Source organism: Corallococcus carmarthensis, assembly GCF_003611695.1.
In the GTDB taxonomy this organism is placed as follows: domain Bacteria; phylum Myxococcota; class Myxococcia; order Myxococcales; family Myxococcaceae; genus Corallococcus; species Corallococcus carmarthensis.
In genome coordinates, this window is the sequence record NZ_RAWE01000071.1 from 1 (window position 1) to 41,265 (window position 41,265).

Annotated in this window: 35 protein-coding genes; 31 read left to right on the forward strand and 4 right to left on the reverse strand. The window is 69.6% G+C overall.

Features of this window, described 5'->3' with window-relative positions:
- The 20 genes from D7X32_RS20100 to D7X32_RS20195 all read left to right on the forward strand — a co-directional run.
- The coding region (locus D7X32_RS20100; protein ID WP_120604181.1) for a tetratricopeptide repeat protein at window positions 1-1,872 on the forward strand (1,872 nt) is incomplete at its 5' end.
- A gap of 3 nt (window positions 1,873-1,875) precedes the next feature.
- Window positions 1,876-2,994 carry a DUF4388 domain-containing protein gene (locus tag D7X32_RS20105; protein WP_120604182.1) on the forward strand — a complete coding sequence of 373 codons (1,119 nt, stop codon included), beginning with the start codon at window positions 1,876-1,878 and terminating at the stop codon, window positions 2,992-2,994.
- Between the two features lie 96 nt (window positions 2,995-3,090).
- Window positions 3,091-4,149: a PhoH family protein gene (locus tag D7X32_RS20110; RefSeq protein ID WP_120604183.1), complete on the forward strand. Its 1,059-nt coding sequence runs from the start codon at window positions 3,091-3,093 to the stop codon at window positions 4,147-4,149.
- Between the two features lie 215 nt (window positions 4,150-4,364).
- Complete coding sequence (locus tag D7X32_RS20115; protein ID WP_120604184.1) at window positions 4,365-6,875, forward strand: HD family phosphohydrolase; 2,511 nt, start codon at window positions 4,365-4,367, stop codon at window positions 6,873-6,875.
- Window positions 6,872-7,753, forward strand: coding sequence for an rRNA maturation RNase YbeY (gene ybeY / locus D7X32_RS20120; RefSeq protein WP_171449844.1), 882 nt, complete (start codon window positions 6,872-6,874; stop codon window positions 7,751-7,753). Before D7X32_RS20115 ends, ybeY begins: the two co-directional genes overlap by 4 nt.
- A gap of 131 nt (window positions 7,754-7,884) precedes the next feature.
- Window positions 7,885-9,207 (forward strand): Lnb N-terminal periplasmic domain-containing protein, encoded by a 1,323-nt coding sequence (locus tag D7X32_RS20125; RefSeq protein ID WP_120604185.1) that lies wholly within the window; start codon window positions 7,885-7,887, stop codon window positions 9,205-9,207.
- Between the two features lie 50 nt (window positions 9,208-9,257).
- A protein-coding gene (gene prfB, locus D7X32_RS20130; RefSeq protein ID WP_244239097.1) for a peptide chain release factor 2 occupies window positions 9,258-10,380 on the forward strand; the annotation gives its coding sequence in 2 pieces (ribosomal slippage) (window positions 9,258-9,326 and window positions 9,328-10,380; 1,122 coding nt in all).
- 156 nt (window positions 10,381-10,536) lie between these two features.
- Window positions 10,537-11,169, forward strand: coding sequence for an RNA polymerase sigma factor (locus D7X32_RS20135; RefSeq protein ID WP_120604186.1), 633 nt, complete (start codon window positions 10,537-10,539; stop codon window positions 11,167-11,169).
- Complete coding sequence (locus tag D7X32_RS20140; RefSeq protein WP_120604187.1) at window positions 11,166-11,546, forward strand: anti-sigma factor family protein; 381 nt, start codon at window positions 11,166-11,168, stop codon at window positions 11,544-11,546. The genes D7X32_RS20135 and D7X32_RS20140 overlap by 4 nt, the downstream gene beginning before the upstream one ends.
- A 72-nt stretch (window positions 11,547-11,618) precedes the next feature.
- On the forward strand, window positions 11,619-13,178 hold the full coding sequence (gene lysS / locus D7X32_RS20145) for a lysine--tRNA ligase (RefSeq protein WP_120604188.1): 1,560 nt from the start codon (window positions 11,619-11,621) through the stop codon (window positions 13,176-13,178).
- A 12-nt stretch (window positions 13,179-13,190) separates the two neighbouring features.
- Window positions 13,191-15,560: an FtsX-like permease family protein gene (locus tag D7X32_RS20150; protein ID WP_120604189.1), complete on the forward strand. Its 2,370-nt coding sequence runs from the start codon at window positions 13,191-13,193 to the stop codon at window positions 15,558-15,560.
- Window positions 15,561-15,562: 2 nt separating this feature from the next.
- Window positions 15,563-16,237, forward strand: a complete 675-nt coding sequence (locus D7X32_RS20155; protein WP_120604190.1) for an ABC transporter ATP-binding protein — start codon at window positions 15,563-15,565, stop codon at window positions 16,235-16,237.
- 76 nt (window positions 16,238-16,313) lie between these two features.
- Window positions 16,314-18,779, forward strand: coding sequence for an outer membrane protein assembly factor BamA (gene bamA, locus D7X32_RS20160; protein ID WP_208752481.1), 2,466 nt, complete (start codon window positions 16,314-16,316; stop codon window positions 18,777-18,779).
- A gap of 119 nt (window positions 18,780-18,898) precedes the next feature.
- The gene (locus tag D7X32_RS20165) at window positions 18,899-19,468 is read left to right on the forward strand and encodes an OmpH/Skp family outer membrane protein (protein ID WP_120604192.1); all 570 of its coding nucleotides are present in this window, start codon (window positions 18,899-18,901) and stop codon (window positions 19,466-19,468) included.
- A 16-nt stretch (window positions 19,469-19,484) separates the two neighbouring features.
- Window positions 19,485-20,549: a UDP-3-O-(3-hydroxymyristoyl)glucosamine N-acyltransferase gene (lpxD, locus tag D7X32_RS20170; RefSeq protein WP_120604193.1), complete on the forward strand. Its 1,065-nt coding sequence runs from the start codon at window positions 19,485-19,487 to the stop codon at window positions 20,547-20,549.
- Window positions 20,549-21,016, forward strand: a complete 468-nt coding sequence (gene fabZ / locus D7X32_RS20175) for a 3-hydroxyacyl-ACP dehydratase FabZ (protein ID WP_120604212.1) — start codon at window positions 20,549-20,551, stop codon at window positions 21,014-21,016. Before lpxD ends, fabZ begins: the two co-directional genes overlap by 1 nt.
- A 34-nt stretch (window positions 21,017-21,050) precedes the next feature.
- A complete protein-coding gene (lpxA, locus tag D7X32_RS20180) occupies window positions 21,051-21,827 on the forward strand; it encodes an acyl-ACP--UDP-N-acetylglucosamine O-acyltransferase (RefSeq protein WP_120604194.1) in 777 nt (258 codons plus the stop codon).
- Between the two features lie 45 nt (window positions 21,828-21,872).
- Window positions 21,873-22,676, forward strand: a complete 804-nt coding sequence (locus tag D7X32_RS20185; RefSeq protein ID WP_120604195.1) for an LpxI family protein — start codon at window positions 21,873-21,875, stop codon at window positions 22,674-22,676.
- 71 nt (window positions 22,677-22,747) lie between these two features.
- Window positions 22,748-23,770, forward strand: coding sequence for an OmpA family protein (locus D7X32_RS20190; protein ID WP_120604196.1), 1,023 nt, complete (start codon window positions 22,748-22,750; stop codon window positions 23,768-23,770).
- Window positions 23,771-23,778: 8 nt separating this feature from the next.
- Window positions 23,779-24,249: a hypothetical protein gene (locus D7X32_RS20195; protein WP_120604197.1), complete on the forward strand. Its 471-nt coding sequence runs from the start codon at window positions 23,779-23,781 to the stop codon at window positions 24,247-24,249.
- On the opposite strand, the gene D7X32_RS20200 is transcribed toward D7X32_RS20195, so the two are convergent.
- From D7X32_RS20200 to lpxB, 3 genes are all read right to left on the reverse strand, one after another.
- A complete protein-coding gene (locus D7X32_RS20200) occupies window positions 24,242-24,877 on the reverse strand; it encodes a MarC family protein (protein ID WP_439329014.1) in 636 nt (211 codons plus the stop codon). The two genes, D7X32_RS20195 and D7X32_RS20200, sit on opposite strands and share 8 nt — an antisense overlap.
- A 5-nt stretch (window positions 24,878-24,882) precedes the next feature.
- Window positions 24,883-25,587 (reverse strand): polyprenol monophosphomannose synthase, encoded by a 705-nt coding sequence (locus D7X32_RS20205; RefSeq protein ID WP_120604198.1) that lies wholly within the window; start codon window positions 25,585-25,587, stop codon window positions 24,883-24,885.
- A 71-nt stretch (window positions 25,588-25,658) separates the two neighbouring features.
- Entirely contained in the window at window positions 25,659-26,819 is a 1,161-nt protein-coding gene (lpxB, locus tag D7X32_RS20210) for a lipid-A-disaccharide synthase (RefSeq protein ID WP_120604199.1), read from the reverse strand.
- A 54-nt stretch (window positions 26,820-26,873) separates the two neighbouring features.
- Here lpxB and D7X32_RS20215 point away from each other — a divergent pair, with 54 nt between their 5' ends.
- From D7X32_RS20215 to D7X32_RS20255, 9 genes are read left to right on the forward strand one after another with little or no spacing between them, the layout of a single operon-like run.
- Window positions 26,874-28,769: a DUF4388 domain-containing protein gene (locus tag D7X32_RS20215; protein ID WP_208752485.1), complete on the forward strand. Its 1,896-nt coding sequence runs from the start codon at window positions 26,874-26,876 to the stop codon at window positions 28,767-28,769.
- A gap of 2 nt (window positions 28,770-28,771) precedes the next feature.
- A complete protein-coding gene (locus tag D7X32_RS20220) occupies window positions 28,772-30,556 on the forward strand; it encodes an ABC transporter ATP-binding protein (RefSeq protein WP_120604201.1) in 1,785 nt (594 codons plus the stop codon).
- Window positions 30,553-31,728, forward strand: coding sequence for a PHP domain-containing protein (locus D7X32_RS20225; protein ID WP_120604202.1), 1,176 nt, complete (start codon window positions 30,553-30,555; stop codon window positions 31,726-31,728). Before D7X32_RS20220 ends, D7X32_RS20225 begins: the two co-directional genes overlap by 4 nt.
- A 20-nt stretch (window positions 31,729-31,748) precedes the next feature.
- Complete coding sequence (locus D7X32_RS20230) at window positions 31,749-33,032, forward strand: 3-deoxy-D-manno-octulosonic acid transferase (protein WP_120604203.1); 1,284 nt, start codon at window positions 31,749-31,751, stop codon at window positions 33,030-33,032.
- Window positions 33,029-34,030 (forward strand): glycosyltransferase family 4 protein, encoded by a 1,002-nt coding sequence (locus D7X32_RS20235; RefSeq protein ID WP_120604204.1) that lies wholly within the window; start codon window positions 33,029-33,031, stop codon window positions 34,028-34,030. The genes D7X32_RS20230 and D7X32_RS20235 overlap by 4 nt, the downstream gene beginning before the upstream one ends.
- The gene (locus tag D7X32_RS20240) at window positions 34,030-35,061 is read left to right on the forward strand and encodes a glycosyltransferase (RefSeq protein ID WP_120604205.1); all 1,032 of its coding nucleotides are present in this window, start codon (window positions 34,030-34,032) and stop codon (window positions 35,059-35,061) included. Before D7X32_RS20235 ends, D7X32_RS20240 begins: the two co-directional genes overlap by 1 nt.
- Window positions 35,058-36,137: a tetraacyldisaccharide 4'-kinase gene (gene lpxK / locus D7X32_RS20245; RefSeq protein WP_120604206.1), complete on the forward strand. Its 1,080-nt coding sequence runs from the start codon at window positions 35,058-35,060 to the stop codon at window positions 36,135-36,137. The genes D7X32_RS20240 and lpxK overlap by 4 nt, the downstream gene beginning before the upstream one ends.
- 32 nt (window positions 36,138-36,169) lie before the next feature.
- Window positions 36,170-37,183 (forward strand): bifunctional heptose 7-phosphate kinase/heptose 1-phosphate adenyltransferase, encoded by a 1,014-nt coding sequence (locus D7X32_RS20250; RefSeq protein ID WP_120604207.1) that lies wholly within the window; start codon window positions 36,170-36,172, stop codon window positions 37,181-37,183.
- The gene (locus tag D7X32_RS20255; protein WP_120567680.1) at window positions 37,180-37,668 is read left to right on the forward strand and encodes an adenylyltransferase/cytidyltransferase family protein; all 489 of its coding nucleotides are present in this window, start codon (window positions 37,180-37,182) and stop codon (window positions 37,666-37,668) included. Before D7X32_RS20250 ends, D7X32_RS20255 begins: the two co-directional genes overlap by 4 nt.
- A 169-nt stretch (window positions 37,669-37,837) precedes the next feature.
- On the opposite strand, the gene D7X32_RS20260 is transcribed toward D7X32_RS20255, so the two are convergent.
- A complete protein-coding gene (locus D7X32_RS20260; protein ID WP_120604208.1) occupies window positions 37,838-38,947 on the reverse strand; it encodes a glycosyltransferase family 9 protein in 1,110 nt (369 codons plus the stop codon).
- Between the two features lie 82 nt (window positions 38,948-39,029).
- Here D7X32_RS20260 and D7X32_RS20265 point away from each other — a divergent pair, with 82 nt between their 5' ends.
- Both D7X32_RS20265 and gmk read left to right on the forward strand, forming a co-directional pair.
- Window positions 39,030-39,908: a YicC/YloC family endoribonuclease gene (locus tag D7X32_RS20265; protein WP_120604209.1), complete on the forward strand. Its 879-nt coding sequence runs from the start codon at window positions 39,030-39,032 to the stop codon at window positions 39,906-39,908.
- A complete protein-coding gene (gene gmk, locus D7X32_RS20270; RefSeq protein ID WP_120604210.1) occupies window positions 39,905-40,528 on the forward strand; it encodes a guanylate kinase in 624 nt (207 codons plus the stop codon). Before D7X32_RS20265 ends, gmk begins: the two co-directional genes overlap by 4 nt.
- Window positions 40,529-41,265 lie beyond the last annotated feature (737 nt).

Consider the following 41,265-nt stretch of genomic DNA (forward strand, 5'->3'; position numbering starts at 1 on the left):
GTCGTCGTCCCGGCCCGCCCCGCCGTCACGCCGGTGATGGCGCCGAAGGTGACGGACGCGGAGCTGCTGGCGGTCTGGGAGAGGTGGAAGGCGGCCCGCTCGCGCAACGACCGCGCGGCGGCGGAGGCGGCCCAGAAGGAGCTGCTCACGCTGCGCGAGGAGGTGCTCGCCTCCGACCTGGAACCGCTGAGCATGGGCTTCGTGCGCGAGGCAGGGGTCCGCCGCCGCGCCGGGGACCTGTCGGGCGCGCTCGCGCTCCTGGACGTGGCCGTGACCCTGTCGCCGGGGCTGCCCGCCGCGCGCTTCGCCCGGGCGGAGACGTACGTGGTGGAGGATCCTCTGAACGTGCCGCGCGCGGTGAGCGAATGGAAGACCGCGCTCGTGACGCTGGCGAAGGACGCGCGCTACCGCAGGCCCGCGCTCACGGACCTGGGCGCGCTGGTGCTCGCGGCGTGGGCGGCCACGGCGGTGGCGGTGGTCGCGGTGCTCTTCCTGCGGCGGATCCGCTACGCGCTGCATGACTTCCACCACCTGTTCCCCCGGGCGGTGACGCACTGGCAGTCGGGGCTGCTGGGGCTCCTGCTCCTGGCGCTGCCCGCGGTGCTGGGCGCGGGCCTGGTGCCCGTGCTGCTGGTGCTCTTCGCCTCGGTCGCGCTGTACGTGGGCCGCGCCGAACGCTGGGTGGCCGCGGTGCTGCTCATGGGGTTGGGGGTGATGCCGCTCGCCGCTGGGACGCTGGCGCGCTTCACCGTCTTCGCCGGCACGCCCGCGGAGGACGTCTACCTGCTGGAGCGCGGCGGCCTGTCCGCGGAAGGCGCGGCGGCCCGGGTGCGCGCCCGTGCGGTGGCGCGCTCCGCCCGCTTCCAGGAGCTGGGGGCCCTGGCCTTCTACGAATCGCGCCGCGGCCTCCTGGAGGAGGCGAGGGCGGACTTCAAGGCCGCCTCCGCCCTGAAGGAAGGCGACGCGCGGATGCTCACGCGCTTTGGCAACGCGCTCCTGGGCCTGGGCGACGTGGACGGGGCGGTGCTCCTCTACACCCAGGCGTCCAAGGCGGATCAGTCCATGGCGGCGCCGCACTACAACCTGGGGCAGGTGTACCGGCGCCGGGCCCGGCTCCTGCCGGATGATCAGCTGGGCAAGGAGCTGGACCGTTCCACCTCCGCCATCGCCCACGCGCAGGCGCTGGATGAATCACTCCTGCGCCGCGAACCGCCGCCGGAGGACCGCCCCCTGCTCAACCTCCTGCTCCTGTCCCCGTCCGTGCCCGAGCGCGACTGGATGGACCTGGCGGATGGCACCCAGGAGGGCGCCCGCGTGGAGTCCCAGGTGAGCCGCTGGCTGTCGCCCGTCCTGCCGGCGGGGCCGGTGGGCTGGGGGTTGACCGCGGCGCTCGCGGCCCTGGTCGCCGTCTTTGGAGAAGCTTCCTGGCGCATGAATGCGTCGCGCGGCTGTGAGAAGTGCGGCCAGGCGGTGTGCCAGCGCTGCGACAAGGACCTGGGCGTGGGCAGCGCGATGTGCGGCCAGTGCGTCCACGTCTACGCGCGCAAGAGTCAGGTGCCCAAGGAGTTCCGCTCGCGCAAGCAGGGCGAGGTGGAGCGCCACCAGGCATGGACGAAGCGGGTGACGTACGTGCTGGGAAGCCTGGTGTCCGGCGCGGGCCACGTGGGCTCGGGCCTGCCCGTGCGCGGCGCCCTCTACGCCTTCCTGTTCAGCTTCGCCGTGGCCGCGCTGGTGCTCCACCGCGGCCTCGTCCGCACCCCGTACGGGGACGCGCCGCTGTACCTCAAGCTCGTGCCCGCGGGCACGGTCCTCTTCTTCGTCTACCTGCTGACCTTGCGCGGCCTGCGCCGCCACCAGCGGGGGGAGGCCTGAGCCATGGCCCTCAAAGGCACCCTCAAGGATTTCGGCATCGGCGACATCCTGCAGCTCATCGGCCAGCAGCAGAAGACGGGCACGCTTCACCTGCGCAACAAGGACCAGGAGGTGCGCGTCGGCTTCCAGGACGGCCACATCATCAAGGCCGAAAGCCTCACCCGGAAGCGCAAGGAGCTCATCGGCGCCATGCTGGTGCGCGCCGAAATCATCACGGAGACGCAGCTGGAGGCGGCGCTGGAGGTCCAGAAGCGCACCCTCAAGCGGCTGGGTGACGTGCTGGTGCAGAGCCACGCCCTCACCGCGGAGCGCTTCCAGCACATGGCCCAGCTCCAGGTGACGGAGACGCTCTACCGCCTCTTCACCTGGAAGGCGGGCACCTACGAGTTCATCCAGGAGCCCGTGGAGCCCGGCCCCGACGGCATCACCCCGCTGCGCGCGGAGACGGTGCTGATGGAGGGCTTCCGGATGGTGGATGAGTGGCCCGTCATCCGGAAGCGCATCCACCGCGACGACATGACCTTCGAGCGCGTCAAGGCGCTGCCGCCGCCCCGCGTCAACGCGGACGACGGCGGGGAGCTGGGCGTCATCGGCCCGTCGGAGCGCCACATCTACGAGGAGATCGCCGTGGGGCGCGACCTGCGCCGCATGGTGGACCTGTGCGGCCTGGGCGAGTTCGAGACCTGCAAGGCGCTCTACAACCTGGTCAAGGGCGACTACGTGCGCGCCATCGACCCGGAAGGCCGCGCGCCCGTGCCGGAGGACACCCGGCTCGTCGCCCGGGTGGCGGGCCCGCTGGGCCGCATCGCGGTGACCATGGCGGTCATCGCGGGGCTGGCCTTCATCGCGTCCCGCTGGGTCGGGGGCCACGGACAGGAGACCGGCGCCTCCCGCCTGGGGGATCCTGCCGCCCAGCGTCAGATTGCCCACGCGCAGCGCGTCCGCATCGAGGCCGCGCTGGAGGTGTTCCAGCTGGAGAAGGGAACCCTCCCCGAACGGTTGGACGCACTGGTGGATGCCGGATTGTTGGGTCCGGAGGAACTGCGCTACCCGTGGCGGGAGGAGTACTATTACCGTCGCACGGCCGCCCGGCAGTTCATCCTCCTACCGCCCGTGCGCTAGCCCGCGGGCAGGCTCGCCACCGAGGGATGGCGGGCGTGGGGGGAGGGGCGGCGTTAACTTGAGGGCGAGCGATCACTGAACGAGGAACGACGCGCATTGCGAAATCCCGCCACGCTGGAAGTGCCCGCCACTCGTGCTGAAACCACCCCCACCTCCGCCAAGGTGGACGTCCGTGACAACGAGACGACCCTGGCCCTGTGCGGAAACCAGAACGAAAACCTCAAGCTGATGGAGCGGCGCCTGGGGGTCCGGGTGGGGCAGCGCGGCACGGAGCTGCTCCTGTCGGGCCCGGCGGACGCGGTCGCCTTCGCCGTGCGCCTGGTGGAGAACCTGGAGGAGATGATCCGCGCCGGACGCACCGTCTACCGGGAGGACGTGGAACAGGCCATCAAGGTCCTGGGCCGCGGCTCGGAGTCGCTGCAGGAGGTCATGCTCGGCACCGTCCTCAAGAGCTCCGGCAACCGGCAGATCGCCCCCAAGAGCATCGCGCAGAAGCGCTACGTGGACGCCATCCGCGCCCACGACATCGTCTTCGGCGTGGGCCCCGCCGGCACCGGCAAGACGTACCTCGCCATGGCCATGGCGGTCGCCTTCCTCCAGGAGCGCAAGGTCAAGCGCATCATCCTGGCGCGCCCCGCCGTGGAGGCCGGTGAGAAGCTCGGCTTCCTCCCCGGTGACCTGGCGGAGAAGGTGAACCCCTACCTGCGCCCGCTCTACGACGCCCTGCACGACATGATGGCCGTGGAGCGCGCCCAGCAGCTGGTGGAGCAGGGAGTGGTGGAGGTGGCGCCGCTCGCGTTCATGCGCGGCCGCACCCTCAACGACGCCTTCGTCATCCTCGACGAGGCGCAGAACACCACCGTGGAGCAGATGAAGATGTTCCTCACCCGCCTGGGCTACAACAGCAAGGCGGTCATCACGGGCGACGTGACCCAGGTGGACCTGCCCACGGGCAAGATGTCCGGCCTGAACCACGCGCGCTCCGTGCTGAAGAACATCGAAGGCATCCACTTCTCGGAGTTCTCCGACGTGGACGTCGTGCGCCACCCGCTGGTGCAGGAAGTCATCCGCGCCTACGAGCGCTCCGAGGCCTCCCAGAAGGAGGCCCAGGCGGCTCGCGAAAGCGCGGCGCCGGTGGACCGCTCCGAAGGCTGACGTCGTTCCGCGGCACCCGCCACCCCCGCTCCCAGGCCTGCGCCGGGGCGGGGGTGGAGTCGCTGGGTGACCCACACCGCTGCCTGTTGGCTTACCCGCATTTTTCGCAGAGCGAACTGGCGTCCAGGCGGCGGCTGTCCCACCCTCACGAATTTTCCCCGTCGCTGCTTCCTTGTAGGGAGCCTTGACGTCTTCGCAGGGTGAGGAGTTCCCCCATGGCCGATCCTGAATCACCAACCCCCGGGCCCAGTCCGCTGGACGCGCTCGCGGTCCGCCTGGGGCTGGGGCGCAGTGGGGATTGGGGCCGGCGCGTCGTGCAGGGCCTGCTGTTGCTCGTCGTCTCCGTGGGGGCGGGTTTCGTCATCTCCCCGGGCCTCTACAGCCAGCAGATTCCAGCGCTCACCCAGGACAATGTGAACAAGCCGTTCCGGGCCAACTCGCCCGCCGGCTTCAAGGCCGCGCGCGACTACGACATCGTCCACCAGGCGATGACGGAGCAGCGCCGCCGCGAGGCCCGCAGCGCGGTGCGCCCGGTGTACGACCTCAACCCGGCCGTGGTGGGCAATCTGCGCGCGTCCGTGCGCGCCGCCTTCGCCAGCGCGCGCGAGCACCTGGAAGAGGAGAAGGATGCCCGCACGGACGAGTCCGTGCCGGAGGAGGGCACGGCCAAGCGCCGCCGTGCCGTGCCGCTCACGCCCGAAGCCCTGGAGCGCCAGCGCCGCGACCGTGAGGAGATGCAGGCCCAGTTCCAGGAGCAGCTCTTCGGCCAGCGGGACGCGGGGCTGGAGCCGGAGGACTTCCAGGCGATCATCGCCAACGGCTTCTCGGAAGAGGCGGAGACCGCCACCCTGGTGCTGCTCGACCGCGCCTACCGTGCGGAGGGCAGCCAGGTGTACGTGGCCGGTTCGCGCGAGGAGCTGGTGCGTGAGGCGCCCCAGGGCCTCACCGTGCGCGACGTGCAGCACAAGAACGAGGAGACGCTGCCCGCGGGCGCCGCCCAGGTGGTGGACATGAAGGAGGCGCACCAGGAGATGGATCGCTTCGCCTCCGTGCCCGGCAACGTGCTGCCGGAGGCCCCGGCGGTGCAGCGCCGCGCGGTGTTGCGCATCGCCAAGCGGCTGGTCCGCCCCAGCCTGACCATCAACATCGCGGAGACGGACCTGCGCCGCCGGCTCGCGGGCGACGCGGTGAAGGACGCCGTCATCGCCATCAAGAAGGGCCAGCGCGTCATCGGCGACGGCGAGCTCGTCAACGAAACGCACCTCGTCATGCTGCGCGGGATGCGCGCGCAGACGGACCGCCTGGACCTGCTCCAGCTCCAGGTGGGCGGCACGGGCCTGGTGGCCCTGCTGGTGGTGTCCTTCTACGGCTTCTGCCGCGCGGCCTTCCGCCGCTTCCGCCCCACGCGCAAGGACGGCGTGCTGCTGGGCCTGTTGCTGGTGGGCCTATTGGGCCTGCTCCAGGTCTGGGTGTCCATCGCGGACGCGGTGCAGGACCGCTACACGGCGCTGCCCATCGAAGCGTTCTATTACGCCTTCCCGGTGGCGGCGGGCGCCATGCTGGTGCGCTTCATCCTCTCTCAGGAACTGGCGCTGTTCTTCGCCATGGTGTTCGCGTGCCTCGCGGGCGTGATGCTGGGCAACTCGCTGGCGTTCGGCATCTACACGCTGGTGGGCTCGCTGGTGGCGGCGGAGCGCATCGTCAAGGCGAAGGACCGCGTGGGCATCTTCCGCGCGGGCCTCGTCACCGGCATCGCCAACCTCATCGCCGTCCTGTTCCTGTTCCTCGTGGAGGGCAAGGGGCTGGCGGGGGACACGGTCGTCACGGCGCTGTGCGCGTTCTTCGGCACCGCGCTGGCCGTCCCGGTGATGGTGATGGCGCTGACGCCGCTCATCGAGGCCACGTTCGGCTACGCGTCGGACATCAAGCTCCTGGAGCTGGCGAACCTGAACCACCCGGCGCTCAAGGAGCTCATCGTCCAGGCGCCCGGCACGTACCACCACTCCATCATCATCGGCACGCTGGTGGAGAACGCGGCGGAGACCATTGGCGCGAACCCGCTGCTGGCGCGCTCGTGCGCGTACTACCACGACATCGGAAAGGGCCGGAACCCGCTCTACTTCGGGGAGAACCAGAAGGGGGAGAACCGGCACGACGGCCTGGCGCCCGCGATGAGCGCGGTCATCATCAAGCGCCACGTGACGGAAGGCCTGGAGATGGCCCGGCAGTACCGCCTGCCCAAGCTGGTGGCGGACGCCATCCCCCAGCACCACGGCACGCGCACGGTGGGCTTCTTCTTCCACAAGGCCCTGAAGGAGCAGGAGGGCAAGGAAGGCGCGCCCCCCATCGACGAGAGCATCTACCGCTACCCGGGCCCCAAGCCGCAGTTCCGCGAGGCGGCCCTGGTGATGATCGCCGACGCGGTGGAGGCCTCCACGCGCTCCATGCCGGACCCCACCAGCGCGAAGCTCCAGGCGCAGGTGCAGAAGATCATCAACATCATCTTCTCCGAGGGCCAGCTCGACGAGTGCGACCTGACGCTCAAGGACCTGAACCTCATCGCCCAGTCCTTCCTGCACACGCTGGAAGGCATCTACCACACGCGTCCCGTCTACCCGGCGGGCGCGATGGGTGGGGGCAAGGCCGGGGGCGCGCCGCTGATGATGGCGCCCGCGCCCGCGAAGTCTGACAAGGACACGAAGGTGCGAACGGCGGGCATGTCATGAGCCGCAAGGTGGAGGGCGTGAAGCTTCGCAAGGGCAAGGTGATTCCGCGCGACGACGGCAAGCGCATCGAGGAGTTCGTCGGCGTGGCCAGCACGCAGACGGAGTCCGCGTCCGTGGCGCGCATGCGGGCGCCGCCGGGCTGGAGCGAACCCGCGCAGACGCCGGAGTTCGACGAGGTGGTGCTCGTCCTCACGGGCGAGCTCACCCTCGTGGTGGACGGCAAGCGCGAACGGATTGGCGCGGGCGAGGTGGGCCTGGTGCCGCGCGGCAAGCGCGTCGTGTACCGCAACGACTCGCAGGGCGCGTGTGACTACTGGTCCGTCTGCGCGCCCGCGTTTCGCGTGGAGCTGGCCCACATCGAGAAGCCGGAGCCCAAGCCGAAGGCCTCGGACAACCAGGTGACGGTGCAGGTGGCGCACGGGCAGGGCGGGGACTACGAGCGCCTGCTCACCACCTGGGGCCGTGACTACCTGAAGCGCCTGGGGCTCACCGGCTGTGAGCTGTCGCTGTCGCTCGTGGGGGACCGGGCCATCCGCCGGCTCAACCGCACCTGGCGCCAGAAGGACAAGGCCACGGACGTGCTGTCCTTCCCCGCGGGGGACCAGCCCAAGGGTACGCCGGGCCCGCGCCCGCTGGGCGACGTGGTCATCTCCCTGGACACGGCGAAGCGGCAGGCGAAGGAGTACGGCCGCACGCTGGAGTCGGAGATGGGCCGCTACCTCGCGCACGGCCTGCTGCACCTGCTGGGGCATGACCATGAGAAGCCTCGCGACGCGAAGCGCATGGCCGCCCTGGAGGAGCAGCTGTTGGGCGAGCGGGGCATGGTGGCGGACTCGCTGACCATCGACTCGCGCGAACGCCGGGCGAAGCTCATCTGAATCCCCGCCGGGGGGCTTGCGGCCCCCCGTGCCTCCTTCCGGGTGCCCGACACCCGTCCGGCCCCGCCGTTGAGTCGGGGGCCGTGCGTGATAGGTAGTGGGCGCCCGCCTCCCGCGTGTTGGATGGAACGATGCCCCGCCTGTCGTCTCTCGTCGTCGCAAGCCTGTTGGGTCTTCTGCTGACCGCGTCCTCCGCGCGCGCCGCCTCGGTGCCGCCGTGGGGCACGGGTGAGAGCCGGGGCGAGGACCTGTCCATCTGGCTGGTGACCTTCAGCCCCGGCGATGACGTCTTCTCGTGGTGGGGCCACGGCTCGCTGGTGGTGGAGGACCGCGCCCGCCAGATGCAGCGGCTCTACAACTACGGGATGTATTCGTTCGACGACCAGACGGTGGTGCACTTCGCCAAGGGCCGCCTGGAGTTCTGGGTCGGTGAGTCGGGCGTCAACGGCACCTTCCGCTTCTACAAGTCGCTGGACCGCGACGTGCGCGTGCAGGAGCTCAACCTCACGCCGGAGCAGCGCGTGACGGTGGCGAAGAAGCTGGCGGACAACGTGCTGCCGGAGAACCGCGACTACCTCTACGAGCACTACAGCGACAACTGCGTGACGCGGCTGCGCGACATGATCGACGTGGCCGTGGGCGGCCGGCTGTCGGAGGCGGAGAAGGCCCCTGCCCGCATGACGCTTCGCGAGCACACGCGGCGCTACACGGCGGTGGGCCCGTCCCTGAGCTTCCTGCTCGACTTCATGATGAACGACTCCATCGACAAGCCCATCACCCGCCGCGAGGAGGCCTTCCTCCCGGATGAGCTGGAGCAGCAGGTGGCGGAGCTGAAGGTGCCGGGCACGGACGGCAAGCCGGTGTCGCTGGTGGCGAAGCAGTGGGACTACTACGCGTCGCCCACGCGCCCCCGGCCTCCCGCGCAGCCGCCGAACTTCGGCCCGTGGATCCTCGCGCTGGGCGTGCTCCTGGGTGGGGCCGCGTTGGGCCTGGCCGCGTGGGAGCGCAAGGGCAGCCGCGCGGCGCGCATCCTCCTGGGCCTGGAGAACGTGGTGGTGGGGCTGGTGCTGGGCATCCCCGGGCTGGCGCTCGTCATCATGTGGGTGGGCACGAACCACGTGGTGACGCACCACAATGAGAACCTCTTCTTCGCGAACCCGCTGACGCTCCTGGCCGTGCCGTACGGCCTGCGCCTCACCTGGAACAGCGCGAAGGCGCGCGCGCGGCTCAAGTGGGTGTGGGGCCTGCTCGTGGCGACGGGCGCGCTGGGGCTGGTGTTGAAGGTGCTTCCCTGGTTCGACCAGGACAACTGGCGCGCCATCGCGCTCATCCTGCCCATCTCCCTGGGCATGGCCGGTGCCTTCTGGCTGGACCGGCTCCGGGCGCTCGTGCCAGGAACGGCGCGCACGCCGCCCCGTCAGGATGCGCCGGTGTCGTCGCTCAAGGCCTCCTGAAACACCCCGGCATTCCCAACTGTTTCGATACGAAGGAGACGACGAACACCATGGCGAACGATTCGATGGAGAAGATCCACGCCCTGAAGGAGCGCCTCAACGCGCTCCGGGGGCATCTTTGACCTCGACCGCAAGCGGTCCCGCATCGCGCTGATTGAGCGTGACTCCACGCAGCCCGGCTTCTGGGATGACAACACCAAGGCCCAGGGGCTCCTGAAGGAGAAGTCCACGCTGGAGGCCAGCGTGGGCGCCTTCGACAAGACGATGCGCGGGCTGGACGACGCGCAGACGCTGCTGGAGCTGGCGGCGGAGATGAACGACGAGGCGAGCGCGCAGGAAGCGGAGGGCTCGCTCGCGTCGCTGGACGCGGAGGTCGCGAAGCTGGAGCTGGCGCGGATGCTCTCCGGGCCTCAGGACCGCAGCAACTGCTTCATGGACATCAACCCGGGCGCGGGCGGCACGGACTCCATGGACTGGGCCGCGATGCTCCTGCGCATGTACACGCGCTACGGCGAGACAAAGGGCTGGAAGGTCGAGATCAGCGACGCGCTGCCGGGCGAAGAGGCGGGCTTCAAGAACGTCTCCCTGCGCATCGAGGGCGAGAACGCCTACGGCTATCTCAAGGCGGAGGTGGGCGTGCACCGGCTCGTGCGCATCAGCCCCTTCGACGCCAACGCGCGCCGGCAGACGGCGTTCGCGTCCGTGGACGTGTACCCGGAGGTCGACGACAGCATCCAGATTGACCTGCCGGAGAAGGACTACGAGTTGAAGTTCATCCGCGGCAGTGGCGCGGGTGGCCAGAAGGTCAACAAGACGTCGTCTACGGCCCAGCTGCGGCACCTGCCCACGGGCATCATGATCACCTGCCAGACGGAGCGCTCGCAGTCGGCCAACAAGGACATGGCCTTCCAGATCTTGCGCGGCCGCCTGTACGAGCTGGAGATGAAGAAGCGCGATGCCGAGCGCGACGCGGCGGAGGCGGCGAAGAAGGACATCTCCTTCGGCTCGCAGATCCGCAGCTACGTGCTGGCGCCGTACCGCATGGTCAAGGACCTGCGCACCGGCGTGGAGACGGGCAACGTGGACAAGGTGCTGGACGGCGACCTGGATGAGTTCGTCACCGCACAGCTGCTGGGCGTGAAGAACCCCAACCGCAACGCCTCCGCGGACTAAGGCGCCGGCCCTGTCCGGACGCATCCCACCCCTCCCGGGCCTTTGGGTCCGGGAGGGGTTTTTCATGCCCGGGAACCTTTTTCCCGGACCCGGTGTCAGGGGGCGGGGCAGGGTGGTGCGGTAGGATGTGGTGGGCCCACACGGGCGGGAGGCACGGTGTCACCGGGCGGAGTGCTCGACGTCGGACAGCAGCCCCTGGCCACCGAGGCCGGTTCCGACGCGCGCCGCGAGGAACAGGCGCTGCTCGTCCGGCTGCGGCGCGGGGACCCGGAGGCCTTCGAGTCCCTGGTGCGCGAACACCAGGACCGCCTCTACGACTTCTGCTTCCGCATGCTGGGCGACCGCGAAGAGGCCCACGACCTGGTGCAGGAGATCTTCGTCAGCGTGCACCAGCACATCCGGCGCTTCCGCGAGGATGCGCGCCTGTCCACCTGGCTGTTCCGCGTCTCCAAGAACCACTGCCTCAACCGGCTGAAGTACCTCCAGCGCCGGGGCCGCGGCCGCTCGGAGGTCTATGACGAGGTGAGCGCCGCCGCCATCGCCGAGGGCGGGGGTGCCCCGCCGCAGCCGGACGCCGCCCTGGACGCGGCGCGGGAGCGGGCCCGGGTGCAGCGGGCCATTTCCCAACTGGACCCCGATGCGCGCATGCTGGTGGCGCTGCGAGACATCGAGGGCCTGAGCTACGACGAGATTGTCGACATCACCGAGCTGCCCGAGGGAACCGTGAAGAGCCGGCTCCACCGGGCACGCGAGAAGCTGGCGGACCTGCTGGGGCGCTTCGAACCATGAGCGGCCTCATGCGGAGGGGAACGGACTTGGAACCGCGATTGGATCACCGCGAGGCGAGGGCGCTGTTCCTGGCGCTCGCCGACGAAGAGTTGCCCGCCCCCCAGGAGCAGGCGGTGCGCAGCCACCTGGACGGCTGCGAGGAATGCCGCCAGGGGTGGGACCGGTACGCCCGCACGGTGGAGCGCGTGCGCTCGGTGGATCGGGAGAGGGCCCCGCCCGCGCTCGCGACGCTCGTGGCGGGCCGCATCCGCCGCCAGCGCCGCTTCGGCCTGCGCGGCCTGCACCTGGCCCATGCCAACCACCGCTTCCCGGTGGAAATCCTCATCCCGCTGCTCCTGGCCGCGGCAGTGGGGGCATTTCTTTTGATGTCTTCCTGAAGCCACGCCCTTGATGCGTTGCGTACTGGGGGCCGCTTGGCTAGCGTGCCGCGCCTTTCAAAAGAGCGCGTCATGGCCGAGACCGATAACAAGACCCCCCCAGGTGAGAAGAGCGGCGAAGCGGCGGATCTCGGCTCCAAGGAGCAGGAGATCTACCAGCAGCGGTTGGACAAGGCCGCGAAGTGGCGCGAGGCCGGCTTCAACCCCTACGGCAACGGCTACGCCCCCCAGCACCGGGCGGCGGACATCCTGGCCACGCACGCGAACCACTCCATGGAGGACCTGGAGAAGGACGCGCCCGTCTACGACGTCGCGGGCCGCATCGTGGCCATGCGCTCGTTCGGCAAGGCGGCCTTCATCAAGCTGCGCGACCGCTCCGGAGAGATTCAAGCGCACGTGAAGAAGGACGCGCTGGGGGACCTCTATGAGGTCTTCAAGCAGTGCGACCTGGGCGACTTCGTCGCGGTGCAGGGCCCCATCTTCCGCAGCAAGACGGGGGAGCTGTCCCTGTCGGCCACGAAGTTCGTGCCCCTCACCAAGTCCCTGCGCCCCATGCCGGAGAAGTGGCACGGCCTCACGGACGTGGAGATCCGCTACCGCCAGCGCTACCTGGACCTCGTCTCCAACCCGGACGTGAAGCAGGTCTTCCTGAAGCGCAGCAAGCTGGTGAAGTTCATCCGGAGCTTCCTCGACGGGCGGGACTTCGTCGAGGTGGAGACCCCGATGATGCACCCGCTGGTGTCGGGCGCGGCGGCGCGGCCGTTCGTCACGCACCACAACACGTACGACATCGACCTCTTCATGCGCATCGCGCCCGAGCTCTATCTGAAGCGGCTCGTGGTGGGCGGCATGGAGCGCGTCTACGAAATCAACCGCAACTTCCGCAACGAGGGCGTGAGCACCCGGCACAACCCGGAGTTCACGATGCTGGAGTTCTATCAGGCGTACGCGACGTACGAGGACCTGATGGACCTCACGGAGGAGATGCTCTCCGAGGCCTCCCGCCACGTCACCGGCGACTCCAAGGTGAAGTACGGCGAGCACGTCATCGACTTCGGCAAGGGCTGGAAGCGCATCCCCATGCCGGAGGCCATCCGGGAAGCTGTCCCCAGCCTGTCCGACAAGGACATGGTGGACGTGGACCGCCTGCGTCACGAACTGCTCAAGACGGTTCACTCGGAGGTGGAGCGCCGCGCCGTGGACGCCATGAACCACGGTGAGCTGGTGGGCGCCCTCTTCGAGGCCCACGTCGAGCACACGCTCATCCATCCCACCTTCATCACCCAGTATCCCACCGCCGTCTCCCCGCTCGCCCGCCGCAACGACCAGAACCCGGAAATCACGGACCGGTTCGAGCTCTTCGTCGCGGGCCGGGAAATCGCCAACGCCTTCTCCGAATTGAACGACCCGCTGGACCAGAAGGGCCGCTTCCAGGCCCAGCTGGACGCGAAGCAGCGGGGCCAGCAGGAGACGATGGACTACGACGAGGACTACATCCGCGCCCTGGAACACGGCATGCCGCCCACGGCAGGTGAAGGCATCGGGATTGATCGCGTCGCCATGTTGTTCACGGACGCCGCCAGCATCCGCGACGTGATTCTTTTCCCCCTCCTCAAGCCGCTGGCGAAGTAGCCACGAGGCCTCGTGCACCCCGCCGAACGGCAGACCGACTATCGCTGGCCCTTCCTATGGGCCGGCGCCCTCGTGGCACTCGTGGGAGCCATCCTCCTGGGGGTGGCCATCTCCGAGTCCGAGGCGTGGGCCGAGGTGGCCGGCGCCCTGGGCCTCTCCTTCGTGGGGTGGGGCGGGCTCGTCCAGTCCTTCGACGCCGGGGCGCTCGCCCTGGGCGCCCAGAAGGCCGGAGCCGTGGCCGGCCCCAAGATGCTGGTGGCCGGGACGCTCGTCTGGCTGGCGGGCTGGGGCCTCATCGCCACGGGCATCCGCCGCTCGCCGGCTTCCGAGGAAGGGCCCAGCCCCGCCGCGGGTGCACCCCTGTACCCCCGCCTGGCGCGCTACCGGGACTTCTACTGGAGCACGCTCGGCGCCTACGGCGGCGGCATCCTCCTGGCGGAGCTGGTGCTGCTGCTCCTGCAGACCGTCCTCTCCAGCGGCGTGCCGTCGGACCTGGGCGGCGCGGCGCGTGAGGCCAGCGGGGGCCTGTCGCTGCCCCCCACCATCGCCTTCGCCATCGCGTTCATCGTGAGCATGGCCGTGTCGTTCGCGTCCGGCTTCGTGGGCGCGTCCCGGGCGCAGCGGCTGTCGTTCCCGGAAGCCACCATCGGCGTGTTCTACCTGGGCCTGCCGGTGCCCATCCTCCTGTCGCTGATGGAGCGGGTGCCGTCGCTCCAGCTCGCGCTGGGCTACCGGCTCCGGGAGGTGACGTACGTCGCGGGGCTCATCGGCCGGCCGGAGCTGGCGTACTGGCTCGTCTTCGCCGCGCTGGTGCTGGCGCTCATCCTGGGCATCAACACGGGCTTCATCGCGGCGGGCAGCGGCCGGGTGGACCTGCGGCTGGGCTTCGAGCTCTTCGTCGCGCGCCGCCACGTGGCGGTGTTCCGTCCGTCGCTGCTGCTGGGCGCGCTCGCGGTGCTGATGTTCGGCATCATCCCGCCGCTCATCGTCTATTTCATCATCCGCGGGGCGGAGGCCGCCGTGGAGCGCACGCGCGTGAAGGCCCTGGGCCTGGCGGATCCGCTCGCCGCCGCGTCCGCGCAGCACCGGATGAAGCTCCATGAGCAGTCGCCCACCATGATGATGACCGCGCTGTCGGTGGGCGGCGTGGGCGTGGGCGTGATGGCGCTCATCATCGTGCTCAGCGTGATGAGCGGCTTCGAGGCCGACCTCCAGCAGAAGATCCTGGGCACCAACGCGCACGCGGTGGTGTCCCGCTACGCCGGGGACCTGCCGGACTACGACAAGGTGATGCAGCAGGTGAAGCGCGTGCCCGGCGTGGTGGGCCAGACGCCCTTCATCATCAACCAGGTGATGATCGCCTCGGAGGGCAACGTCGACGGCGTCATCATCAAGGGCATCGACCCGAAGTCGGTCGGCTCGGTGACGGATCTGCCGCAGAACATCCTGCCCGGCGGCGACCTGGACCACCTGGAGCAGCCCGCCCGGATCCTCCCCAGCAGCGCGGTGGAGGACGGGGAAGGGAAGAAGGACGCCGCGGAGGAGGACCCCATCATCGGCAAGGCCTCCAAGCCCGCGAAGCCCACGGTGCTCCCGGGCATCATCATCGGCCGCGAGCTGGCCGCCTCCCTGCGCGTGGTGGTGGGGGACCGGGTGAACGTCGTGTCTCCTCTGGGCACGGAGCTGGGCCCCTCGGGCCCCATCCCCAAGAGCCGCGCGTTCCGGGTGGCGGGCGTCTTCTACTCGGGCATGTACGAGTACGACTCCAAGTTCGTCTACATCCTGCTGAAGGAAGCGCAGGACTTCTTCGCGGTGAAGGGCGCCACCGGCATCGAACTGAAGGTGGCGGACATCGACGACGCGCGCCGCATCTCCAACCAGGTGGTGCGCGTGCTGGGCGGCTATCCCTACCGCGCGCGCGACTGGGGGGAGATGAACAAGAACCTCTTCTCCGCGCTGCGCCTGGAGAAGCTGGTGATGGGCATCATCCTGTCCATCATCATCATCGTCGCCGCGGGCCTCATCGTCGCCACGGTCATCATGCTGGTGCTGGAGAAGCGGAAGGAAATCTCCGTCCTCAAGGCGCTGGGCGTCCCGGACGGCGGCATCGTGAAGATCTTCCTCGCCGAAGGGCTCCAGATTGGCGTGGCCGGCGGCGTGCTGGGCCTGTTCTCCGGGCTCGCGTGGTGCCTCTTCATCGAGAAGGTCGGCATCAAGCTGGATCCGGAGGTCTATTACATCCCCGCGCTGCCGGTGCGCATCGAACCGGTGCAGACGGCGCTGGCGGTGGTCATCGCGGTGCTCGTCACCTACCTGGCGTCCATCTACCCGGCCCTCAAGGCGAGCAGCGTGGAACCGGTGGAAGGTCTGAAGGCAGAGTAGCCATGGCGCTGTTGTCCATCCGCAACGTCTTCAAGAGCTACTTCCTGCACGGCAAGCGCATTGACGTGCTGCGCGGCGTGTCGCTGGACATCAACGCCGGCGAGCTCATCTCCATGATTGGCGCGTCCGGCGCGGGAAAGAGCACCTTCCTGCACGTGCTGGGCACGCTGGACGCCCCCGCCGCCGGTGAAGTCCTCTTCGACGGCCGGTCCGTCTTCTCCATGAACGACGCGGAGATCGCCGAGTTCCGCAACCGCACCATCGGCTTCGTCTTCCAGAGCCACTACCTCCTGCCGGAGTTCACCGCGCTGGAGAACGTGGCCATGCCCGCGCTCATCCAGCGCAAGGACCGCGGCCCCGCCTACGCCTACGCCCGGGAGCTGCTGGAGCGCGTGGGCCTGGGCAGCCGTGTGGATCACCGCCCCGGCGAGCTGTCCGGCGGCGAGGCCCAGCGCGTGGCCCTGGCGCGCGCGCTGGTGCTCAAGCCCGCGGTCCTGCTCGCGGACGAGCCCACCGGCAACCTGGATCCCACGACAGGCGAGGGCATCCACCAGCTGCTCCGGGACGTCAACCGGGACCTGGGCATCACCGCCGTCGTCGTCACGCACAACGAGACGCTTGCTCGCTCCATGCCCCGCCGCCTCAGACTGGCCGGCGGGCAGGTGTCGGAGGCCTGATGGCCGCTCGCTTTTGGATTGAGGGGGCCTCCCCCCATCCCGTACATTGCCCCGCCTTTTCCTGGCCGGACTGCACTTGAGGCTCACCGTTCTGCGCAAGTCATTGCTCCCGCTGCTGGCGGTCGCCCTGTGGGCGCTCGGGCCCGTTTCCGCCTACGCCCAGGTGGACGCGGGTTCGCCCGTCGTCGTCCCCCCGTCCACCACCCCCGCCACGCCCGTGCTGCCTCCGGACGCGGGCACCCCCACGGGCGCTGACGCGCCGCTGGCCACCTCTCCGGACGACGAGGACACCAACGTGTCCCCCTCGGACCGCGTGGTGGAGGTCCGCATCGAGGGCAACCGCCGCGTGGAGTCGGAGGCCATCCGCCGCGTCCTGCGCACCCAGGTCGGTGACCCGCTCACCCGCACCGCGGAGGACCTCCGCGCCATCTGGGCCCTGGGCTACTTCACGGACGTGCAGCTGCTCGCGCAGCGCATGGCCAACGGCATCGCGTACGTGGTGCGCGTGGCGGAGCGGCCCACCATCCGCGCCGTGCAGCTCCAGGGCAACGAGGAACTCAGCGCGGACGACCTGAAGGAACAGCTGGAGCTCAAGGCCGGCACCATCCTCGACATCGAGGCCGTGCGCGCCACGCAGAAGAAGATTCAAGAGAAGTACGTCGAGAAGGGCTACTTCCTGGCGGAGGTGACGTACCGGCTGGATCCGGTGGAGGGCGGCGCCGCGGTCAACGTCGTCTACGTCATCAACGAGCACTCGAAGGTGATGGTGAAGCAGATCATCCTCCAGGGCGCGGAGAAGGTGTCCCCGGAGGAGCTCAAGGCGACGATGATCACGAAGGAGGGTGGCTTCCTGTCCTTCTTCACCGGCGAGGGCACCTACCGCGAGGAGGCCTTCCAGCGCGACCTCGCCGTCATCCAGATCGCCTACTACGACCGCGGCTTCATCAACGTGCGCGTGGACAAGCCCACCGTGCAGCTGTCCGCGGACAAGCGCGACATCTACATCACCCTGCACATCACCGAGGGTGAGTCGTACGACATCGGGAAGATCGACTTCGCGGGAGACCTGGAGCGCCCGCCCGCGGAGCTGCTGACGCTGATGAAGTCGCGTCCGAAGGAGCGCTTCAACCGCGGCCAGCTCTCCACGGACATCTCCGCCATCTCCGACGTGTACTTCGACAAGGGGTACGCGTACGCCAACATCAACCCCGTCACCTCCGTCAACGCGGAAGACCGGACGGTGGACCTCACCTTCGACATCCAGAAGGGCCCGCTCGTCAACATCGAGCGCATCGACGTCGTCGGCAACACGAAGACGCGCGACAAGGTCATCCGCCGCGAGCTGCGCGTCTACGAAGGCGAGCTCTACAACGGCACCGGCGTGAAGCGCAGCCGCGAGCGCGTCACCGCGCTGGGCTTCTTCGAGACCGTCGAAATCACCCAGCACCCGGGCAGCTCCGACAACGCCATCGTGTTGCAGGTGGAGGTGAAGGAGAAGGCCACCGGCACCTTCCAGGTGGGCCTGGGCTTCTCCAACGTGGAGAACTTCATCTTCACGGCCCAGGTGTCGCAGAACAACTTCCTCGGCTGGGGCCAGAGCGTGTCCGCGTCCGCGCAGATTTCCGGCCTGCGCTCCCTGGTGCAGCTGTCGTTCTACGACCCGTACTTCCTGGACACGAACTACCTGCTGTCCGCGGAGTTCTTCCGCGTCCAGGCGGACTACGAAGGCTTCATCCGCAACTCCACGGGCGGCACCATCTCCCTGGGCCGCCAGCTGGTGGACGACGTGCTGGCCACCGTCGGCTACTCGCGTGAGTACGTGGACGTGCAGGCGGGGCAGGGCATTGGCGCGGTGCTGCTCGCCAACCAGTTCCAGTCCGGCGTCACCAGCGCGCTGCGCCTGTCTGTGTCCTTCGACCGGCGCGACAACCGCCTCTTCCCGTCGCGCGGCTTCATCCACTACGGCTCGGTGGAGACGGCGCCCTCGTTCCTGGGCGGCACGTTCCTCTTCAACCGCTACACCGCCTACTCGCGCCTGTACTTCCCCCTGCCGCTGGGCTTCGTCTTCAAGACGAACGCCACGCTGGGCTACGTGCAGCAGCTGGACTCCAGCAAGCCGCTGCCCATCAGCGAGCTCTACTACGTGGGCGGCATCAACACGATCCGCGGCTACTACCTGCGCAGCATCAGCCCCACGCTGCTCGTGCCGCGCGCGGACAACCCGGACGCCAACGTCACCGAGTTCCGGGTGGGCGGCAACAAGCAGCTCATCTTCAACTTCGAACTGGAGTTCCCCATCTTCGAGAAGGCCGGCCTGCGCGGCGTGCTCTTCTACGACGCGGGCAATGCCTTCGGCTCCAACGAGAAGTTCTTCGAGGACCGGCAGGACAAGCTGCCCCTGGGCCTCTTCCACTCCGCGGGCTTCGGCTTCCGCTGGTTCTCGCCCATCGGGCCCCTGCGCTTCGAGTGGGGCATCCCGCTGACCAAGCGGCCTTCGGACGACCCCATCCTGTTCGAGTTCACGATCGGTAACTTCTTCTGATAGGCATTGACCCCAAGGCCTTCCTGGCCCATTCGCCTCCGCCCTGCCCGGGCGGAAGTGAACAGGCCGGGCGGGTGGACGTCGGAGCCTGCAGCACCTTTTCCGAGGAGCCGTAACCCATGTCGCTTCGAAGCACCCTGGCGGCCGCCGCCGCTGTCCTGTCGCTCGCCCTCCCGGTTGCCGCTTCGGCCGCCGAACTCAAGGTGGCCTACGTCGACCTTCAGCGCGTGCTGCTGGAGGTGGATGACGGCAAGGCCGCCAAGGCCCGTCTCCAGAAGTGGCTGGAGGACCGCCAGAAGGAGATCGACAAGGAGCAGGACACGCTCCGCAAGGAGAAGGAGACCCTGGACAAGCAGGCCAGCGCCATGAGCGAGGCCACGCGCACCCAGAAGGCCACCGAGCTCCAGAAGAAGGTGATGGAGCTGGCGCAGAAGTACGAGCGCAGCCGCGCCGAGGCCGCCAACAAGGAGCGCCAGGAGATGGAGCCCATCGTCAACCGCATCGACCAGGTCATCGCGTCCATCGCGGAGCGGGACGGCCTGGGCATGGTGCTGGACAAGCGCGACTCCGGCATCGTCTTCGCGCTGTCCCAGTACGACATCTCCAACGAGGTCGTGCGCAGCTACAACAACAGCGCGGCCAAGAAGCCCGCGGCGCCGGTGGCCAAGGACGCCCCGGTCAAGAAGTAGGCAACTGGACTCCCCCGTGCCATCCGCATCGAACGCGCACCGGCTGGGGGACATCGCCACCCATGTCCGGGGTGAGCTCCTCGGCGACCCCGGACTGCTCGTCCATGGCCTGAACGGCCTGGAGGAGGCAGCACCGGGGGAGGTGTCGTTCTACGGCAACCCCCGCTACCGCAAGCAGTTCGAGGCCACCCGCGCCTCGGCGGTGCTGGTGGGGAGGGATGCCCCCGCTCGCGACGGCGTGGCCCTGGTGCGGGTGCCCAACCCGCACCTGGCCTACGCGAAGCTCCTCGCCCTGTTCCATCCGGCCACGCGGCCCCCCGCGGGCATCCACCCGGCCGCCCACGTCCACCCGGAGGCCACGGTGCACCCGGAGGCCACGGTGAAGGCCGGCGCGGTGGTGGAGAAGGGCGCCCACGTTGGCGCCCGCACGGTGCTGCACCCCGGCGCCTACGTGGGTGAAAGCGCGCGCGTCGGTGATGACTGCGTGCTCTACCCGCACGCCACGGTGCGTGAAGCGTGCGTGGTGGGCTCGCGCGTCATCCTCCACGCCTCATCGGTGGTGGGCGCGGACGGGTTCGGCTTCGCCTTCGACGCGGAGGGCGACGACGGCCCCCGGCACTTCAAGATTCCCCAGGTGGGCATCGTCCGCATCGAGGACGACGTGGAAGTGGGCGCCTGCACCTGCATCGACCGCGCGACGGTGGGTGAAACGGTGGTGGGCCAGGGAACGAAGCTCGACAACCTGGTGCAAATCGCCCACAACGTGCGCGTGGGGCCGCTGGCGCTCATCTGCGCGCAGGCGGGCGTGTCGGGTTCGGCGGAGGTGGGCACCGGCGTGGTGCTCGCGGGGCAGGTGGGCGTGGTGGGGCACATCCGCGTGGGTGACCTGGCCAAGGTGGGCGCGCAGTCCGGCGTCGCCCATGACGTTCCAGACGGACAGGTCGTCAGCGGCAGCCCCGCCATCCCCCACAAGGAATGGCTGCGCGCCAGCGCCGCGTCGGGGCAGCTGGCGGACCTGCTCAAGGAAGTGCGTGCCCTTCGCAAGAGGGTGGAGCTGTTGGAGAAGGAGAAGGGCGGATGATGGACATTGGCGAGATCCAGGCGCTGCTGCCGCACCGCTACCCGTTCCTCCTGGTGGACCGGGTGGTGGAAATCGTGCCGGGCCAGAAGCTCACGGCCTACAAGAACGTCACCATCAACGAGCCCTTCTTCAACGGCCACTTCCCGGGGCATCCGGTGATGCCGGGCGTGCTCATCCTGGAGGCGCTTGCCCAGGCCACGGCCATCCTTGCGTATAAGACGGAAGCCATGGACCCGACGCGGCTCGTCACGTACCTGATGGGCGTGGACAACGCGCGCTTCCGCAAGCCGGTGGTGCCCGGGGACAGGCTTCAGCTGGACATCGAAGTCATCCGCCACAAGGGCGCCATCTGGAAGACGAAGGGCCTGGCGTCGGTGGATGGCACCAAGGTGGCGGAAGGGGAGTTCCTCGCCACCGTGGTGGACAAGAACAAGGCCGCCAAGGGCGACGAGAGCGCGGCGCCGTAGGGCGCGTCACACGCGCTGCTGAGGAGAGAAGGACATGGCGCAGGTTCATCCCACCGCGGTCGTCCATCCGGGAGCCCGGCTCCACGACACCGTGGAGGTGGGGCCGTTCTCGGTCATCGGGCCCCAGGTCGTCATCGGCGCGGGCACCCGCATCGGGCCGCACGTCGTCATCGAGGGCCGCACCACGCTCGGGGAGCGCAACCACCTCTTCCAGTTCTGTTCGGTGGGCGCGGCGCCCCAGGACTTGAAGTACGCGGGCGAGGACACGGAGCTCGTCATTGGTGACGAGAACCAGATCCGCGAGTTCGTCACGGTGAACCTGGGCACGGTGGCCGGCGGCGGCGCCACGCGCCTGGGCCACCGCAACCTGCTGCTCGCCAACAGCCACATCGCGCACGACTGCATCGTGGGCAATGAAGTGCTCCTCGCCAACGGGGCCGCGCTCGCGGGCCACGTGACGGTGGAGGACGCGGTGAAGATTTCGGGCCTCGTCGCGGTGCACCAGTTCACCCGGCTGGGGCGCTACGCGTTCATCTCCGGCGGCTCCATGGTCACCATGGACGTGCCCCCCTACTGCACCGTGCAGGGGGACCGGGCCACGCTGGTGGGCCTGAACACCGTGGGCCTGGAGCGCGGCGGCTTCACCGAGGAGCAGATTGGCCGTGTGAAGGAGGCCTACCGCATCCTCTTCCGCTCCAAGCTGGGCTTGCAGGAGGCGCTCGCGCAGCTTCGCGGGGAGCTCTCCGGCCACCCGGAAGTGGAGCACCTGGTGCGGTTCGTGGAGACGAGCAAGCGCGGCGTCACGCGCTAGGCCCGTTCGCGCGGAAGAAGCCGCAGGAGAAACGGAGCGGAGCGGGTGGATCGCATCGGGCTCATCGCCGGGAACGGCCAGCTTCCCTTCCTCTTCGCGCGGGCCGCCCGTGCGCGTGGCCTGGAGGTGGTGGTGGCCGCGCACCGGGGAGAGACGGACCCGGCGCTGGAGCAGGAGGTCGGCCACTTCGCCTGGGTGCGCGTGGGGCAGGTGGGCCGCATCCAGAAGGTGTTCCTCCAGGCGGGCGTCACCCGGGCGGCCATGGCGGGCGGCATCGGCCGCGTGCGCGCGCTCAAGGAGGCCCGGCCAGACCTGGGCGCGGTGCGCATCATCTCCCGCCTGCGCAGCTTCCGGGACGACGCGCTCTTGCGCGCGGTGGCCGCGGACTTCGAGTCCCGCGGCATCACCATCATCGCGCCCACGGACTTCCTGGGCGAGGTGCTCTGCCCCGAAGGGCACCTGGCCGGCCCCGCGCTGAAGCCCGCGCAGGAGAAGGACGTGGCCCTGGGCCGCGAGGTGGCGGTGCTCCTGGGGCAGGCGGACGTGGGCCAGACGGTGGTGGTGCGCGACGGCCACGTGCTCGCCCTGGAGGCCGTGGAGGGCACCGACGAGACCATCCGCCGGGGCGCGAAGCTGGGCGGCCCGGGCGCCGTGGTGGTGAAGCGCTGCAAGCCGGAGCAGGACCTGCGCTTTGATTTGCCCGCCGTGGGCCCGCGCACGCTGGAGGTCATGGCGGAGGTGGGCGCCCGGGTGCTGGCGCTGGAGGTAGGGCGCACGGTGCTGTTGGACGCACCTGCCCTCTTCGCGGGGGCCACCGCGCGCGGCATCACCCTGGTGGGCGTGCGGTAGGCTCGGGAATCCGTTTCCCCGGGATGGGGTTGCCTCTCCACCTCTTCCCGCGACGCCGAGGCCGACGCCGCATGTCCGTTCGACTCCTACCTCTCGTGGTCCTGCTGGGCCTGCCGCTTCCCGCCTTCGCGGAGGCCATCCGGGTCTCGCTGGAGGGCCGCGCGGCCCTGGGTGAGGGTGTGCCCACGCTGGTCATCCACATCGACGAGCCCATCTCCGGCTTCGAGGTGAAGCTCAAGCGCAGCGACGGCAAGACGGTGGAGCTCAAGGGGGGCGGCAAGCCGGGCATCACCCGCCGCGTCGCCCTGGAGCAGCCAGAAGGGAAGTTCCACTACGAGGGCGAGCTGACGGTGCAGTTCCCGGACGCGGAGCCGGGCGCCATGCCGCTCGCCTTCGACACGGAGCTGTACGGCCCGCTGAAGATGGAGGTGCGCCGCGAGGACGTGGACGTGCCCGGCCGCAAGCTGCGCTTCACGCTGTCCCGCGCGGCCGCGAAGACGGAAGTCACCGTGTTGATGGACACCGGCAAGACGGCCTTCGCGGGCGACGTGGACTTCAAGGGCGCGCCCGCGGGCACGCCCCTGGAGGTGAAGTGGATGCCGGCGGAGGGCAAGGTGATGCGCATCCGCCTGCGCGCCTACGACACCTCCGACTTCTACACCGGCGTGGACCTCTACCCGTGGCAGGTGGACATCCCGCATGAGGAAGTGACCTTCGCGTCCGGCCGCTCGGATGTTCCCCCGGCGGAGAAGGGCAAGCTGGACGCCAGCTACAAGGGCATCACGGACGCGCTGAACAAGTATGGGCGCTGGGCGTCGCTGCGCCTGTACGTGCTCGGGCACACCGACACGGTGGGCAGCACGGACGACAACCGCGAGCTGTCGCTCAAGCGGGCGAAGAGCATCGCGTCCTACTTCCGCCAGCGCGGCTTGAAGGTGCCAGTGTTCTACGAGGGCTTTGGTGAGCAGTCCCCGGCGGTGCCCACGCCGGACGAGACGGCGGAGGCGGGGAACCGTCGCGCCGAATACATCATCGCGGTGGAGGACCCGTCCTTGACGAACGCGCCCTTCACCCCTCGCTGGCGCAAGCCTTGAGGTGTCACATGGTGGAATTTCCCCGCATCCGTTGGGCGCTCGCCGTGGCGGGCCTGGGCTTCATGGGGACGATGGGCTGCGTGCGCACCGTGCCGTATGCGCAGCGCATGGAGGCCGAGGACGAGAAGTGCACGCTCCTCCAGGCGCTGATGCGCCAGCCCGCGCCCGCGCAGGCCATCCAGAATTTCGTGGCGGAGGGCAAGGAGGAGAAGGCCCCCGTGGTCGTCTACGTGCGCCGGCCGGAGGACGCCACGCTGGAGCGCTTCTTCACCGGCGAGCCCCGGTGCGCGGACGACTCGTTCAAGGTCGTGCAGGAGAACGTGGTGGACGCGGTGGTGGTGTACCTGCAGGAGGTCCAGGGCGGCTACGCGTACGACGCGCAGCGCTCCAGCCCGGAGCACCTCACCATGGACGGCCGTCCTCAGGGCACCGTGCGCAAGGACGGCACCGTGTGGGTTGCGGGCGCGGACGCTATTTGAGCAGGTCCTTCGCCCCGTCCGCGATGAACTGCACCGCGATGGCGGCCAGGATGAGGCCGGACACGCGCTCCAGGATGGCGACGCCGGACTGACGCAGCACCCGCTGCACCAGGCTGGACGCGTTGAGGATGAAGTAGGTCGCGGTGAAGGTCAGCACCACCGCGGCCACCACCGGCAGCGCGGAGACGAAGGACGTCCCGGAGCGCGCCATCAGCACCATGGCGGTCGCGATGGCGCCCGGCCCCGCGAGCAGCGGAATGGCCAGCGGGACGATGGCCACGTCATCCTTCACCACGCCTTCTTCCTCTTCCGTGGGGCTGGTGCGCGTGGAGGACGGGCGGGCTCGCAGCATGTCCAGGGAGGTGATCAGCAGCAGGATGCCGCCCGCCACGCGGAAGGCACCCAGCGACACCGCGAACACCTGGAAGATGACCCGGCCGAAGACGGCGAAGAACAGCATCATCCCGCACGCCACCAGACAGGCGCGCAGGGCGGTGCTGCGGATCTGCTGCTTGGTGTCCCCCGCCGTCATCGCCAGGAACAGCGGCACGACGCCAATCGGGTCCACCACGAAGAAGATGGCGGACAGCGACACGAGGAAGGTGGACACCACGGCGGACATCGTCATGGCGGCTAGACCGTGAAGCGCAGCTTCCACACCATGCCCAGCGCTTCGACGAAGATCTTCTTGTTCATCTTCGAGTGCCCCACGCGCCGGTCCTCGAACACGATGGGGACCTCGCGCACGGTGAAGCCCTTGCGCAGGGTGCGGTAGGTCAATTCAATCTGGAACGCGTACCCGGTGCTGCGCACCTCATCCAGGTTGATGCTCTCCAGCACGCGGCGGTTGAAGCACTTGAAGCCGCCGGTGAGGTCGCGCACGTCCACGCCCAGGATGCTGCGTGCGTAGAGCGAACCGCCCCGGCTGATGATCTTCCGGCCCACGCCCCAGTTCACCGTGCCGCCGCCTGCGACGTAGCGCGAGCCCAGCACCAGGTCCGCGCCGCCTTCGGCCGCGTCCAGGAAGGTGGGCAGGTAGCGCGGGTCGTGGCTGAAGTCCGCGTCCATCTCCAGGATGAACGTGTAGCCCTCGGCCAGGGCCCAGCGGAAGGCGGCCAGGTACGCGCGGCCCAGGCCCTCCTTCTTCTCGCGGTGGAGCACGCGCACGCGCGGGTTCTTCGCGGCCAGCTCGTCCGCGAGCTGTCCCGTCCCGTCGGGCGAGTTGTCGTCGACGACGAGGATGTCCACACGGGGGTCCGCCGCCAGCACCGCCTGGGTGATGGGGCCGATGTTGTCCCGCTCGTTGTAGGTGGGGATGCAGACAAGCGCACGGTTCATGACCCGGCGGACATACCCCAAACCCGGCGCTGGAACAGCAGAACCCGCGCCAACCCGGTCGGTTCTCCGCCTCAGGCGACAGCGGGCGGGGGCAACAGCTCCAGCACCGTCTGGGCCGCGCGGTGGGCGGCTCCCACCTCGCCCAGGCGCCCGCGCACCTCCGCCAGGCCCTGGACCATGGCGTCGCGAGGCTCACCCGGCAGCCACACGCGCCGCACCTCGGCGGCGATGTTCTCCGGCGTCATGTCCCCCTGGAGCAGCTCCGGCACCACGCGCCGGCCGGCCAACAGGTTGATGAGCGACACGAAGGCCACCTTCAACATCATCCGGCCCACCCAGTACGTCACCAGCGACACGCGGTAGACGACGACCAGGGGCCGCTCCATCAGCCCCGCCTCCAGCACCGCCGTGCCAGAGGCCACCACCGCGGCGTCGCTCGCGCCCACGACCTCCGGGGCGCGCCCGTCCACCAGCACCGGCGTCACGCCGCTGCCCTCGAAGCGGGAGGTGATCTCCTCCTTCGCGATGGTGGGCGCCACCGGCACCACGACCTGGAGCCCCGGCCGCTCGGAGGCCAGCTGCTTCGCGGCTCCGACGAGCGTGGGCAGGATGCGGCGGATCTCACTCATCCGGCTGCCGGGCAGCAGCGCGAGCGTGGGAGCGTCCTCGGACAGGCCCAGGCGCTGCCGGAACTCGCGCGCGCTGGCGGACTTGGGCATCTGCTCCAGCACGGGACTGCCCACGTAGCGTGCGGGCACCCCGGCCTCCCGGTAGAAGTCCTCCTCGAAGGGCAGGATGCAGAGCATGCGGTCCACCAGCCGCTGGATGGTGCGCACGCGGCCCCGGCGCCAGGCCCAGATCATCGGGGACACGTAGTAGGCCACCGGGATGCCCAGGGCCTTGAGCTTCTTGGCCAGCCGCAGGTTGAAGTCCGGGATGTCCACCAGGATGGCGCAGACCGGACGGCGTTCCTCGGCGGCCTGGGCCAGGTCCTTCATGATCCGCAGGATGCGCGGGATGCGGGGGAGCACCTCGGTGATGCCCATGACGGACACCTCGCGGGCGTCGTGGATGAGCTCCACCCCCCGGGCGGCCAGCCGGGCGCCGCCCATGCCGAAGAAGGTCAGGTCGGGCCGCAGGGCCTGGAGTGCGGCGACGAGCTCCGAGGCGTGGGTGTCACCGGAGGCCTCGCCGGCCACGACGAGGATGCGGGGGGAGGGTGGCTGCGTCATGGGAGGCAAGACCCTCATCGTAGCTGATGCGCGGGGGGAGGGAGGCTGTAGACTGTGGCCCCCTTGAAGACGCTTCTGCTCGCTGAGAGCCACCCCCCGACACTCGAACACCTGACGGGCTTGCTCTCGCAGGCCGGGTACACCGTTCGGGCGGTGAATGACGCCGTGATGGCGTTGGAGCACTTCTCGGCGGACAACCCGGACGTGGTGGTGCTGGGCGTGGACCTGCCGCGCGTGGAGGGGCAGCACGTCGTGCACCTCATCCGCGGGCACAGCCAGGGCGGGCGGGTGCCCATCGTGGCCATCGACAAGGGGCACCTGGGCCGGGCCAAGGGCGTGGGCTCGGTGTTGGACCTCAAGGTCAACGCGTACATCCCGGATCCGCTCAAGCCCGGCGAACTGGTGCCCCGCCTGGAGGCGCTGGTGAAGGCCGCGCAGGCCGTCACGCCCACGGGCCTGACCGCCACGCTGTCGCGGCCCGCGGTGGCTGCGGGCGACCTGAAGGCCTTCCCGCTGCCGGCGCTCTTGCACTCGCTCTACCGGCTGCGCCGTGACGGCGTGCTGGTGGTGGCCCTCAAGGGCCTGTCGCGCCGGGTGTACTTCCTGCGCGGCGGTCCGGTGAACTTCGACTCCAACGCGAAGCCGGATGGGCTGCCGCGCTTCCTCCGCGAGCGGCAGGTCCTCACGGAGGCGCAGGAGCAGCCGGTGGTGGAGGCGCTCGCCTCCGGGTTGCGCATCGGCGCGGCGCTGGCGGACGTGGGCGTGGAGGCGGTGGGCGAGGACCTCCTGTCGCTGCTGCGCGACTTCACGAAGGACCGGCTCGGGCGCGTGCTGGCCATGCGCGAGGGCCGGTACGCGTTCTACGCGGGCGACGAGTTCTCCTCCGAAGTGGCCTCCGTGGATCAGCCCGCGCTGGCGCCGCTGCTGGAGGCCGCGCGCCGGCGGATGCCCCTGCGAGTGGTGGCGGCAGGACTCAAGGCGCACCTGAACGAGTACCCGGTGCGCTCGGCGGACTTCGGGCGCGACCTCCAGGCGATGGCGCTGGACACGGAGGACCTGAAGCTGGCGATGCAGGTGAATGGCCGCATCGTGCTCAAGGACCTGCTGGCGCACGGGCGCGCGGAGCTGCGGGCGGCGTACACGCTGCTGTGGTTCCTCAAGCTGACGGGCGGGGTGACGTTCTCCTCGACGCCGGTGGCGACGGGGACGGACGTGCTGAGCGCGGCGGCGGCTCCGGACGTCATCGCGCCGCGCAAGCGCAAGAGCCTGCCTCCAGAGACGGTGGCGTCGCTGCGCGAGGAAGCGGTGCGGATCATCACGCGCAGCTACTTCGGCGGGCTGGGGTTGGACCTGGCTGCGGACAAGGAGGCGGTGGAGCGCGCGTACCACGAGACGGCGATGCGCTTTCATCCGGACACCTACGCGGAGTTCGACCTCTCCGACCTGCGTGACCTGTTGGAGCAGGTGCAGGAGAAGCTGTCGGCGGCGTACCGCGTGCTGAGCGTGGACGAGAAGCGCCGCGCCTACCTCCAGTACTTCTTCAGCCGGCAGGAGGTGGTGGGCCGGGCGACCGCCATCAACGTGGACGCGGAGCTCGCGCTGCGCCGGGGCGAGTCCGCGATGAAGCGGGGCGACTACAAGGCGGCCATCCAGGGCTTCGAGGAAGCGGTGTCGCTCAACGGCAGCGAGCCCGAGTACTACTCGTACCTCGCCTGGGCGAAGTACCGGGGCTCGCCCGGGCCGCTGATGCAGCGGGCGCTCGCGGCGCGCAAGGTGCTCAAGCAGGCGCTGACGTTGGATCCGTACCTGGAGCGGGCGCAGGTCATCGCGGCCATCATCGAAATCGACCTGGACGACGCGCCGCTCGCACGCAAGAAGCTGGGGAAGGTGCTGGAGCTGAACCCGTATTCGGTGCTCGCGAGGGCGGCGTTGCAGAAGGTGGTGAAGTAGTCATGCATCGCGCGCTCTGGCGGCTGCTCCGCTACGCGAAGCCGCACGCGGGAATCCTCGTCCTGGCCTTCGTGTGCATGGCGGTGTTGGGGCTCGCCACGGGTGCGTACGCGTACCTGCTGGGGCCGGCGCTGCGCTTCCTCTTGTCGGGAGGCGAAGAGGGCTTCGCGAGCGCGCACCGGGTGCCGTGGCTGGCGGACCTGCCGCGCGAGGCGGCGCTCTGGGGCTTCCCGGTGTTGGTGCTGTGCGTGGGCGCGGTGAAGGGCGTGGGATACCTGGGCCAGTTCTACTTCATGGGCCTGTTCGCGCAGCGCGTGGTGAAGGACCTGCGGCGCGACCTGTTCCTGCGGCTCACGGCGCTGTCGCCATCGCAGCTGTCGAAGGAGCGGACGGGAGACCTGCTCAGCCGCTTCTCCTCGGACGTGATGGCGGTGGAGCTGGCCGCCATGTACACGGTGGGCTCGTACCTGCGAGACACCATCCAGGTGCTGGTGCTCGCGGGCGTGGCGCTGGCGATGAGCCCGATGCTCGGAGGGCTGATGCTGGCGGTGATTCCGCTGGCGGCGCTGCCCGCCTCGAAGCTCACGCGCAAGGTGCTGAAGGGAACGCGCGAAGGGCAGGCCCACCTGGGGCAGCTCGCGGGCCAGCTGCACGAAGGGCTGGGAGGCCTGCGCACCATCCAGGCCTTCAACGGTCAGCAGGCGGAGCTGGCGCGCTTCGAGTCCTACGCGAAGGCCCACGAGGAAGCGGTGGTGGGCGCGGCCTGGGCGCGCGGAGGCGTGCCGGGGTTGATGGAGGTGCTCGCGGCGGCGGCGCTCGCGGGAGCGCTGGGGTACGCGGCGGCGACGCGGGCGATGGAGCCAGAGGCGCTCCTGTCGCTGCTCACGGCGGTCATCCTCGTGTACCAGCCGGTGAAGGACCTGGGCCGGGTGACGCAGTTCGCGGTGCAGGCCGGAGCGGCGGGAGAGCGCCTCTTCGCGCTGCTCGACCTGAAGCATCCAGTGGAGGACGCCTCCAACGCCGTGCCCGCGCCAGCGATGCGCGAGTCGCTGCGGATGCAGGACGTGCGCTTCTTCTACGGCGAGCGCCGTGCACTGGACGGGCTGACGCTGGACCTGAAGGTGGAGCAGGTGGCGGCGCTGGTGGGAGGCAGTGGAGGCGGCAAGAGCACCGTGACGTCGCTGCTGCTGCGCTTCGAGCGTCCACAGCAGGGACGCATCCTCCTGGATGGAGTGGACGCGGACACGTACACGGCGGCGAGCGTCCGCAGTCAGTTCGCGCTGGTGACGCAGGAGCCACTGCTCTTCCACGGCTCGGTGCTGGAGAACCTGCGGCACGCCAGGCCGGAAGCGACGCGGGAGGAAGTGGAAGCCGCGGCGAAGGTGGCGAACGCGGACAGCTTCATCCAGGGCCTGCCGCAGGGCTACGACACGCGCATCGGCGAGCGGGGCGTCATCCTGAGCGGAGGCCAGCGTCAGCGCCTGTGCATCGCGAGGGCCGTGTTGTCGAAGGCCCCGGTGCTGGTGCTGGACGAAGCGACGAGCAGCCTGGATCCGGAGAACGAGCGGGAGGTTCAGGCCGCGCTGGCGAAGGTGCTCCCCGGAAGGACGGCGCTGGTCATCGCCCACCGGCTGTCGACGGTGACGAACGCGGATGTCATCCACGTCGTGGAGGCAGGCCGCATCGTGGAGAGCGGAAGCCACGCGGAACTGCTGCAGAAGGAAGGCCGCTACGCCGCCATGTGGCGCCTGCAGACGTCAGGTCCCATCGAGCGGGGAGCGGCGTGAGCAAGGCCGGTACGGCGAGGCGGCCCCTCTCCCTGGCCATCCGCGCCGTGTTCGGTGTGTTGTTCCTGCTGATGGGTGTCGCGGGCTTCTTCGCCTTCGCGGCGGGCTTCGCGGACTACCCCGTCGTAGCGCCCGTGCCGAACGCGAAGCCGTGGATCCGGGGCGCGTACCATGTGCACACCACGCGCTCGGACGGGAACGGGACGCCCGCGAAGGTCGCCCAGGCGGCGAAGGCCGCGGGGCTGGACTTCGTGGTGCTCACGGACCACAACGACTTCAATCCGCCCGCCGCGACCTGGGTGGACGGCGTGTTGCTCGTCCCCGGAGTGGAGCTCTCCACCAGCGCGGGCCATCTGGCCGCGTTTGGCATGCAGCGGCCCATTGAAGGGGTGAAGCCCTGGGGTCCGCCGGAGCAGGCCGTGGCCGCGGTCGAAGCCGCCGGAGGCACGGCGGTCCTCGCGCATCCCGTCCAGACGAAGAACCCCTGGAAGGACGAAGCGACCGCGCATCAGGTCCCGGGCTTCGAGCTGTATTCGGCGGATACCTTCTTCCGGCAGGCGCTGAGAAGCCCGGTGAGCCGGCTCCTGCCCGCGGTGGGAGCCTCGATGGTGAACCCGGTGCACGGCGTGATGCTGCTCGCGGTTCCGGAGCCGGCCCCCACGGAGCGCTTCCTGGCGCTGGCGAAGGAGCGCAAGCGGATCGCCCTGTGTGGCAACGACGCGCACGGCGTGCCCGCGTACGAGGACATCTTCAGCGCGCTCGACATGGAACTGCCGCCGGACGTGCTGCCAGACCCCCTGTCCCAGAACGCGCGCGAAGCCGCGAATCAGGTCACGCGGGCCCTGGCGAGCGGCCAGGCACTCTGCGTCTTCCGCGCGCTCGGAGGCCCTGAAGGCTTCGCCCTGGAAGGCTTCGACGCGAACACGCGGGAAGCCCCCGCGGGAACGGTGCTGACGGTCCACCTCCCGGAACACACACAGGGGACCGTCGAGGTCCGGGTGTGGGGAGATGGCCGCCTGCAACCCGACGGACAGCACGTGGAGCTGACCGGCCCGGGAGTGGTCCAGGTGGAGGTCTGGGCCCACGCGCCCGGACGTTTCTTCGGCCACGAGTGGCGGCCCTGGCTGGTCCCCAGTCCGGTGCGAGTGGTGCCGCGCCCGCCGGGCATCTGATAGAGCGCGGGACGTCGCCCATGCGCCTGCTCTACATCGTCGCCACCTACCTCCTCTTCGCGCTGCTGTTCCCGGTGCTCTGCGTGTACCGGAAGACGCGTCACGGGCTGAAGCAGCGGTTGGGCTTCTACGGGCCGGGAGACCTGCCGAAGGGAGACGGCCCGCTGCTGTGGTTGCACGGAGCCAGCGCCGGAGACCTGCTGGCCCTGGCGCCTATGTTCGGCCCCCTGCGCCAGCGCTTCCCGGGCTGCCGAATCGTGCTCTCGACGATGACGGACAGCGGCCACGCGATGGCAAGGGACCGGCTGGCGAAGCAGATCGACGGAGTCGTCTACGCGCCCTACGACCTCTGGGGCGCGACGCGAAGGGCGGTGCGAGCCCTCCAACCCGACCTCCTGGTCCTCGAGTACACGGAGGTCTGGCCCAACCTCATCCGCGCCGCGAAGCAGTCCGGAGCGAGCGTGGTGATGACCAATGGCCGTTTCTCCCCAGCGAACGTGGGGAAGTACCGGACGCTCTTTGGCCTCATCGAAAACCCGCTGAAGGACATGGACCTGCTGCTGATGCGGCAGGACGAGGAATCCGAAAGGGCACGTGCCCTGGGCGCCCCCACCGAGCGCGTCATCACCACCGGAAACACCAAGTTCGACGCCCTGGCCGCGGGTCCCGCCCCCGAGGACGAAGCCCTGCGAACCGCGCTCGGGCTGTCTCCGGCGGATCCGGTCTGGCTCGCGGGAAGCACGCACGAGGGTGAGGAGGAAATCCTGTTGCAGGTGTATCAGCGTCTACGGGAGCGCTGGCCCACGTTGAGCATGGTCATCGCGCCGCGCTACCTGAACCGGGCTGAACGGATCCTGACCCTCGCGAAGGAGCGGAACCTGACCGTGGGCCTGCGCTCGCAGGGCAACCCGGAGCGTGCGCCGGTGGTGGTGATGGACTCGATGGGCGAACTGTCGCGTGCCTACCGCCTGGCGACGGTGGTGTTCGTGGGAGGCTCGTTCACGAAGCGCGGCGGCCAGAACATCCTGGAGCCGGCGGGGCAGGGCAGGCCAGTGCTGTTCGGCCCGCACATGGACAACTTCCGCGACAGCGTCGCGGTGCTGCAAGGCAACGGAGGCCTTCAAGTGGCGGATGGAGAAGCCCTGCACGCCGCGCTGGAGGATCTCCTCGCCCATCCCGAGCACCGGCAGCGCCTGGGAGCCCAGGCCGAAGCCACGGTGCGCCGCATCTCCGGAGCCAGTGAGCGCAACGCGGAGGCCATGGCCGCATTGCCGCGCCGGCAGGCAAGGACCGCTCCCCGATGACGCTCATCGTCCATCCGCACTTCCACAAGCGCTACACGGGAGTCACCCGCCACGTGGAGTCCGTGGTGCCAGCGCTGGCCCGGGGCGACGAAACGCGGGTCATCGGCTCCGGCCTGACGGAAGCCCTGCCGCGCATCACCTGGGGAGAGCTGATCCGCCGCTCGCACCGCGAGCCCATCGTCTGGCACGCGCACCGGAACAACGAGCTGCTGGCGGGAATGCTGTTGAAGGCATTGGGAGGAAGGGTCCAGCTCGTCTTCACGAGGCACACGTCGGTGGCCCCCACGCGCTTCACGCGCTGGATCGCCAGGGGCGCGGACGCGCTGGTGTCGCTCACGAAGCAGATCTCGGACGTCATCGCGCTCCCGTCCACGGTGATTGCGCACGGCATCGACCTCACGCGCTTCCGTCCGCCGGAAGACCGCGACGCGGCCTGGGCCCGGCTCAAGCAGGGCGGCCGTTACGGCATCGGCGTCATCGGGCGAATCCGCAAGGAGAAGGGGCAGGGCGACTTCATCGAAGCGCTGAGGCCCCTGTTGCCGGCGCGGCCGGACTGGCAGGCGGTCCTGGTGGGGCTCGCGAAGGGGCCAGACCTGGCGTGGGTGAACGGGCTGCGTGAGGGCATCGAGGACCGGGTCATGCTCGCGGGAGAGCAGTCCACCATCGAGCCCTGGTACCAGGGCCTTAGCATCCTGGTGCATCCCTCCTACGCGGAGGGCTACTCGCTGGTGCACGTGGAGGCGATGGCGTCCGGCTGCTGCGTGGTCGCCTCGAAGCTGCCGTACCTGGACACGCTCATCGAGCACGGCCGCACGGGCTTCTTCTTCGAGCCCGGAGACGTGAAGGGCCTGCGCGGCCTGTTGGACGAACTGACCCGGGAACCGGAGCGGGCCCATCAGGTCGGCCGCAACGCGGAAGAGGAAGCGCGTCGCCGTTGCGGCGTCGAGCACGAAGCCCGGGCGCTCCGTGACCTCTACCAATCGCTGGTGAAGCGCTGATGCGCATCCTGCACCTGCTCGCGAGCCCCTTCTGGAGCGGCCCGGCGGAGAACGTCGCGCTGCTGGCCCAGGCACAGCGGGCCCTGGGCCACGACGTCACGGTGGCGGTGGACCGCAAGCGCCGGGACATCGCCGCCGAGGAACCCGCCGTCCCGCGTTTCCAGCAACTGGGCCTCCTGGATGAGGGAGGCCTGACGTTGTCCGTGAAGTCTCCACCGTGGGAGATCTGGAGTGACCTGCGAGCCCTCCGCCGCAGGAAGGTGGACGTGGTCCACGCCCACTTCACCCATGATCATCTCGTGGCCCGCTGGGGAACGCCGAAGGGCGCCGTGAGGATCCGCTCCATCCACGCGCCGCGCTCACTGCGTTCCTCCCTGCCCGAAGCCGGCGCCTACACGGTGCCCGCGAGCCACCTGGTGAAGCAGCTCGAAGGCCGGCATCGCCCCGTCCAGGTCCTGCCAGCGCTGGTGGACCCGATGTTCCAACCATCCTCGGATCGCAAGGCTCTCCGCCGGCCCCTGGGCCTGGAGGACACGCACCTGGTGGGAATGATCTCCACGTTCCAGCAGAGCCGCCGTCACGCGCTGGGAGTCGAAGCCTTCGCCGCATTCCATCAGCAACGCCCTGAAGCCCGCCTCGTGCTGGTGGGCGATGGGGCCCTGCTCGAAGCAACCCGGGTGCAGGTGAAGGAGCGAGGCCTCACCGAGCAGGTGACGTTCGCGGGCTACCAACAGGGCGCGGACTTCGCTAGGTGGCTGCAGGCCCTGGACGAGGTCTGGATCCTCGGTCTGGGAAATGACTGGAGCGCGAGGGCCGCGGCGCAGGCCAGAGCTTGTGGCGTCCGAGTGGTCGCGGTGAACGAGGGAGCACTCCCGGAGCTGGCGGACGCGAGGGTGGAGACGCCCACGGTGGAAGCCGTCGTCACCGCCGCCCTGTCCGGAGCAAAAGCCGGGACCCGGCATCCGACGAACGAGCACATCGCCAGGGACATCATGACCCTCTACCAGCAGGCGGCGGAGCCCCGGAGATGACCGGCTCACCCACGGCCTTGGAGCGGATCTTCTATCCGCCGGCACCGGAGCCCTGGACCCGTCGCGCGCTCCTATCGCCGCTCGCGTTGTTGTCCTGGACCTACAGCGGAGCGGTCCGCCTGCGGGGAGCCCTCTACGACTCGGGGATGCTGCGAGCCGAACACGTCGAAGGACTGCGGGTCATCTCCGTCGGCAACCTCAACGTCGGAGGTACGGGCAAGACGCCCGCGGTCCTCCACCTCGCGGAGTTGCTGATCCGCGAAGGGCGCAAGGTCGGCATCCTCACGAGAGGCTACGGGCGCGAATCCCAGGAGCCGCTGACCTTCACGGGCACGGAGCCCCTGCCCGCCGTGACCGAAGCGGGAGACGAACCCCTGCTGCTCGCACGCAGGTGTCCAGGCGCGAGGCTCTTCGTGGGAGCGGACCGTGTCGCGGCGGCACTCAGGGCCAGGGACGACTTCGGCCTGGACACGGTCCTGCTGGACGACGGCTTCCAGCACCGGCGCCTGCACCGTGACGAGGACCTGGTGGTCGTGGACGAAGCCGTGGGCCTGGGCAACGGCCAGCTGCTCCCAAGAGGTCCCCTGCGAGAGCCCCCATCGGCCCTGCGCCGGGCCACGCTCCTCTGGTTGAGAGCCGCCCAGGGGGACGCCGCGCCCAACCCGTGGCTCGAAGCCGTGACCGCCCCTCGGATCCGGACGCGCTATGGACCCACGGGGTGGTGGGATCCCTCGGGCACCGGGCACGCGACGAACGCGCTCGAAGGAAAGCCGGTCCTGGTCCTGGCAGGGCTGGCCCGCCCGGGGGGCTTCCTGAAGACCGTCACCGCGCTTGGGGCGGAGGTCCGTGACGCGGCCCTCTTCCCGGATCACCATCGCTTCACCGAGGAAGAGCTGCGTCAGGTCGAAGCCCGGGCCCGCCAGCACGGAGCGCTCGTGGTGACGACGGAGAAGGACGCGGTGCGGCTGCCCGCCGGCTTCGAGGCCTGGGTGGTGCGCCTGGGAGTGGAGGTCCTGGAGGGCGAAGCGCATCTGCGGCGGGCGCTCGGGCTGCGGGGAGAGACGCGCGACTTGTGAGGGCTGGACCGCTTGTGGGACAAAGCGCGCCCATGCCAGCGGTCCCGTCTTCACGTCCGGCAGCACCGTCCTCGCGCCTGCCACTCTCCTTCGCGCGCCGTCGGGTGTTGCTGGTGGGAGACCTGGTCGCCGACCACTACCTCTACGGCCAGACGGACCGGGTGAGCCGTGAGGCCCCGGTGCTCATCGTCCGCTACGAGTCGTCGGAGGTGAAGCTCGGCGGCGGAGCCAACGTGGCGGCCAACATCCGCGCGCTGTCGGGACAGGTGACGGCGGTGGGCGCCCTGGGCGTGGACTCGATGGGCAGCTCGCTGCGCAAGCTCTTCGATGCCGCGGACGTCCGGCTGCACGCGGTCAGCAGCCGGAGCATCCAGACGGAGACGAAGACGCGCATCCTCGCGGGCGGCATCAGCACCACCCGGCAGCAGATGCTCCGCGTGGACCGGGGCCAGCGGGGCCCCCTCCCGCCCCGGATGCGCAAGGCGATCGCCAGGCAGGTGGAGGCCGCGGCGAAGGACGCGGACGCGGTGGTGGTCTCGGACTACGGCGCGGGCGTCGTCAGCGACGAGGTCCGGGCCGTGCTGCGAAAGCTCGCGGCGGACGGCCTCCCTGTCTGCGTGGACAGCCGTTACGCGCTCGCGGCCTTCGAGGGCCTCACGGTGTGCAAGCCCAACGAGCCGGAGCTGGAAGCGCTCACGGGCCGTCCGGTGCGCACGAAGGAAGACCTGCTGGAGGCCGGTCACGAAGCGGTCCGCAAGCTGGGCTGTCAGGCGCTGCTGGTGACGCGAGGCCGCCACGGCATGGCCCTCTTCGACGCGAAGGGCGGCGTGGACCTGATCCCCGTGCACGGAGCGAAGTCGGCGGTGGACGTGACGGGAGCGGGCGATACGGTCATCGCGAGCTTCGCGTTGTCGCTCGCGGCCGGAGCCTCCTTCGGAGAAGCCGCGAGGCTGGCGAACGTGGCGGGCTCCCTGGTGGTGCAGAAGCCGGGAACGGCGACGGTCTCCCGCGAAGAACTCCTCGAAGCGCTGCGGAGCCGACGATGAACACCCTGGACAAGCTTCGTCCCCTCGCCGCCATCGCGGAGGAGCGGGAACGCTGGCGCGAACAGGGCCGCACGGTAGCCCTGGCCAACGGCGTCTTCGACCTGCTGCACGTCGGGCACGTCCGGTACCTGGAAGGCGCGAAGGCGCTGGCGGACGTGCTGGTGGTGGCGGTGAACTCGGACGCCTCCACCCGGGCCTACAAGGGCCCGGGCCGTCCGCACATTCCGGAAGCGGAGCGCGCGGAGCTGGTCGCGGCGCTGGCCTGCACGGACCGCGTCGTCGTCTTCGACGAGCCGAACGTGCGAACCCTCATCCGGGCCCTCAAGCCCGACGTGCACGTGAAGGGGACGGACTACACGCCGGACTCCATTCCGGAGGGGGACGAGGTCCGGGCCTACGGAGGCAGGACCGCGGTGGCGGGAGACCCGAAGGACCACAGCACCACGGAGCTGGCCCGCAGGCTCGGGCGCGAAGGCGCGAAGTAGCCCATGGTCCTGGACCCGGTGCTGCGGTCCGTCCTGGGCTGTCCTCATTGCAAGGGCCCGCTCGAAGAGCACGAAGGCCCCCCGCCCGAAGTGCGCTGCGGCAAGTGCCTGCGAGCCTGGCCCGTGGAGGACGGCGTCCCGAGGATGGTGCTCGAACAGGAGCGGCCACTCACCCCGTGAGCGAAGCCCGCTCCGCGACGAACGACCGGATCTCCTCGGCCACGCGCTGCTCCAACCCCATCCCGGAGGCCCCATCCACGACGGGCGTCAGGTCCACCATCCGGTGGGGGGACACCGCATGACCCCAACGCTCCATGTCCATGCGCAGGAAGAGCGCCAGCGTGGGCGCGCCCACGGCGACCGACAGGTGCATGGGACCTGTGTTGTTGCAGATGGTGAGGCCCGCGGTCCGCATGAGCGCCGCGAGCTCATCGATGCTCGTCGCGGGAGCCAGCTCCGCCCCCGGAGCGCCAGAGAGCACGGTCCGCGCGAGGGCCTCCTCTCCCGGGCCCCAGGTCACGACAGGCGAATAGCCCAGCGAAATCAGCTCCCGGGCCGCCGCCGCGAACGCCTCGGCCGGAATGCGCCGCTCCCCCAGCCGGCCCCCCGGGTTGATGACCGCGCGCCGTGAACCTGTCCCGGAGAACGTCGCCAGATAGCCACGGAACGCCTCACCCAGCACCGGCTCCCGGAACGAGAGCCCCTGGGAGACAGCCCCCTTCGTCAGGGGCGTCAGCAGGTGGGTCCGCTGAACGGCCTCATGCCGGGTATCGGAACGGGCGGGTACGGACACCGACTGCAGCAGGGACACCGGCCAGATGCCCGGTCCGATGACGACCGCCTTCGGCCCCGCCATCCGCGAGACGAGCGCGCTCGTCACCGAAGGAGCGCTCCAGTTGGCGCAATCCACCACGGTGTCGTAGCCCGCGCCACGGAGCGCGCGGATGCCAGGAGCCAGGGGCCCCAGCCACAGCAAGCGCCGGTCGAACGCCAGCACCGCATCCGCGTCGGGATGCCCCTGAAGGACGCGAGCCACCCTGGCGTGCACCAGCACGTGCACCTCCGGAGCCGGGTGGACATGCGCCTTGAGGGTCCGCATCAGGGGCGTCGTGAGGAGGGCCTCGCCCACGCGGTTGTCCGGCCGGACGAGCAGGATCTTTCGCGGGTGGGGGAGGGGCGTTCCGGGAGAACGGCGACGTCCGGGGCGCCAGAACAGGAGGGAAGCCAGGAGCGTCAGTGCCAGCTTCGCCCACGTTTCAAGCCGCTTGTGCCACGCCATCGGCGGCGGACCCTACCAGAATTGGAATGGACACAAGACGCTGGCTTGACCTTGGGGCGGAAAGCCCCTAGCACCCGGCCCGATGCTCAAGAGCATGACCGGATTTGGTTCGGGCCGCGCCCGCGTGGGGGACGAAGAGGTCTCCGTGGAAGCACGCTCGCTCAACCACAAGTTCTGTGAAGTGAAGGTCCGGCTGCCGCGCGAGTTGTCCGCGCTCGAGCCCGCACTCGTGAAGCAGGTGAAGGACCGCCTCGCGCGAGGCTCGGTGGAGATCCTGGTGCGCCGGCAGTCCGCCACGGTCTCCGGCAACGTCCCCACGGTGGATGTCGGTCTGGCCCGCGAATACGCGCGCGCCTACAAGGAAGTCGCCGAGGCCCTGGGCCAGTCCACGGAGGTCGCCTGGTCGCAGGTGGTCAACCAGCCCGGTGTCATCCGCCTGGAGGAGAAGGGCGTGGACGTGGAGTCCGCCACCCAGGCCACGCAGACCGCGCTCCAGCAGGCGCTCGCGGCCCTGGAGACGATGCGGAACACCGAAGGCGAGTCCATCCACACGGACCTGGACGCCCGGATGAAGCTCATCGAGGGGTGGAGCCAGGAGGTCGCCAGTCTCGCGCCCCGCGCGGTCAGTGACTACCAGCAGCGGCTCACCGAGCGTGTCGCGGAACTCGCGCGCGGCGTCGCGGTGGATCCGCAGCGCCTGGCGCAGGAAGTCGCCCTGTTCGCCGAGCGCACGGACATCGCGGAAGAGGTGACCCGGCTCGCGACCCACCTCGAGCAGTTCCGGCTCCTGATGGCGAGCCCCGAGCCGGTGGGCCGGCGCATGGATTTCCTCGTGCAGGAGATGCACCGCGAGGTGAACACGACGGGCTCCAAGAGCCAGCACGCGGAGATCTCCGCGCGTGTGGTCTCGATGAAGGCCGAGGTCGAGCGCATCCGCGAACAGGTGCAGAACGTCGAATGAACGAACCCTCTGGACTCCAGCCTGGCCTGCTCCTCGTCCTCTCCGCTCCGTCCGGAGCCGGGAAGACCACCCTCGCGCACCGACTGCTGAAGGAGATGCCGGACGGCATCTTCTCCACCAGCGTCACCACCCGGCGCCCCCGGGGCAAGGAGCAGGAGGGCGTGGACTACCACTTCGTGGGGGTCGCAGCCTTCCAGCAGAAGATCGAACAGGGTGAGTTCGTGGAGTGGGCGGAGGTGCACGGCCACTTCTACGGCAGCCCGCAGTCCGTGGTGGACCAGGCCCGCCAGCGCCGCGGCACCGCCATCTTCGACATCGACGTTCAGGGGGGGCAGGCCATCAAGCGCAAGCACCCCGACGCGGTCCTCATCTTCGTCCTACCCCCCTCCATGGAAGAGCTGGAGCGCCGCCTCCGGGATCGCCAGACGGACGCGGATGAGACCATCCGCCGCCGGATGCTGGCCGCCCGCTCGGAGATCGAGCGGGGGATCGCGTCCTACGACTACATCGTGGTGAACGACGACTTCGAGCGCGCCTACCAGGAACTGCACTCGGTGGTGGTCGCGGAGAAGTGCCGGCGGGGGAGGGTGGACCTCTCCAAGCTCAAGTTCGGGAGCTGAAAGCCGTCGGGGAATGGGTGGAACCGCCCCACGGGTTCCCCCTCCACGACGTCGCATCGCGCCGGCGGCCTGCATCAAATTTCTTGCGCCGCCCGATCGCCTGATGGATAAGCCGCACACCTCGCGGCGACACGCAGGCGCCACCCCGGTGGCACCTGAAGGACGCAGCGGTGGTGACGGGAAGTTGACATTCCCCGAACCGATTCTTAGATGGTGCCGCAGCAGGACAGTGGATCAGCGGGCGTTGAAGGTGTTGGTGCGGGTCGCCGCCTCATGGGAGGCGGAGCTGATGGCGGTGGCGGTCTGGAGTCGGAAGCAGCAGCAGGGCGGTTGACACAGGATGCGGCGGTGGTACAAGCCGCGCCCCTCGCTTCGAAGCCCGCGCACTGGCGCGGAAGGAACTTCGGAGAGAGCGCAGCACCGAAAAGGAAATAGGGCAGTCAACGAGCGGGTTGACAGCGAACGCGGCGAAGAGATAGAAGCCGCGCCCCCACCGAAGAAAGCAGTCCGGCAGGCAACACACGGACGGCGGGCGGTGAGGAAAGCTGACAGCGAGCGGTTGACAGGGAAGACGGCGCCGAAGTAGAAGCCGCTCCCCTTCGAAAAGAAGCGGCGAAAGTCACTGGACGGCGCCGACGAAATTCGAAGCAGCCCGCAGGACGCAAAAGCGAAGTTGACGCTGACTGCGAACTGAAATAGAAGCTGCAACCCCGCCGGTTGAAACGAAACCGGCAACG

What these genes read in the sequence shown, in the direction of transcription:
- lpxK (WP_120604206.1), top strand. Translation starts at nt 35,058, where the DNA reads ATGACCGGCTCACCCACGGCCTTGGAGCGGATCTTCTATCCGCCGGCA.
- D7X32_RS20205 (WP_120604198.1), bottom strand. Translation starts at nt 25,587, where the DNA reads ATGAACCGTGCGCTTGTCTGCATCCCCACCTACAACGAGCGGGACAAC.
- lpxA (WP_120604194.1), top strand. Translation starts at nt 21,051, where the DNA reads ATGGCGCAGGTTCATCCCACCGCGGTCGTCCATCCGGGAGCCCGGCTC.
- D7X32_RS20250 (WP_120604207.1), top strand. Translation starts at nt 36,170, where the DNA reads ATGCCAGCGGTCCCGTCTTCACGTCCGGCAGCACCGTCCTCGCGCCTG.
- D7X32_RS20230 (WP_120604203.1), top strand. Translation starts at nt 31,749, where the DNA reads ATGCGCCTGCTCTACATCGTCGCCACCTACCTCCTCTTCGCGCTGCTG.
- D7X32_RS20195 (WP_120604197.1), top strand. Translation starts at nt 23,779, where the DNA reads ATGGTGGAATTTCCCCGCATCCGTTGGGCGCTCGCCGTGGCGGGCCTG.
- D7X32_RS20115 (WP_120604184.1), top strand. Translation starts at nt 4,365, where the DNA reads ATGGCCGATCCTGAATCACCAACCCCCGGGCCCAGTCCGCTGGACGCG.
- ybeY (WP_171449844.1), top strand. Translation starts at nt 6,872, where the DNA reads ATGAGCCGCAAGGTGGAGGGCGTGAAGCTTCGCAAGGGCAAGGTGATT.
- D7X32_RS20240 (WP_120604205.1), top strand. Translation starts at nt 34,030, where the DNA reads ATGCGCATCCTGCACCTGCTCGCGAGCCCCTTCTGGAGCGGCCCGGCG.
- D7X32_RS20140 (WP_120604187.1), top strand. Translation starts at nt 11,166, where the DNA reads ATGAGCGGCCTCATGCGGAGGGGAACGGACTTGGAACCGCGATTGGAT.
- D7X32_RS20105 (WP_120604182.1), top strand. Translation starts at nt 1,876, where the DNA reads ATGGCCCTCAAAGGCACCCTCAAGGATTTCGGCATCGGCGACATCCTG.
- D7X32_RS20255 (WP_120567680.1), top strand. Translation starts at nt 37,180, where the DNA reads ATGAACACCCTGGACAAGCTTCGTCCCCTCGCCGCCATCGCGGAGGAG.
- fabZ (WP_120604212.1), top strand. Translation starts at nt 20,549, where the DNA reads ATGGACATTGGCGAGATCCAGGCGCTGCTGCCGCACCGCTACCCGTTC.
- D7X32_RS20265 (WP_120604209.1), top strand. Translation starts at nt 39,030, where the DNA reads ATGCTCAAGAGCATGACCGGATTTGGTTCGGGCCGCGCCCGCGTGGGG.
- lpxB (WP_120604199.1), bottom strand. Translation starts at nt 26,819, where the DNA reads ATGACGCAGCCACCCTCCCCCCGCATCCTCGTCGTGGCCGGCGAGGCC.
- D7X32_RS20200 (WP_439329014.1), bottom strand. Translation starts at nt 24,877, where the DNA reads ATGACGATGTCCGCCGTGGTGTCCACCTTCCTCGTGTCGCTGTCCGCC.
- D7X32_RS20220 (WP_120604201.1), top strand. Translation starts at nt 28,772, where the DNA reads ATGCATCGCGCGCTCTGGCGGCTGCTCCGCTACGCGAAGCCGCACGCG.
- gmk (WP_120604210.1), top strand. Translation starts at nt 39,905, where the DNA reads ATGAACGAACCCTCTGGACTCCAGCCTGGCCTGCTCCTCGTCCTCTCC.
- D7X32_RS20125 (WP_120604185.1), top strand. Translation starts at nt 7,885, where the DNA reads ATGCCCCGCCTGTCGTCTCTCGTCGTCGCAAGCCTGTTGGGTCTTCTG.
- D7X32_RS20155 (WP_120604190.1), top strand. Translation starts at nt 15,563, where the DNA reads ATGGCGCTGTTGTCCATCCGCAACGTCTTCAAGAGCTACTTCCTGCAC.
- D7X32_RS20235 (WP_120604204.1), top strand. Translation starts at nt 33,029, where the DNA reads ATGACGCTCATCGTCCATCCGCACTTCCACAAGCGCTACACGGGAGTC.
- D7X32_RS20190 (WP_120604196.1), top strand. Translation starts at nt 22,748, where the DNA reads ATGTCCGTTCGACTCCTACCTCTCGTGGTCCTGCTGGGCCTGCCGCTT.
- D7X32_RS20165 (WP_120604192.1), top strand. Translation starts at nt 18,899, where the DNA reads ATGTCGCTTCGAAGCACCCTGGCGGCCGCCGCCGCTGTCCTGTCGCTC.
- D7X32_RS20260 (WP_120604208.1), bottom strand. Translation starts at nt 38,947, where the DNA reads ATGGCGTGGCACAAGCGGCTTGAAACGTGGGCGAAGCTGGCACTGACG.
- lysS (WP_120604188.1), top strand. Translation starts at nt 11,619, where the DNA reads ATGGCCGAGACCGATAACAAGACCCCCCCAGGTGAGAAGAGCGGCGAA.